The sequence below is a fragment of the Paraburkholderia sp. MM6662-R1 genome, from assembly GCF_050436245.1.
Taxonomy (GTDB): domain Bacteria; phylum Pseudomonadota; class Gammaproteobacteria; order Burkholderiales; family Burkholderiaceae; genus Paraburkholderia; species Paraburkholderia tuberum.
The window spans coordinates 1770681-1827587 of the sequence record NZ_JBNDLV010000001.1; the positions used below are offsets into that span (position 1 = coordinate 1770681).

Here is a 56907-nt window from a genome sequence, read left to right on the forward strand (position 1 = left end):
CCGCGTTCGCCGTCCTGTCCTGGACGTGAAACAGCACGTCCGAACGATAGACCGGCGGCGTGAGGAACGCGTACGCGCAACCGAGCGCGAGCGCGATCAGCGTCACGGTGAGGATCGTGCGCCAACCGCGCACGATCGTGCGCACGTAGTCCGACAGATGCAACTGCCCCGGTTCATACACGCCGGCGTAACGGTTTTCGTAATTGATTGCCATGTTTTCACCCAACAAGGCCTGCCGGTTCAGATATCGCGTCACGCAAGCGTCACTTCGACACGACGACTCCCGTCACCGCCGCGTTGATCGCGGGCAACAGCAGGTTCAACACACGGTTGAAGCGGACCAGACCGCCCTGACCGACGTACACGATGTCCTTCGGCTGCAGCTCGAACTGGTTCGCGAGCAGCATCGCCACCGGCGAGGTCGCATCGAGGTGATAGATCTGCGGCGAGTCGCTGGTCGAATTGCGGATCACGAACAGCTGCTGCCCCGAAGCCGTATTCGAGTCGAAGCTGCCGCCGTCGGAGATCGCCTGCGACAGCGTCAGCGAGCCGTTGCGCAACGGCAGCACCGTGGCCGGCTTGTTGACTTCGCCCATCACGTAGACGCCGCTGTCTTCGCGCCCGTTCACGCGCACGGTATCGCCCGGCTGCAGATAGATATCCGACGGATTGAGGCCGCGCTTGATGAGCTCGTCGATGTTCAGCCTATAGGTCTTGCCGTCGCGGATCAGATCGACCCGGCTGCGATCCGCGGTCGCGTTGAAGCCGCCGCTCAGGCCGATCGCGTTCGTCAGCGACAGCGGAATGTCGTTGATCGATTGCGTGCCCGGTGTGCGCACTTCGCCATCGATATACACCGTCGCGTTACGGAACGACGCGACGCGCACCGTCACCTCGGGCTTCTGATAGACCTTGCTCAGCCGCGAATACAGCTCGCGCTGGATCGTCGCGACGTCCTTGCCGGCGACATGCAGGTTGCCCGCGTACGGAAACTGGATGTCGCCGTGCTCGTCGATCAGGAAGCCCGGCATTGCATCGGAAGGGCGCGAGGTCGTCGGCGGCTGTCCCAGCGCGGCCGCGAGTTCCGGGTGATCCCACACGACGATCTGCAGCACGTCGCCGGGGCCGACCCTGTACATGGCCGGCTTGCCGAACAGACCCGTCGTCGTCGGCGGCAACACCGAGGCAGTCTGGTCGGCATTCATCTTCTTCACCAGTTCCAGATTGATATCGGTGATCGGAATCTGCTTCTGCTGCGAGCCTTCGGTACTGAATTCGCCACCCGTCTCCTGAATCGCGGCCGGCGTGACCATCCGTTGTCCCGGTACGACCTGACATCCGGAAAGCAATGCTGCGCTTGCGAAAACCACAAGACTTCCTGTGCGAAAACCAAGTGAGCTCATGATCTTTACTCCTTCGCCCCGAGGCGTTGTTATCGACTTTCTAGTAAGCGTTTCGATGCACCAGTCCGGCGACAATCGTCGCGCCGATGATCCGCATGTCGAGTGCGAACGACCAGTGACCCAGGTAGTACAGGTCATGTTCGACGCGACGCTCCATCTTCTCGATGCGGTCGGTTTCGCCACGGAAGCCGTTGATTTGCGCCCAGCCCGTGATTCCCGGTTTGATCCGGTAGCGATTGATATAGCCCGCGACCACCTTCTGATAGAGGTCGTCGTGCTCGAGCGCATGGGGACGCGGTCCTACGACCGACATGTCGCCACGCAACACGTTGAAAAATTGCGGCAACTCGTCGAGGCTCGTGCGGCGCAGAAACGCGCCCACTTTCGTCACGCGCTTGTCGTTGCGCGTCGCCTGGCTCAAGGTGCCCTTCGCTTCGGTATGCACGCGCATCGAGCGGAACTTGTAGATCGTAAACACACGGCCGTCCGCGCCCTTGCGCTTCTGTTTGAACAGCACCGGTCCGCGCGAGGACAGCTTGACCGCGATCGCAATGCCAAGCAGCAGCGGCGCGAGGGCAATGATCGCGGCCGCGGCGAACAGCCGGTCGAACACTTCCTTTTTCAGCATCGCGTTGGCCGACAGCGGCGAGGCGACCAGATTGATCGCCGGCACGCCGAGCAGATCGACCACGCCACTGCCTTCGAACAGCGCATGGCTGCGCACGTCCGGCATGAAGCGGATATTCACGAGGTCGTCGCGGAACTCGTCGATCAGCGCGCAGATCAGCGGCTCCTCGGACAGCGACAGCATCAGCCATAGCTCGTGCACGTCGTTGGTGCGGATGTAGTCGGCCAGCAAATCGACGCGATCGAACACCGGCACGCGCGGATTCGTCACGCCGGAGTCGTCCGGGCGCGTGTTGTAGACGGCGGTCGCGCGAAAGCCCGCGGTCGGCGCCGACTCGATGCGGCGCAGGAGCGCATCGCACTGCGAACCGCTGCCGACGATCGCCACCTGATGCAGGTTCATACCCGCGCCGCGCGCCCGCGCGAGCACCGCGTGCGCGATCACCCGATTCGCGATCAGCAGGCCACCCGTCGCCGCGGTCCAGTACGAGAACCACAGCCGCGACACGATATCGATGCGATGCAACGAGTACATCAGCACGAGCGCGCAGGCCTGCACGATCAGCCACGCGAGCGACACCTGACCGGCGAGCCCGAGCTTCGAGCGGCCGCGCCATGATTCGTAGAGGCCGAACGCGGGGAAGATCGCGAGCGCGAACGCAGCCGAAAACATCACCAGCGCCCAGTAGAAACCCGACTGGCCGAGATAATCAAAGCGGATCCGCGACGCCACGGTCGCACCCGCCAATACCAGAGCGACATCGAAAATCCGCGCGAGCAGATCCTGAAACTTGCGCATTTTACTTACCTCGTTCTGCCGTTCCTGTATGCAAAAAGGGGCGTGCATGGGCTGCCTACGGGCAGCGGCCGTAGTTGTCGTCAAACCTCACGATGTCGTCTTCGCCGAGATAGGTACCCGACTGGATTTCGATGATTTCGAGCGGCACCCTGCCGGGGTTTTCGAGCCGGTGACGCGTGCCGAGCGGAATGTAGGTCGATTCGTTTTCGCTGAGCAGGAACTGCTCTTCGCCGCGCGTGACGAGCGCGGTGCCGCGCACGACCACCCAATGCTCAGCGCGATGATGATGGAGTTGCAGGGACAGCTTTGCGCCGGGCGTCACGACGATGCGCTTGACCTGGAAGCGCTCGCCGCGATCGATCGAGTCGTAGAAGCCCCACGGGCGCCGCACCTTGCGATGCGCGTCGGCCTCCGGCGCGTGCTGCGCCTTGATGCGCGACACGAGCCCCTTGACGTCCTGCACATGCGAGCGATCCACCACGAGCACCGCGTCCGCGGTCTCGACCACGACGACGTTCGCGGTGCCGACGCACGCGACGAGCCGCCCTTCCGAATGCGCATAGCAGGACACCGCGCCTTCGAACGCCACGCGGCCGCGCCCGGCGTTGCCGTTCGGGTCCTTCTCCATCGCGGCCCATACCGCGTCCCATGAGCCGAGGTCGGACCAGCCGGCTTCGAGCGGGACCACGACGCCGGGGGGAATGACCGCGGCTCGACTTTGAGCTTGCATATCGTTCTGTGCCGCGCCTTGCGCTTCGACGTTGCTCGCGCTGTCGTCTTGCGCCGGCGCCGGTTCGGTCAAACGCTCCATCACCGCGTAGTCGATCGAATCGGCGGGCACGTCGAGGAACGCGTCGTGCGATGGCCGGAATACGTCGCCGTCCTGCTTGCCGCTCGCGAACGCGGTTGCGCACGGCGCATGCATGTCGGGCCGCAGCGCCGCGAGCGTATCGAGCCACACGCGCGCACGCACGATGAAGATGCCGCTGTTCCACCAGTAGGTGCCGGCCGCCAGGTATTGCCTCGCGATTTCCTCGGCGGGCTTCTCGACGAAACCGTCGATCGTGTGGCCGCCAGCGGCCAATGCCGCGCCAATCCGGATATAGCCGAAGCCGGTGTCGGGACGCGTCGGCGGCACACCGAGCGTCGCAATCGCGCCCTCGCTCGCGTGGTGCGCCGCGCACGCTAGCGCGCGCTGCAGGGCAGGCACGTCCGCGATCGCGTGGTCGGCCGGCATCACGATCAGGATCGCGTCGTCGCCGGCCGCGCACGCGAGCGATGCCGCGAGCGTCAGCGCGGGCGCCGTGTCGCGGCGCGCGGGCTCGACGATCAGACGCGCGTCGACGCCGTTTTCATGCAACTGTTCGGCGATCACGAAGCGATGCTCCTCGCCGCACACGACGATCGGCGAAGCGTCGACGCTCCAGCCCGCCGGGAAGCTCTCGAGCCGCCGCGCGGTCGCCTGCAGCAGCGAGTCGGAGCCGACCACGTCGATCAGCTGCTTCGGAAAGTTTTCGCGCGACACCGGCCAAAGCCGCGTGCCCGAGCCGCCCGCGAGAATGACCGGGACGATGTGCGCGCAGCGCGCGCCAGCAACCCCGGCGCTTGCGCCGTTCGGCTCGACGGATCGGGCGCTCACACCTGCCTGCGTCAACATATCGGGAATCCTTTTCGATCTGCAAGGTACGACGAACAACGGACCCGTCCCCGCCTGTCACGCGCGGTTACCGGGCGGGCTCCGTCGGTGCTACGCGCCTGCCATGCGGCGGCTTTGAATCCTGAACTCGGTCGGCGAAATCCTCATCCGCTTGCGAAACACTTTCGCGAGCCGGTCGCCGTTGCCCATCCCGGTGCGCCGGGCGATCTTGTCGACCGGCAATTCCGATTCGGTCAACAGGCTGCACGTCACCGCGAGGCGCTCGTGCAACAGAAAACTCGACGGCGTGATACCCATTTCCATCTTGAAGCGGCGCAGAAAGTTGCGCTCGCTCATCGCCGCGAACTGCGCGGCATCCGCAATCGAAATCGCCTGCTGGCAGTTTTCCTGCAGCCAGCGCGCCGCCGCGCGAACCTTGTCGCCGGGACTCATGCCGCCGTCCTCGCCGAGCAGCGGCGCGAGGTTCGTGCACGAGTCGGACAGCAGCCGCTCGGCAGCCGAGCGCGCGGTCGCGTTGCCCAGATCGCGCTTGATCATCGCGAGCGCGCTGCGCATCGATTCCAGCCGGTCGCTAAGGTCGACGACGCCCTGCTCCGCCGAGCCCGCGCCATTTCTGGCCAAGGCCGGCTGGCGCGGGTCGCTCCCGTCCTTGTCCTCGGGCAGGGCCGCCGCGTCGAGCACCGCGCGCCCTTCGGCGATCGGCCGGATCATCGCGGTGTTGCGACGCACGCGCCGCAGCCAACCAAGCAGACGCTCATCGCGCGCCGCCGACGCCGCGCCCTTGCCGCCCGCCACATAGAGCGCGTCGAAGCCGCCGTAATGGCGCGCGTCGAGTCCGTCGGTCCAGACGCGCAAACCCGACGACGAAGTCACCATGCCGCCGCCGGCGGACAAGAACGACACGTCGTACAGCCACGCGCCCGAACCGGAAGTGGCGAGTTCGTTGGCAGCCTGGAACACCTCGGCGATCACACCCGCCCCTTGCAGCGAGCAGTCGTCGAACAACAGAATCGCGACACGACGCACGCCCTTGTTCGGAGCATGCACCCAGCGCAGCATTGCAGACTCGAGACTCGCGCAGGTCATAGTCATCCTCTCGACAGAAAACGATCTACTACACCTTTTACGATCACGCACGATGCGAACTCCGCGCAATGCATCATAGCGACGGCCTCCGGCGCTCTGCCGTCATGTCCGAAAGTGCAGACATATTGGCACTATGAATACGTGATCGGCCAGTGCAATTCGGCACAATACCGAAACGACCGTCTTTTCACTGGATTAATCGTCTAACCGCATATGGTTGAATATGCACTCGCAAATCTTAATGCAATTTAAAAAATGAATGCGTACGCCAGCGCACACTGCGCGGCTACTCGAAAAGCGGCGTGTCCCGCCTTATGTACCCACCGAAGCGGCATTTTAAAAGATATTTTTGCCGGAATGGGCTATCGATGAGTGAAACACCCCTAGCCCTACCCAGCGGGCCCGGCTGTATCGACAACTTCCCCTGACGATCCGCGCAAGCGCCGCGCAACCGACCCTTCGGCCGTCCAATGCAAGCACTCAACGCGCCAGAACAGATTATTTAATCTATTTTTATTGATGGCGGGAATATTAACGTGGCAATTAACGTTTCAAACCTGAAACACGGATATCGGACGACTTTAGCGTCCCCGCAATAGATGGGCCAATGGCGGAATAAGTCGGGTGCGAGCGGGTGCATTTCCGCCAATCGATTGCGGAAATGGACTACGAGGTTTCCGCAAAGGGGGTTGGGGACAGCGAACGAAGTCCGCCATCCCTATGCAACGACTGTGACACCCGTCGAGAACGCGCCGCGTAATGGCACGACGCGACGATAGTTCGGCGTCGCCTGACAGGTTTACGGCGGGCAAGCGCACATAAAAGTGGTTCTGAACGGGTTACGATGCCCCCGACAAACGCGCTGGAACCGCATACATGGACGGCATTTCATGGATCACGCTGATACTTGCCACGATGATCGGCGGGTTCCTGTTCGCAATGATCGGCGTGGTGCTGCTCGCGCTGCTGCTCGGCAACGTATCGGACCGGCTGTCGAGCAACGACGAGACTCGCCAGGACTCCTAGGGCCTGTTCACGCTAATAACGGGCTTGCGAACGTGCCTTTCCGCGCGTAGTGCAAGGAGAGAGGAGCGCCGTTTGGCCGAGCCAAACAAGCGACGACCGACGCCGCAATACGGGCGGAAAGGCACGTTCCCCTGTTTTAAAAAAACCTTCAAGGGGCTGGCCCGTAATTAGCGTGAACAGGCCCTAGCTACTTCGAAAGATCCTCGAGCGCGACATCGCGCGTCTTCGGTCCCAGCGTACCGATCGCGACCATGACGATCGCCATTGCCCCCGAGATGAACACGAACACGCCGTTCACGCCGAAGCGACCGAGGCAGGCGGCGATCACGAACGCCGAGAACATCGCCGAAATCCGGCTCCACGAGTAAACGAAGCCGACCGCGCGCGCGCGGATGCCGGTCGGAAACAGTTCGGCCTGGTACGCGTGATAGCTGTATGAAATGATGTTGCCCGCGAGCACGAGGCACACGCCGAGACTCACGAGCAGCACCGTCTCGCGCGCCTGGCTGAACGCGAGTCCGCACACGACGTTGACCGCCGCCATGCAGACGATGACGGTCTTGCGCTCGAAGCGATCGGCGATCAGCAGCCCCAGCAACGGCCCGAGCGGCGCCGCGATCGCAATGATGCTCGCGTACATCAGACTCGTCGTCACCGTGATGCCCTGCTTCATCAGCAGCGTCGGAATCCAGTTCGCGAAGCCGTAGTAGCCCATCGTCTGGAACACGTGAAAGATGATCAGCATCAGCGTGCGCTTACGATACGGCGGCACCAGCAGATCACGAAACGCCGCCCGCGCGCGCACCGGTTCGGGCAGCGCGGGCTCGGGCAACGGCAGGCCGCATTGGCGCCGATACTCGCGCGCGACGCGTGCTTCGAGACGCGTCATCACCGCGTCGGCTTCGTCGAGGCGGCCTTTTTGCGCGAGCCAGCGCGGGCTCTCCGGCAAGCCACGGCGAATCCACCACACCACGATCGCGCCAATCGCGCCGATCAGCACGACCACACGCCAGCCGTCGAGACCGAACAGGCGTTGCGGCACCAGCAGATACGACAGGAACGCGACGATCGGCACCGCGCAGAAGCCGACCGCCTGCGAGCACGCCGAAGCGCGCCCGCGAATGTGCTTCGGCACAAGTTCGGAAATATACGTGCCGATCGTGACGATCTCGACGCCGATGCCGACTCCCGCGATAAAGCGCCAGCAGTTCAATCCGAGCGCCGTGTGCTGGAACGCCATCACGACGTTGGCCGCCGTGTACCACAGCAGCGACCAGGTGAAGATCGCGCGCCGGCCGAAGCGGTCGGCGAGAAAGCCGCACGCCGCCGTGCCGATGAACAGGCCCGCGAACAGCGCGGCGATGAAACTCGCGACGCCGCTCGTGCCGAACAGGCCGCGCGTCGTGGCCGTCAGCAGGCCGCTGTGCACGAGTCCCGGCGCGATATAGCCGGAGTACATCAGGTCGTAGAGTTCGAAGAACATGCCGAAGCTCAGCAGCATCACGAGCTGCCAGATCGTGCGGGTCGCGGGTAGCCGGTCGAGCCGCGCGGAAATGCGCGCGCCGTCGAGCGCGATCGCGCCGGCGCGGTCCGAGCCTGCCGCATCCGCGCCCGCGTCCGTGGGTGAGCCGTCGAGCGCGCCGGCATCGCCGAGCGCCGTTGAGTACATCGCCTGATGCGACGATTTCATCGTCTGTCTCCAGAATTATTGGTCTATTGCCCGCTGCAGCGGGTCAAGCGCGGCGCGGCACGACGCTCACGCAGCCGCGCGCGGCGCCCGCGATTCCATGCCATCGCCGAGCTCCGCGATCCGCGCGTCGTCGAACCCGAGTTCGCGCAGTACCTCGACGGTGTGCTCGCCGATCTTCGCGATCGGCCGACGCGGCCCGAGACGCGCACCGTCGAGCGAAATCGGCAGCAACGGCATCGCGGTTTCGCTGCCGTCGTCGAGCGTCAGCGGCACGAGGCCGCCGCTCGCGTTCAGGTGCGGATCGTCGAACAACTCCTCGGGCTTCGTGATCGACGCGAACGGAATGTGATTGCGCTCGAACAGCGGCACGAGCGTCGCGCCGTCGAAACGGCTCAGGCTTTCGCCGAGCGTCTGCAGCAGCCAGCCGCGCGCGAGCACGCGGTCGTTGTTGGTCGCGAGGCGCGCATCGGCGAGCAGATCATCGCGTTCGAGAATCGCGCACAGCGCGCGCCACTGCGCGTCGCCGGTCGCGGCGATGAACATCTGCTCGCCGTGCGCGAGCGTAAACACGTCGTAGACGGCCCAGGCGCTGATGCGCTCGGGCATCGGCGCGGCGGCCACGCCGGTCGCCGCGAACTGCTGCATGTGCTGCGCCGAGAGCAGCACGCAGTTCTCGAACAGCGCGCTCTGCACCTCCTTGCCGCGGCCGCTCGCGTGCCGTTCGTGCAGCGCCGCCAGCACGCCGATCGCGCCGAACATGCCGCCCATGATGTCGTTGACCGAGCTGCCCGCGCGTAGCGGACGGCCCACCGGACCGGTCATGTACGCGAGGCCCGCCATCATCTGCACGACTTCGTCGAGCGCCAGACGATGGTCGTACGGACCATTGAGAAAGCCCTTGTGGGACACGTAAATCAGCCTGGGATTGCGCTCGCGCAGCGTCGCGTAATCGAGGCCGAGACTCGCCATGCGGCCGGGCTTGAAGTTTTCGACGAAGACGTCGGCGCTATCGACGAGTTGCTTCAGCGCGGCGAGACCGGCTTCACTGTCGAGATCGAGCGCGACGCTCTTCTTGTTGCGATTGAAGGTGCGGAAAAAGCCCGCGCCGGTGCCGAGCAGCCGGCGCGTGCTGTCGCCGCGCGGCGGCTCGACCTTGATCACTTCGGCGCCGAGGTCGCCGAGAATCATGCCGCAGGTCGGACCCATCACCATATGCGACAACTCGATCACGCGGATGCCCGCGAGCGGCAAGGTACCCGGCTGCGGCGAGGACGTCGACGACGAAGCTGAAGTAGCGGAGGAAAGCGGAGTCATTGCGGCACCTGCGGAACGGAAGAATGGAGACAACGCAAAGATTCGGCGTAGCTGGCGGAGTCGCGCGCGACCGCTTGCGCGTGCGCGAACTGTTTCGGCAATCCCGCTCGCGCGAGATAGCCGTACAGCGGCTCGCCCGGCAGCGCTTGCGCCAGCACCGCGCGCGATGCGAGTAGCCGCGCGATGTCGATACCGGTGTCGTAGCCCATGCTGTCGAGCATGAACACGAGGTCTTCGGTATTGACGTTGCCGGTTGCGCCCGGCGCATGCGGACAGCCACCGAGACCAGCCAGCGACGCATCGAACTCGCGGATCCCGTGCTGCAGCGCGACCAGCGTGTTGGCGAGCCCGAGGCCGCGCGTGTCGTGGAAATGCAGCGAGCGCAGCCTGTCGCCCGCGACGTCGCGCACCAGCTCGATGACCTCGCCGACCTGACGCGGCGTCGCTTCGCCGGTCGTATCGCCGAGCGCGATCACGTCGGCGCCGGCCTGCACCGCGGCGCGTGCGATCGCGGCGATATCCGCGTACGGCACGGCGCCCTGCAGCGTGCAGCCGAACACCGTCGACAAACCGGCGATCAACTCGACGCGGCGCCCACCTGCCGGGGGCGCGCCATCGATCAGCTCGCGCATCGCGGCGAACGCGTCGATCATCTCGGCGGGGGTCTTGCGCACGTTCGCGACGCTATGCGCGGCGCTCACCGAAATCGGCGCGACGATGCGCTCTACGCCAGCCTCGAGCGCGTGCTGCGCGCCCTTCAGGTTCGGCACGAGCGCGCTCACGCTGAGATCGTCGTAACTACGGGCGTGGGCGACTACGTCGACGGCGTCCGCCATTTGCGGCAGCAGCTTCGCCGGCACGAACGACGCGACTTCCATGTGGCGCACGCCGGCCGCGTAGGCGGCGTCGATCCAGCGCCGCTTGTCGTCGGTGGACATGATGCGGGCAATGCTTTGCAGACCGTCGCGCAGACCGACCTCGGTCACGACGACGCGCTCGCGGGTTTCATTCATTGGTTGGAATCCTGGTCGTGGACGCGGGCTTCAGAGGCCCCTTGGATGGAAGTGATGCGCTGACTGGATCACAGCGTGCCCGCGTGACGACGCGCGGCAAAGTCTGCTTTGGCGAAGCACACCATCGCCGCTCGCGATGGCCGCTCAGGCCAATGGGGCGGGCTTTGGCGCTCGCCTGGGTGAAATGCTTAGGGGTTTGTCTGGGGAGGTGGCGAAGGCGCGGGTGACGAGGCGTGTCGCCCGTCTTATCTGGCGCTCAGCAGATGCTCGAGCAATCGCGCGGCCGCCAGCGTCAACGCCGCGCGATCCCGCATGCAGATCACGAAGCGCCGCGCGGCCCAAGCCTCGCGCAACGGCACGGCGACGATGCCGTACTCGTCGGCCGCATGGCGCGGCAGCGCCTCGCGCGGCAGGATCGCGACCGCGAGACCCGCCTGGATGAAGCGATAGGCGGCGTCGAACGTCGATACATAGGTGCGGTAATTCAACTCGCTGCCCTTCTCCAGCGCGATGCGCTGCATCAGCGCATTGACCGACGCATTCGATGCGAGCCCCAGATGATCGAACCCGAGCGTCTGCTCGAAGCCGATCTGCGCCTCGCCCGCGAGCGGATGCGCGCGCGGCACGATCAGCGCGAGATGGTCGGCGCGATACGGCAACGTGTCGAGACTGCCGAGCGGCACCGTGTCGCGGCAGATGCCCAGATCGGCCACGCCCTCTTCGAGTCCGCGCACGATGTCCGCGCTGACGCGCTCCTCGACGTCGACGCGAATCGCCGGATTCGCCTGCAGAAACGCCGACAACGCCTCGGGCAAAAACTCCACCATCGACGACACGTTGGCGAGCACGCGCACATGCCCACGCGCGCCGGCCGCGTACTCGCTGAGCTCGGCCTGCAGGCGTTCGTGGCCGCGCATGATGAGCCGCGCGTGACGCAACAGCGCTTCGCCGGCGGCGGTGGCGCGCACGCCGCGCTGGCTGCGCGACAGCAACGCGACATCGACGAGCGCTTCGAGATCGGCGAGCCGCTTGCTGACCGCCGACGGCGCGATGAACTCACGCTCGGCCGCGCGCGCGATCGTGCCTTCCTCGCACACGGCGATGAACAAGCGCAGCGTCACCTGATCGATTTGCCACATCGGGGCAGCGGATTCGTGGGTTGGGGGTGGGGGAAATTATGGTTGATCGTTGAAAACTGTGGAGGAATTTCTGGCGCTTGCGGAACGGCTCGAACGTGTTGAATGGCGCCAGGCTTCGGTCTCTATCGCACATTTGTCGCCGCCGTGCGCCGCCACGCATCGACGAAGCGCATCTGCGGGGGCTCACGCTTCCGGCTGATCCTCCACGGCTCGAACTGCTTCACGTACCAGCGCCACACTGCGGCTTCACAGATTTTCAGCAATGCGTGTGATCGCCAAGGCGTGCCACTCGATGATGCCGAAGCGACGCAGAAACAAGCACACTTGACGCCCGAATGGAAAGCCCCGCAAAGCGGGGCGACGTATTTGAGGCGAGGGTGCCTTTCGTTAGTCTTCCGCGCTCTTCAGATCGCTTATCCGCTCTTTCGTTAAGCGCGCCATGCAATCCCAAAACGTCATATAACGCATCGACGCTTCGCCTAATGAATAGGTCTCAGCGTAACACTGGTTATCGCGATACTGGACCCATGCCCTTTGTCCTTTCTCAAAATAAGGCAATGCAACAGGATTGTTATCGGCTTTCAAATCAACATCGCCTTTCCTCAACTCAGCTTCCAACGGTTTAATCGTAGAATTCAATTGCGCGGAAATTTGTTCGAAATTCCTTTGGCTGCATGCAGCGATATCGGCAGTTGACGCGTGCTCACCGGTCTTGCAAAGGCGGTCAATTTCTTCGCGCGATTTCCCAGTAAAATAAACCGATGATGGCGTTGCTTTTTTGTAGTCAAACCGCACCGAGTAAATTGTTTTACCCAGCACAATTGAGTCAAGAAAAGGCAATGTCGAAATCAGGACAAGCGGCACAGCTATTATTCTAATGGGATGCATCATATACACCTTCAGAGAATACTCTAGCCTCCGTTTCCCGGCGTTGGTGCAAGCTCGAGGAACAGCGAAATCCTTTTATGTAATTCGGAATATTTCGGTAGTCCCCCTGATTTACGCGATGCGTCAATTCGTCCGCAGCATGGCCTGCTCCAGCATTAAAAGAAATGCTCACCAATGCATCATACTCATATTGAAACAACGGTACATGCACCTTTGCATTTATGGCCCGTTCTGTTCGCCTCAAATCTTTCTTCAAAAACTCTCTGGCGCGTTGAACTGATACTGTCTGCCCGAGGGGCAGATTGTCTTCCGGCAAGACAAGATGGCCGCAACCCACCGTAGGATTTCCGCGATCATCGGGATAGACAACCAGAATAAAGCCCTCTGAAACAGGCACGTCGATGTGTGAGCGATCCGAATGAAAAATTCGTGTTATGCCGTTCAATCTGCCGCTCTCCCATACCGCCAAGAAGGTTGAAATCTGGCTTGACGCAACCCAAGGTTTGCAAAGCCTATCCGATTGGACAACTACGCATGAATTCGGGACCGTGTTTGTTACTGCCGTTCCAAGCGCATCAGGCATTACGCCACCTCTCTATGACCAAGATAGATATGCATGGATTGAGCACCTTCTGTTTCGTATCGCTCGGTGCGTCCCTGAGAATCAGTGGTGCCGCGATGCAAAGCGCCTGACAAAAGACGCACGGTGTAATAGGTACTGGCGAGCGGCCTGCCGTTCGCATCGTGAAGTGTGAACTGTTCGTCGTGCCGTGCAGCTTCGGACTGTACTGCCAACACGCCAGTGCGAACCTTCGAAGTCAGCGCTGGCGTTGCTTTACGCCCTCGACAATCGCACGCCCATGCGTAACCCAGGGCTTCAGCCATGTCGTAACCGTTTGAATACGACTTCAGCCTATCGAATGGAAACCATTCGCCGGTTTCGGCGTTCAGCGCCATTGCGGACGGCATTGGTGGGAAGTTTGAGTATATTGAATAGGTGATACGGCAAAGCTCGCACTCTTCCTTGCCCACGGTACCATCTTGTTTCTGTCGTCCCATTTGACCTTTTCTGATTTTCCAGAGAACACTCGGAGAATTAACCACCTAAACGTGGTCACGGTCAACGACATTAATTTGAGATAAAACTTTTTTGACAGATATTAACGATTGCCCGGGCTATCTCATTTTTAGGCGAATTTTTCCGATATAACGGTCAAACAAAAAAAAAATCGGCATTAAGCCGTAATGCTGTTCAGTTAAGCGACTGAGCGGCATTTTCGTTTTCTGGCAAAACCGGTTTACACGGGGCGCGGCGATGCTGTGACCTTGATGGTCAGTCAATCCCCATGTACTCCCTCCCGTGCGCTTGTCGTGACACGATAGCGAGTCAGGCCTGAATAATTCGCTCTCGGCGCCGGCACCGTTCAGGATGTCGACCCTATGCTCAGTCGCGTGGTGCCGCTTGTCTGCGTGACCCGGCTGCGTGAAGCCCCGCCTGAACGAGGCAGCATCGCGCTATCTGCCGCGTTGGCCATTTTTTTCCGAGCACGTCTGTGGCTCGATACTGTGCTTTAGTCCACCGGGGACAGATTCCGGCTGGTCTTTTTCCGGCGGCTCTATCGTTACACTCTCGATGTATTCTTGAATGCGAATCGCCTTTTTCAAATCGCCTCCCACCTTCTTCCCGCGCGCGTCGATAAAATCAGTGTGCGTATTTATAGTGAGAATCACCGGCTTTACACCTGAATTCCCGTGCCAATTTGCCCACATTGAGTAAGGCCCGATTCTATCTCCTCCTAGAGCCTTCGATTGAATGTCGCCGATTCGCGTCCCCATCGGATCGCCAACGATATCGAAGTTACAAAGCACGAGCCCTTTCAAAACGGAGTTTTTATTCAATAGCGGAATGATTGCCGAATCAAAATCGACCGATCCCGTCCCATCTAGCGCGAAAGAGACAAATGGAAAAAACAACACGAGAGGAAAAGCTTTTTTCATTTAATAACCCAGGAATTTGACACGGGCGTTTTGGAGATCCCCTCCCGATGCTTGCCATGCGCGCGTCGCCGCGCTTCCGGGACCACTGAAGTGGTCGATATGTGCGCCGCGAATGCCACCGCCCGTATCATCGGCAGACCGCTCGCCGACTATTCGCCTACCGTCGCTAGAGGCAATATAAACAGCGCTGAGGCCGCCGTGCGACCGCGGCAATCGCACGCCCATGCATAACCCAGGGCGTCGGCCATTTCGTAACCGTTCGAATACAACCGAAGCCTATCCTGCGGAAACCATTCGCCAGTTTCGACGTTCATCGCCATTGCAGACGGCATTGGCGGGAAGTTTGAGTATATTGAATAGGTGACACGACAAACTTGGCACTCTTCCTCGCCCGCGGCATCTGCCTGTTTCTGTTGTCCCATTCGACCTCTTTCGATTTTCCAGAAAACACCCGGCGAATTAAGCATCTAAACGGTGGCACGGTCAATGATTTTAATTTGAGACAAAACTTCATTGACAGATATTAACGATTGCTCTGGCCATCTCATTTTTAGGCGATTTTTTCCCGATATCACGACCAAACAAAAAAAGCGGCATTGAGCCGCAATGCCGTTCAGTTAAGCAACTGAGCGGCATTTTTGTTTTTCTGACAAAAGAGCCGTTGTAAGCGAGCGCGGCGATGTTAGCTTTCATCGCCATGCTGGCCGATGCGCTGAAGCGAGTCATCGCGCGTCGAGTCTCACCCATCCCCGCCCTTGCCCGCGATTTTCGGGATGGCTATGCTGGCGGGTGCGCCGGCTGCCCGCAGGCGACCGCCCCAACCAGAACAACGCTCGAGAACCTGCCCATGTCCACCACCAGTCTGTTTTTCACGGCCGCCGGCGTCGGCCTCGCGATCGCCGCGCCGGTCGGCCCGATGGGCATGCTGTGCATCCGCCGAACGCTGAGGGGCGGTCCGCGCGCGGGACTCGCGATCGGCTTCGGCATCGCCAGCGGCGACGCGGCCTACGGGCTGATCGCGGCGCTCGGCCTCGTCGGCATTTCGCAGTTCATGCTCGCGTACGACCGCCCGCTGCATCTGCTCGCGGGCCTGTTCCTGCTGTATCTCGGCGTGCGCGCCCTGCTGCAGAAGCCGCCCGCTGAAACCGCCGACGGCAATGGCAACGGCAACGGCAAGCTCGCGCAGATCGGCCGCGCCGGCGCGCTGCGTGCGTACGCGAGCGCGCTGCTGTTGACGCTGACCAATCCGCAGACCGTCATCATGTTCGCGGCGCTATTCACGACGCTCGCACCGCGCGGCGCGTTCTCGCCGGCCATCGCGCTGACGACGGTCGGCGGTGTGTTCGCCGGCTCGATCGCGTGGTGGTGCTGTCTGGTGACCATGGTGTCGCTCGCGCGTCATGCGATCGGCAGCAGGCTACGCGTCGCGATCGATCGCGTGGTCGGCTTCACGCTCGCGGCGTTCGGCGTCGTCGAAATCCGCCGCGCGCTCTGAGCGGCACCTCACACGCCATGCGGCACATCAGCGCCGTACACGCCGAACGCAGCCCGCTGCCAGCCGCGACGCGCTCCCCCTGAACAAGTGCCGCACGCTGGCGCGGCAGTTTTGCGACAATAGCGCCTTTCGCCGCTGAGGCGCCGGCCGACGCGGCCGTGCAGCGCACCGCACGCCGCCGCACCCACCCGCCCCGGCGCGTACGCCGGCCTTGCCGCCCATCCTTTCACCCGCGCTGCGTCAGCTGTCCGTTCAATGGCTCTACCCCACATCGATCTGCTGTACTCCGTCTCCGGCCTGTTCGTCGGCTTTCTGGTCGGGCTGACGGGCGTCGGCGGCGGCTCGCTGATGACGCCGATCCTCGTCCTGCTGTTCAAGGTGCACCCTGCCACCGCGGTCGGCACCGACCTGCTGTACGCGGCCGCCACCAAGGCGACCGGCACGCTGGTGCACGGACTGAAGGGCTCGGTCGACTGGCAGGTCACGCTGCGCCTCGCGGCCGGCAGCGTGCCCGCGGCGACCGTCACGCTGATCCTGCTGCATCGCTATGGAATGGATACGCCTGGCGCGGGCCGGCTGATCCAGGTCGTGCTCGGCGCGGCGCTGCTGATTACCGCGATCGCGCTGGTGTTCCGTCCGCAGCTCGCGGCGCTCGGCGCGCGCAAGCAACGCGCGCCGAGCCAGGCACGCACGCTCGCGCTGACCATGCTGACCGGAGCGACCCTCGGCGTGCTGGTGTCGTTGACGTCGGTGGGCGCGGGTGCGATTGGCGTGACGGTGTTGATGCTGCTGTATCCGATGCTGCCGACGACGCGCATCGTCGGCTCCGACATCGCGCACGCGGTGCCGCTGACCTTGCTCGCGGGCGCCGGACATTGGCTGCTCGGCTCGATCGACTGGTCGATGCTGCTGTCGCTGCTGGTGGGATCGCTGCCCGGCATCGCGATTGGCAGCTATCTGGCCTCGCGCGCGCCGGACGCGCTGCTGCGCAATCTGCTCGCCGCGACGCTGACGCTGGTCGGCGTGCGGCTGGTGTTGTCGTGAGGCGCTGAAGACGCGTCGAGCGCGCACGCCGCAACCCGTGTCTATTTGAAAAACCGGCAGGTCAGATCCGCCTCGAACTGCCTGACCCACTGACCGTGGCGGTCGTAATACGACTGTGACCAGTTGCCGCGCCGCACGGTGACGACCCGCTCGTGCGCCGGCTCACCGGGTGCCACACTCGCGCTGATGTCGAAATGCGCGGGCGCGAAACCGTGTCGCGCGCACACCAGTTCGAATGCCGCGCGATCGCCGATCGGCAGATCGATATAGCGAAACAGCGTGGTTTCCATGACCTTGGCTCCCCCTTCCCTCTTGGTCACAGTACGCCTTGCGATGCGGCGGTAATGTGTCGCAGCGCACGAATCCGCGACGGCCGCGCCTCCATCAGGACCTGTGCGTGCGGCAAGCCGCATTGCTGCGGTCCCGCAAACCTCGCGAGTGCCACGCCATAAAACCGGCGGCGAAAAAAAAAGCTCCGGCGATCATGCCAGAGCCTCCAGGTTGACCACCGCGCGACGCGGGCCTTGCGGCGCCGCGCGCACGCGTACCGCTTACTGCTGCACCACTTTGAGCTTGTTCGACACTGACATTACGCCGTCGACACCCTTGGCGGCTTCGCCGGCCGCATCGATCTGTCCCTGGGTCGGCACCGAGCCGGTCAGCGTCACTGCGCCGCCGCGCGCGCGCACGGCGATGTGCGACACGTCGAGACCCTGGGTCTTCGTCAGCGCGTGGCGCACCTTACGGCCAAGTTCGTGATTCGCTGCCTTGCCGGCCTTGACGGCGGCTGCCGCCGACGCCGTATCGGTTGCCGGAGCGTTTTGGGCGTAGACGTTGCACGCCACCGCCATCGCCATCGCCACCACCGGACCCAGTGCTTTCAGAAAACCGACCGTCTTCATAGCTCTCTTCTCCTTGGTTTCACATTGGACCGCATGAACAAGCGGCATCGTTACGACTACGGGCGGCCGTCATCGCGCGAACGCGCGCGTGAGCGACGGCCATCAACGGCTGTGACACGATGTGCAAGAGGCGAGAGAGGCTGATTACCGGCAACCGGCAAACCGCGACGTCCGCCGACGCACCCGGTTCTTGTCCGTCTTGCCGGGGTCGCGCCGCAAACGTTGGATCGCGGTAGCGATGCACAATTTAATCTAGCCGGCACAGAAGCGCAAAGGATTTAGCGCGCGGCGTGGCGCGCCGACAGCGGGTGCGTCATGCGTGCCGGATAGAAGCAGACACGCTCCGTGGTCGCGCAAGAATTTGCACGGGCATCATGCCAGCGCTCATGCCGGCGTTCACCGCGGTGCTCACCATTTGTTACGCGTTTGTCGGCGTGACGGGCGGCTACGCGTTTCGCGGCCGCGCCAATCTCAGGTACCATCGGCGCGACGCGTGCTGGCGCGCGCCGCCCACGCCGCCTTCGCGCATTCGAGCCCGATCGACCGCCGCTTTCAGATGATCCGATGAAGCCTGACACCGGCCGCACCCGCCCTACCCATCTCGTCGCCCGTTTTGTCGCGATCTCGTGGCGCGACCTGGCGGTCTCGTTCGGCCCGCTCGTGCTGCTCGTGATCGTCGCAATCTGGGCCGCCGTGCGGCTGATCCAACCCGCCCCGCCGAATACGCTGACGATTAGCGCCGGTCCCGTCGGCAGCACCTTCTGGATCGCCGCGCAGAAGTACAAGACGATCCTTGCGCGCAATCGCATTACGCTGAACGTGCTGGCCTCGCAGGGCTCGCAGGAAAATCTGAAGCGGCTGTTGGACCCGAACGCGGACGTCGACGTCGGCTTCGTGCAGAGCGGCATCGCGCCCGCCGCGGTGGACAAGGACAAAAGCCTGATGTCGCTCGGCAGCGTCGCTTACGTGCCGCTCGCGATCTTCTACCGCGGCGCCCCCGTCGACTGGCTGTCCGGGTTCAAGGGCGAACGCCTCGCGATCGGCCCCGAGGGCAGCGGCACGCGCGAGCTCGCGCTCGCGCTGCTGAAGGCCAATGGCATCGTGCCGGGCGGTCCGACCCAACTGCTGCCGCTAACGGGCGACGCCGCCGCCGACGCCCTGATCGACGGCACGATCGACGCGACCTTCCTCGCGGGCGACTCGGCGCAGCCGGCCGTGATGGGCAAGCTCTACCGCACGCAGAACGTGCGCTTCTACGATTTTTCGCAGGCCGACGCGTACACGCGCCGCTTTCCGTACCTGACGCAGCTGAAGGTGCCGATGGGCGCCTTCGACCTCGGCAAGAACCTGCCGGCGAACTCGATCAGCATCGTCGCGCCGACCGCCGAGCTGATCGCGCGCGATTCGTTGCATCCGGCGCTGTCCGATCTGCTGATCGAAGCCGCGCGCGAGGTGCACGGCGGCGCGACGACGTTGCAGCGCGCCGGCGAATTCCCCGCCCCGCTCGCGCACGACTTCCCGCTTTCGGACGACGCCGCGCGCTACTACAAGTCGGGCAAGAGCTTCCTGTACCGAACGCTGCCGTTCTGGATCGCGAGTCTCGCGGACCGCCTGCTGGTGATCATCGTGCCGCTGATCGTGCTGCTGGTGCCGGCGCTGCGCGTCGTGCCCGGGTTGTACGCGTGGCGCGTCAAATCGCGCATCTATCGCTGGTATGGCGCGCTGATCGCGATCGAGCGCAGCGCGCTCGGCGAACATGCGTCGGCCGAACGCGCGTCGCTGATCGAGCGGCTCGACGCGATCGAAGACTCGGTCAACGGCATGAAGATGCCGCTCGCGTACGCGGACCAGTTCTACGTGCTGCGCGAGCACATCGGCTTCGTGCGGCGGCGGCTCACGGAAAGCCGTGACACGCAGGGCGGGCTGGACGAGGTCGACGAGCTGGCGGCCGATAAAGTCAAAGGCTGAGCGCCTCTGACGACTCCGCCGGAACCTACGCCCACCGGCCGCCACCAGGGGATATCGACCGATGCAAGCCGGGACCGCACCGCGTAAGATCGCTACAATTTTGATGAGGTAACGGACGCACCGTCCGCGTCGTCCGACACAGGCAATCCGGGAGACATTTATGACCGTTGGCATCGACGCCCAACAGCGGCAGTGGTTTTACGATTTCGTCTCGCCGTTCACCTACCTGTTGCTCGAGCAATACGACAAATGGCCCGGCTTCGACTTCGCGTTCACGCCGGTCGTGCTGAACGATCTGTATCGCCACTGGGGCCAGCGCTCCGCGTACAGCGTGCCCGCCAAGCGCACCTTCATGTACCGGCACGCGCTGTTTCGCGCGGAGCAGCTCGGCATTCCGTACAAAATGCCGCCCGCCCATCCGTTCGATTCGATGAAGCCGCTGCTGCTCGCGACCGCCGCGAACGGCGACGTGCAATTCGTGCGCGAGATTTTCCGCTTCATCTGGCGCGAGGGGCGCGATCCGTCGAGCGACGAAGCGTTCGCCGAGCTGTGCGAGCGCGTCGGCAAGCCGGACGGCCCGGAACTGATCCAGGACGAAGCCGTGCAGGCGCAATTGCAGCGCAATACCGCCGATGCGGTCGAACTCGGCGTCTATGGCGTGCCGACGTTCCGTCTGAACGATCAGCTGTTCTGGGGCGAGGACGCGCTGCCGATGGTGCTGTACTGTGCGCGCACGCCGAACTGGCTCGAATCGCGCGAGGTGAAGCGGATCAGTTCGCTACCGTGGGGGCTGCCGGACAAACCAACACCGGCATAACACGGCGGCCGCTGCGGGCCGCGCCCTGGTTGCGGCTTCGGCCCGAACGAATCGATGCCGGCAGGCGTCGCGCTGATGCCGGCCATACCGTGCCCGCTATGCCGCCGAAGCGCAAACGCGCCTAAGGTTAAGCTTTCGCACCCCACGCGCGCGCCGCGCGGCGAGCTCATCGGCAGCGCCCGCGCCACCACGCTTCGATCATGGACGACACCGCCGCCTCACTCGATATCTGGCTCGTGCGCGTGCTGCGCACGCTGCTCGTCGAGCGCAGCGTCACGCAGACCGCGTTGCGGCTGAACCAGACCCAGCCCGCGATCAGCACCGCGCTGCGCAAGCTGCGCGACACGCTCGGCGATCCGATTCTGGTGCGCGGCAAGTCGGGTATGGTGCCGACCGAATACGGCGAGTCGCTGCTCGCGGCCGCGCAGCGCGTGTTGCGCGATGTCGATTTCGTCGCGACGCCGCATGGCGATTTCGACCCGGGCCGCTCGCGCCGCACTTTTCGCGTCGCCGCGCCCGACTATCTGAACGACTTCTTCATGCCGACCGTGATCGCGCGGTTTCGCGAAGCGGCGCCGCATGCGCGGCTCGAAATCGAATCGCTGGGGCCGCTGCTCGATCATTCGGCCGCGCTCGACGCCGGCGAACTCGATCTGGTGATCGGCAACTGGCCGAAGCCCGATCCGCGTTTCGAGCGCAGCGACCTGTTCGCCGATACCGTCGTGTGCATGATGCGCGCGGACCATCCGCTGACTCACGAGCCGCTCACCCGCGAAGCCTATCTGGCCGCGCCGCATCTCGCGCCGACACCCTACAGCGGCGCGCGCGGCGGCGCGATCGATACCGGCTTCGCGCGGGCGAAGGCGAGCCGGCGCATCGTCGCGACGCTGCCCTACTTCGGCCTCGTCGCGCAGACGCTACTGCAATCGGATCTGATCTTCACGACGACGCGGCGCTTCGCGATGCACTACGCGAGCATGTTGCCGCTCGCGGTCGTCGACGTGCCGATCGCGTTTCCGCGCATCCGCTGCTATCAGTTGTGGCATCCGCAGCCGGATCGGCCGAGCGATATCGGCTGGCTGAGGACGTTGATGTCCGAGGTGTCGGGTGAGCTGGTCGCGCGCAAGCCCCCGTTGCGCCGTATGGCCTAAACCGTGATCTGCTTCGTTGCGCGGACGTGGCTCGCGGCCTGCCCCAACGCATGAACCGTCGCGGCCTGCCGTGTCCTCAGTCGCAGCAGTTGCGCGCACACCGCAATCGCGATCGCGGCGGGCGCCTTGTCGATGATCCCTTCGACGCCGATCGGGCAGGTCATCTCCGCGAGCCGCTCCAACTCCACGCCTCGTTCGAGCAGTCGCCGCTCGAACTTCACGCGCTTCGTGTTCGAGCCGATCATGCCGAAGTAGCTGAAATCACGCCGTCGCATGATGCGCGAGGCCAGCGAAAAATCGAGCGCATGGTTGTGCGTCATCACCAGAAACCACGCGCCGGGCGGCGCCGCGTCGACGATCGCCTCGGGCGTGTCGGTCGCTTCGACCTGCACGTTGGGCGGCGTTTCGTCGGGGAACAGCTCGTCGCGTTCGTCGACCCACTGGACCACGCACGGCAGGCTGCCAAGCAGATGCGCGAGCGCATGGCCGACGTGTCCCGCGCCGAACAGCACGATGTGCATCGGCGCCGGCCGCGGTGCAAGCTCGGGTCCGGTCCCGCCCGGACAATAATTCAGGCGTGCTTCCATATTGCGCTCCCAACTCGTATGCCAGTCGCCATCACGCCCGCCGCGCGGCCGCCGTCGCGGCCCGCACCGCGCCGACCGCCTTCAGGATTTCCTCGCTGGTCGCGGGCGCATTGAGCGGCGGATTGACCTGATGGCCGCCGACCGCCGACACCGCGTCGCGCACCGCGAAGAACACCGAGAACGGCAGCAGCAGCGGCGGCTCGCCGGTCGCCTTCGAACGATGGATGCTGTCTTCCGCGTTACGGTTCCTGAACAGCCTGACATTAAAAACCGGCGGCACGTCGTTGACTGTCGGGATCTTGTACGTCGAGGGCGCGTGCGTCATCAGCTTGCCGCCCGCGTCCCACCACAGCTCCTCGGTGGTGAGCCAGCCCATGCCCTGAATGAACGCGCCTTCCACCTGGCCGATGTCGAGCGCCGGATTCAGCGAGGCGCCGACGTCGTGCAGCGCATCGGCGCGCAGCACGCGCATTTCGCCGGTCAGCGTGTCGATCACGACTTCCGATACCGCCGCGCCATACGAGTAGTAGTAGAACGGCCGTCCTTGCAGCTTCGACTGATCCCAGTAGAGCTTCGGTGTCGCGTAGAAGCCGTCGGACCACAACTGGATGCGCGCGAGATAAGCCTTCGCGACCACTTCCTCGAACCGCACGGCGACCTCGCCGACCATCACGCGATCATGCGCGAAGCGCACGTCCCGCGGGTTCACGCTGCCCGCGCCGAAGCGCTCGGCCGCGAACGCGGCGAGCCGCTCGCGCAACTGGCGCGCGGCGTCGTGCGCGGCTTTGCCGTTCAGGTCGGACCCGGTCGACGCGGCCGTCGCAGACGTATTGGCGACCTTGCTGGTATCGGTCGCGGTCACCCGAATCCGGTTGAAGCCGACGCCGAGTTCATGCGCGACGACCTGCGCGACCTTCGTGTTCAGCCCCTGGCCCATTTCGGTGCCGCCGTGGTTCACGAGCACCGAGCCGTCGGTGTAGATATGCACGAGCGCGCCGGCCTGGTTGAAGTGCGTGACGTTGAACGCGATGCCGAACTTGACCGGCGTGAGTGCCAGGCCCTTCTTCAGGATCTCGTTGTTCGCGTTGAATGCGTCGATCTCCTTGCGGCGCGCGCGGTAGTTGCTGGTCGCTTCGAGCTCGTCGATCAGCTCGTGAATCACGTTGTCTTCGACCACCTGGCCGTACGGCGTCTGGTTGCGTTCGGTCTTGCCGTAGAGATTGCGGCGGCGCACGTCGAGCGCATCGACGCCGCACGAGCGCGCGACGTTGTCGAGGATGTACTCGATCGCGAACGCGCCCTGCGGGCCGCCGAAGCCGCGAAACGCCGTGTTCGACTGCGTGTTGGTCTTGCCGCAGAAGCCGTCGATCGAGACGTCCGACAGCCAGTACGCGTTGTCGAAGTGGCACAGCGCGCGCGTCATCACCGGGCCCGACAGGTCGGCGGAAAAGCCGCAGCGCGAGGTCATGTCGACCGCGACGCCTTCGATCACGCCCTCTGCGTCGTAGCCGACTTCGTACGTGTAGTGGAAATCGTGACGCTTGCCGGTCACCATCATGTCGTCGTCGCGATCCGGGCGCAGCTTGACCGGGCACAGCAGCTTCCACGCGGCGAGCGCGGCGCAGCACGCGAACAGCGCCGACTGCGATTCCTTGCCGCCGAAACCGCCACCCATGCGCCGGCATTCGATCAATACGTTATGCGATGCAACGCCCAACGTGTGCGCGACGAGGTGCTGCATTTCGGTCGGATGCTGGGTCGAGCAGTAGACGTGCATGCCGTCGTCGTCCTTCGGCACCGCGTACGAGATCTGCCCTTCCAGATAGAACTGCTCCTGGCCGCCGAGCCACATCTCACCGGCCGCGCGATGCGCGGCACGCGCGATCTTCGTGCCGGCGTCGCCGCGCGCGAGCTTCATCGGCGGCAGCACGAACTGGTTCGCGGCGCGCGCCTGCTGCGCGCTCAGCACCGCCGGCAGTTCCTCGTAGACCACCTCGGCGCGCCGTGCGCCGAGACGCGCCACCTCGTGCGACGTCGCGACCACGATCAGCATCGGCTGGCCGACGTATTGCACGACGCCGTCGGCGAGGATCGGATCGTCGCCATGAACGATCGGGCCGACGTCGTTGACGCCGGGGATGTCGTCGGCGGTGAAGACCGCGACGACGCCGGGCGTCGCGCGCACCTTGTCGAGCGCGATCGAGACGATCTTCGCGTGCGCCTTCGACGACAGTCCCAGCGCCGCGTGCAGCGTGCCGGCCAGCTCGGGAATGTCGTCGGTGTAGGTCGCGCGGCCGCTTACGTGCAGATGCGCGGACTCGTGCGGACGCGACACGTGCACCTGGGTGAAGTCGTCGAGTTCCTGAACCTCTTTCAGGAACGGTTCGGCTTGCTGGTTCATGGTTGTGTTCTCCGTATTCTCGGGGACGCGCGGCGCTCAGGCGCTCGCGCCGGCCGGCGCGACCGCGCGCACGTCGAGCGCGCTCTTCGGCAGCGGCTGCCGCGCGCGCGTTTCGAGCCAGAAGCGGTACAGCGTGTTCTTCGCCGCTTCGAGGCGGTAGTCGCTGCTCGCGCGCATGTCGGTGAGCGGCGCGTAGTCGGTGCCCAGCGCGAGCATCGCGGCCTGCGCGGTCGCCTCGTGCCATTCGGCGTCGCGCAGCACGGCTTCGGCATTGAGCGCGCGCTTCGGCGTCGCGGCCATGCCGCCGAACGCGATGCGCGGCTCGCGGATCGCGTCGCCGTCGGCGATGAACGAGAACGCCGCGCAGACGGCCGAGATATCCGAATCGAAGCGCTTCGACAGCTTGTAGGTACGAAAGCGCAGGTTCGCGCGCGCCCCGCCGCGCGCGGGCACCTTCAGGCCGACGACGAACTCGTGCCCGGCCATGTCCTTCTGCTGATACGCGAGGTACAGGTCTTCGAGCGGCATCTCGCGCTCGATGTCGCCGCCACGCACGATCACGCGCGCGCCGAGCGCGATCAGCCCCGGCATCGAATCGCCGATCGGCGAGCCGTTCGCGATGTTGCCGCCGAGCGTGCCGGCATTGCGGATCGGCAGCGACGCGAAGCGCTGCCACATTTCGGTCAGCTCCGGGTACTGCTTCGCGATCTCGGCATACGCTTTTTCGACGCTGACGCCGGCGCCGATCTCGATCCAGTCGTCATTGGTTTCGAGCTTTTGCAGCTCGGCGATCTGTCCGACGTAGACGAGGTCGCCGAGCTCGCGCATCTGCTTGGTGACCCACAGGCCGATGTCGGTGCTGCCCGCGAGCAGGCGCGCGGCCGGTTCCTGCTGTTTGATCCGCGCGAGCGCCGCGACCGTGCGCGGCGCGGCGAAGCGCTGGCCCGCGTGCTCGTACTGAAACGTGTCGCGGCGTTCGAGCGTCGCGAGCGTGTCGGCGAGCGCCTTTACGTCGACTGGCGCTTGCGGCGCGGGCGCGTCGAACATGCGCTCGGCCGCGTCGACGATCGGCCGGTAGCCGGTGCAGCGGCACAGGTTGCCGGTCAGCGCATTGCCGATCGCCTCGCGCGACGGCACCGTGCGGTTCGCGCAGCCATGCTCGTGGCCGTGCTTCTCGTAGAGCGCCCACATCGACATGATGAAGCCCGGCGTGCAGAAGCCGCACTGCGAGCCGTGGCAGTCCACCATCGCCTGCTGCACCGGATGCAGCGAGCCGTCCGGCTGGCGCAGGTCTTCGACCGTGAAGAGCGCGCGGCCGTCGAGGGTCGGCACGAACTGGATGCAGGCGTTGACCGCCTTGAACTCGACGCCGCCCGCCGGATTGCGCTCGCCGATCACGACGGTGCAGGCGCCGCAGTCGCCTTCGGCGCAGCCCTCCTTGGTGCCGGTGCAATGCGCGTCCTCGCGCAGATACTGCAGCACCGTGCGGGTGACGGGCGCGTCCTCGATTTCGCGGATCGCGTTGCGGTGATAGAAACGAATCGGCTCGGTCATGTCTCGGTGCTCTCGTCTGTTGCGTGTTTGCGCGGACACGCCGCGTCGATGGTTTGAAAGCTATCACCGTCAATAAACCTAACCCATAGCCTGAATCGCATGGGGGACATATTGTTCGCGCGATATGACCCGCCATTGATTCGTCCCATTTTTAAGCAAATCCTGCAAGGGAATCGGTTCCATGGGAGAATCACGCCTTCCCGCCGAATTCAAGTCTGGTTTTCCCGATGTCCACCGACTCCGCGTCCGCCCGCAGCGAATTTGCGACGACCCTGCAGATCATCCCGGTCGTCTTTTTCACCTTTCTTTGCTACCTCGCGATCGGTATTCCGCTCGCGGTGCTGCCCGGTTATGTGCACGGCGACCTCGGCTACAGCGCGGTGCTGGCCGGCGCGGCGATCAGCGTGCAGTACCTCGCGACGCTCGCGTCGCGGCCGCTCGCGGGCCGCTCGGCCGATACGCTCGGGCCGAAGCGCACAGTGTCGATCGGTCTGCTCGGCTGCGGCGCGAGCGGTGTGCTGCTGTTGCTCGCCGCGCTGACCGGTCGCTGGCCGGGGCTGAGCCTCGCACTGCTCGTGTGCAGCCGGCTCGTGCTCGGTTTCGGCGAGAGCCTGTGCGGCACCGGCGCGATCCTGTGGGGAATCGGCCGGGTCGGCACCTCCAACAACGCCCGCGTGATTTCGTGGAACGGCATCGCGACCTACGGCGCACTCGCGATCGGCGCACCGCTCGGCGTGATGATCTCGCGCTCGATCGGCTTTACCGCGCTCGGCATTCTGGTGATCGCGCTCGCGGGGCTCGGCTATTACCTCGCGCGTCTGATCGCGCCGGTGCCGGTCGTGCACGGCGAGCGGATGTCGTATCGCAGCGTGTTGACGCGCGTGCTGCCGCACGGTATGGGTCTCGCGCTCGGCTCGGCCGGCTTCGGTTCGATCGCGACCTTCATCACGCTGTTCTATGCGGCGAAGCACTGGCCGAATGCGGCGCTGTCGCTGACGCTGTTCGGCACGCTGTTCATCGGCGCGCGCCTGCTGTTCGCGAACACGATCAAGACCTACGGCGGCTTTCGTGTGGCAATCGCGTCGTTCTCGTTCGAATGCGCGGGTCTGTTGATGCTGTGGCTCGCGCCCGAGCCGCATATCGCGCTCGCGGGCGCCGCGCTGACCGGCTTTGGCTTCGCGCTGGTGTTTCCGGCGCTCGGCGTCGAGGCGGTCGGGCTCGTGCCGCCGGCGAGCCGCGGCGCGGCGCTGTCCGCGTACTCGGTGTTTCTCGATCTGTCGCTCGGCATTACCGGGCCGCTGGCGGGGTATATCGCCGGCGAGTTCGGTTACGGCTCGGTGTTCCTGTTTGCCGCGATCGCGGCTGCCGCGGCGGTCGTGCTGTCGACGGTGCTGTATCTGCGCAACGCGAAAGTAACCGGTCTGTCTACCGCGCAGTAAGCCCTCGCAGTGAACGCGCGCAACGAACGCGCGGCGCTGACGCAACAAGGCCGCGACGCGCAAAGTCTTCACGACGCGCGCCGCGGCCATTCGATCCCGCTGTCCATCCTCGCGGCTAATCTCTCTCCGCCGCCATCTCCTGCTTGATCGTCGTCTGCGCGCGAACCGCGATCTGGCCGTGATTGATTCGGCTCGACACGTTGTACACGCCGATCAGCATGAACAGCTCGGTGGCGGCCACCGAGCACGCGGTGCCGACACCGCCCCAGAAGTAGATGCTGATCGGTGCCTGCACCAGATGGAACAGCGCGCCGTAGATATAGATCCGCTTCAGCAACGACTGATTGCCCGACGCGATGATCGTCAGCATCACCTGGGTCGTCGTCATGCCGACGATCGCCGGCACGAACACGAGAATGCGCAAAATGCGGAACGTCTCGCCGAACGCCTCGCCGAGAAAACGTCCGACGAACCATTCGCCGAGCACCGTAAAGCCAACCAGAATCAGCACCGCCGACGCCGCGAACGCGACCATGAAGCCGCGGTTGACCTTGTGGATATAGGCGATGTCGTTGCGCTCGTAAGCGACGCAGATCTTCGGAAAGAACGCCTGGATGGCCGGCGCCGTGCACGCGCGTAGCGCGTTGGTGAGTCGCTCGGCCGCCACGTAATAGCCGACCGCGCCCGGGCCGCTGATCATGCGCAGCATGATCACGTTCGCGTACATGTACACGGACGTCAGCGCCGAACCGAGAAAGATGTGATACGCCTCTTTCGCCTCGGCCATCACGTCGGCCCAACTGACCCGCACGCTCAGCAGGATCTCGCGCTTCCAGATCAGCGCGCCCATCAGGATCACGCCGCACACGAAGGTCGGCGCATATTGCAAAGCGGCCGCGAGCATCACGTCGTCGCGAGTCCTCACGAACAGGAACAGCGGAATCAGCAGACCCACGCGCGTCGCGAGCAGCGTGCCCGCGAGCACCGGCAGGCGCTGCGTGCCTTCGTAGAAGCAGCCGGGCGTCAGCACGCCGCCCCAGATCACGAGCGAGCCCAGCAGCGTCGCACCGCGCTCCTGCGGCGACATGTGCGCGGCGAAGGCCCAGCCGACCAGCACCAGCGAGCACAGCAACGCGAGAATCGCGCGGCCGATCGTGGTCGACCAGTAGATGCGGTTCACGACCTCCGGGTTATCGATGTGCACCGCCACCTTGCGCGCGCTCGACAGGCCGAAGCCGAAGTCGACGATGACGAGAAGAATCTGCGAAATCGATTGCGCGTAACCGATCACGCCCAACCCGGCCGGCCCAAGTACGTGCGACAGATACGGCAACGTAACGAGCGGCAGCACGTAGTTCAGTGCGTACACCGAATACAGCGCGATGATGACGTTTCTCGTCGACACAATCGTCCTGTTTGCAGTAGGCGGTTAAAACTCAGGTCGAAAAAACAGAGTACGACACGAAAGCAGGTTCACTTAGTGCGATATCGATCTTGTTGTAGCGATCGTCTTCGCCATTTGCGTTCAACACCGCGCTCTTCACCGCATTGCCGATCAGATTGCTTACCACGGTCTTGTAGTTGGCATCGGTTGCGTCGGTTGCGAACAGGATTTCGGCGAGTAGAGCATGGCCGCGTGTCGCCACGCGCAACACCACGCGACCCGAGGTCGAGCGCAGCACGTTGATCGCGATGCGCGTCGTCTCCTGCGACACGGTCTGGTTTCCGCAATGCAGCGCCGCCGCGACGCCGCCGCGTTCGTAGCCGACGCCGAGATTCAGCGCATGCACGAGGCTCGCGTCCTTGCCGCCCGCGATCGCGCCGCCGCCCGGATACGCCTTGGCGTAACCGACTATCGTGTCGCCCGCGCGATCGCCGAAATTGCCCTGAATCGTGATGCCGTCGAGCGGTGTGCTGCCCGGCGCGGTCGAGCTGCCGTACACGAACTGCGGGCCGTCGCAGCCGGCGTTCTCGTCGTCCTGGCCGGGGCGGTAGCGATTGCCCACGATCGTCGCCGCCTGCTGGTAATCGATCTGGATGTGGCAACTCTGACCGGGCGGCACATCGAGGTACGACGGATGGCCGCGCGTCGAGAATTTCCAGCGGCCGATCTTGCCGTCGCCGCCGCAACCGTTGCGCGAGAAGTAATTGCCGTTCACCACCTTGCCCCAGTTGCCGCTCTTCATATAGACGCCGGCAAAGCCATTGCGATCGAACACCGCGCCGACGATCAGCGACTCCGCGCCGAGAATCACGCCGTGTCGCGCGTTCCATTCCCAGCGTCCGCCGATCACCTGCCAGAAGTTGTCGACGATATCGGCGCCGGCCGTATGGCAGAACATGCCGATGCAATTGATCAGCGAGCCGTCGGTGTGCTCGGTCGCGTAGAAGCCGCGCTCGCACATGTACGCATAGCAGCGCTCGAGCGTCGAGGTGACGCCGAGTTCGTAGCCCGCGCGCGAAAAACCGATCGCCGTGCAATGACTAGCCCCGGCCGACGTACCGAAGTGGATGCCGATCGCCGTGTTGCCGGTGTGCGCCGGATAGTTGGCGAGGTAGTAGATGACCTTGTCGTAATGCGCGGGCCGCACCTGCACATGCTCGACGAACGCCGCGTCGCCCAGCGTCAGCGCCGCCGACCTCGGGCCGCCCGAGTCCTGTCTCTCCAGCACGGTCGCCCCCATCGCGATGTCGGTGATCACCACGTATTCGCCGCCGCCGTCGCCCCGCAGTCTCGAGCCGTTCGCGGTGGTCAGGTCACCGGTGTAACGCCAGATGCCGCGCGGTAGATACAACCCGCGCGCACCGCTCGCGAACGCTTGCCTGAGTTCAGCGCCGCAGTCGTAACCGGACGCGCCGCGCTGGATCGCCGCCAGCCGGTGCGGATCGACGAAGCGCGCGACGCTGACCTCGAGTCCCGCGACGATGTCGCTGAGCGTCTTCAGATAGCTCGGCGCAACCGGTTCCGATGCGGCACGCTCGGGCACGGACGCGGCGACGCGCAGGATGCCGCCGGCGCCGTCGCCCGCGCCGTTACCCATACTCGCGAACGCGCCGCGCTCGCGCAGCGCGTGCCCCGTCGCGCGCGCGATGCCCAAATCGGCTGTGCTTGCACTGGCCCCGGCCAGGCCGCCGAGCAGGAACGTCTTGAGCGCCTGTCGCCGGGTTTTCATCTAGCCTTCCCCCATTGCGTTACTCCGTTCTTTTTTCACGTCGAGACATCGACAGGCATCAGTCCACCGTGATGCTTTGCCCCTGCTCGGCGGCCGCCGGACGCGCGCTCACGGTCACGGTCACGGGGACGGGGACCGGCACCGCACGCGCCTTCGCGCTGCGACTTAGGCCCTGCACGCCTGGCGGTCTGAACAGCGGCACACGATACTTGCGGCTGAAACGCCACAAGCTGTTCATATGCCGGCGCCCTGCCTTGCTCAGGAAGCCCGCTGCCGACGCACGCTGATGCTCGTGCGTGAGTCGCGCGCCCGGCACGCACAGCACGCGGTAGCCCGCCTGCCAGATGCGCGCGCAAAAATCGACGTCCTCCATATAGAGAAAGAAGTGCTCGTCCATGCCGCCGAGTTCGCCGAATAGCGCGCGCCGCACGATAAAGCCCGTGCCCAGCACCCAGTCGGCCTCGAACGGCGTGCCCGCGGCCCACGCTTCGCGCATCATGTGGTTGTCGATGCGGCGCTTGAACGCGCCGAGCCGCCCGAGCGGCGAACGCCGGCCGAGTATGTCGAGCACCGAATAAAAGCGCCGCGCGGAAAACTGCCGCTCGCCATTCGGATAGACCAGATCGAGACCGACGAGGCCGACATCCTTCTCCGTTCTGAACAACTGCACCGCGTTTTCGAGCGATGTATCGACGAAATAGGTGTCCGGGTTCAGCACGAGCACGAGTTCGCGCAGACAACCGACCATGCCGAAATTGACGCCGGCTCCGAAGCCGCGATTGATCGACGTTTTGACGAGCCTCACTCCCGTCGGAAGCGTCTCCCTCAGATAGGAAAACGAATTGTCGGGTGAAGCGTTGTCCACCACGACGATGTCCTCCTTATCCGCAATCGAAAGTTCTAGCACGGAGCGCACGCAATTTCCGACCAGTTTTGGCGTGTTGTAATTGACGATCACCACGCTAAACATTCCCTTCAGGTTCATCCCCACCTCCTGCTTTACATCAGGTGTTCGTGGAATTACCCCCAAACACGGCTTTCTGGTTCTTGCACCTTGCTTCGCGCTGTTCGCGCGCACTACCGACTACCCACTGCTCGTCCGCGCGATGCAGACGATCTGGAGCGCACTGCCTTCCGGTTCGCTACGTGCTGTCTGGACGCGGTCCGCCCACGTAATCGAACACTGGCAATGTCATCAGGATGAAGACAAACGGAATCACTTCGATCGATTGATAGAAGAGCGTTTGAAATAAAGCGGCCCACATGCACAACGAAATCCGGCTCGCGCTGCTCGCGAGTTTCGTCACCGATATCAGCACGCCGTAATAGAAGATCGCGCCCATCAGGCCGATATTCAGAATCTGCTGCAGCACGCTCGATTCGACGACGCCGAACTCCTGTTTCACCGGCTCGGGTGCCGAGTTCGTGACGAGCCCAAAGTACGTGCCGGCGATCACGTTGACCGGCAATACGAGCGACTTGGCCTTTTCCCATGCTTCGGTGCGGCCGTCGTTGCCGTCCGATTGCAGATCGGTCGCGCCCATCATCCGTTCGGTGCCGACGTTGACGACACTATCGTTCTGACTGCTCACCGCGACGCCGAAGATCATGATTGCCATCGTCGCGAACACGGTGGCAACGATCAGTTTCGCGTTTCTCGTGATGAACTGGATCGGCGCCTGCACGAACGCGAGCCCGAACGTGCCGAGAATGATCAGCATGCCGCTGCGCGACAGCGCCGAGAAAATCGCGAAGCTGAGCACCGCGCACGCGAGGCCCGACAGCACGTTCCTGCGCACCAGATAGTCGACGCCGCACAGCGACGCGGCAATCGCGACGAACAGCGGGTAGTGCAGATAGCTGCCGGTCAGCGACGGCGCGCGCAGATTGTCGAAGCCGTACGTCGCGCCGGGCAGATCGATCGGGAAGACGTTCTGCTGCTGCGCGAGCGCGACACCCGCCTCGATCAGCGCGATCAGCACGAGCCCCGCATAGGCGACGCGCGGCTGCACGAAGCGCCTCTGATAGTTCGAGATCGCGTAGAAGTAGATGAACAGCGTGAAGATGAAGACGAACAGATAGGAAGGCCCGAACTCACCGGTGAGCGCGAGCGTCGCGACGATCGACAGCCCGGTCGAGAACAGCATGCCCACGAGGAAGCCGAACGACAGGCGTCCTTCGTCGCGGAAGTAAGCGGCGATCGCCGTCGGCGAGATGTACCACACGAGCAGCCCGACGATGCCGCCGACCTGGATCAGATAGGCGGCGTCCTTGCCGATCAGATACTCGAGCACGCCGCGCGAGGCACACAGTACGACGGCCAGCAGATAGGCGATGGTTGCGATCATGGCGTCAGGCCTGATACGCCACGGAGGCGTTGACGTTGACCGGATCACCGCGGTAGATGCGCTCGATCACGTGCTGGAACTCATCGATTTCGCAGACGTTGAGCAAGGTGCCGTCGTGCTCGACGCCTTCCGCGCCGAGCGGCGTCGAGACGACCGGCAGTTTCGCCGCGAGCATTTCGAGCGTCTTCAGCTTGACGCCGGCGCCCGACAGCAGCGGCACCACGCCGATATCGGCGGACTCGAAGTACTTGCCCGGATTTTCGACGAAGCCGGTCACGCAAATATCGTCGCTATTCAGGCGCTTTACGCGGTCGCTCGGATCGGAGCCGACCACGAACAGCTTCAGTTGCAGGCCGCGCCGGCGCAGCGGCAGAAAAATCGTGTCGATGAAATTGAGCAGCGCCTCTTCGTTTTCACGGCGTTGCATCGCCCCCCAGAACAGGATGTTGCCTTTCTCGACCGTGTCTTTCGAGCGCCGCACTTCCTTCAGAAACGCCGGCAGTGAGATCGGCACGACCTGCAACGTGCCGACCCCGGGGTACAGGCCGTTGATCAGCTGCGCGTCCTTGCTGGACAGCACGAGCACCTTGTCGGCCAGCTTCAGCAGACGCTGCTCGAGCATGAAGGTCTGCCGGGTGAACAGCCATCCTTCGATGGACTTGACGCGCAAGATGACCTGGATCTGCAAGTCATGCGCGCACATCACGATCTTCACGCCGTCGTGGAAACGCTCGCGCAGATTCTGGGCATACGCAAAGCATTGTGAGAACTCGAGCCGCACGGTGTCGTATCGGTTCCTGTCGACGAGCTCGCAGAGGAACTTACCGATCGCGGGTTTATAGCGCGAGAACAGGCGCGGTGAAAAAGTCAGCGGATTCGCGAGGAACGACGGAATCAGGTCGAACCGGCTCACGTACTGGATGTACACGTTGCGCACGTTCGCGCGGAACTCGATGGCTTTTTCGTCGACCGGCACGCGCGACACGATCAGCACGTCGAGCTCCGATTCCGCGCTCAGTTTGATCAGGTAGTCGTAGGCCAAACGGTGGCCAGCTTGCGGCGCGTTTTTCTGAGGCAGAAACGGCGTGACAAATAGCTGTTTCATCCGAGTAGTCCCTTGCCTGTACGGTGTGCGCTCGGCAGGCGCGGCCGTAAGATCCCTTCGCATTGCCATGTTGGTGTTCTGATCGGTCCAGTCGGGCGCTACGCCCCGCACCGCGGGCGCGTCGCGAACCAGGCGCCCGCGCTTATCTGTCGTACGGTTTGTAGATGTAGGCCGCGTAGCGATAGCGTCCGTAACCGTAGCTGTAGCGTCCCGGCCGCATCCGCAGTCCGTTCATGATCACGCCGCGCACCGGCAGGCCGACCTTCTGCATCTGGCGGACCGACTCACGCAGCTCGCCGATGCCCGTGACACCCTGACGCGCGACGAAGAACGTCGTACCTGCCACGCAGGCGAGCCGGACCGCATCCGCGGCGAGCAGCACCGGCGGTCCGTCGAGCAGCACGACGTCGTAGCCGGTCGCGACCTGGCGCAGCACCGCTTCGAGCCGTGTGTTCGACAGCACGTCGCTCGGGCTCGCCACCTGGCGGCCGCTCGCGATGAAGTCGACACCCTGGAAACGGGTCGCGCGAATCAGCTCTTCGGGACGGTACGCGCCCTGGATCAGATCGGTGAGGCCAGGACCGCGATCGCCGCCGAGATGCCGATGCAGGAAGCCGCGACGCAGGTCGCCGTCGATCAGCAGGACGCGCTTGCCGGTCGCGCCGATTACCGCGGCGAGATTCAGCGACACGAACGACTTGCCGATGCCCGGCGTCGGGCCCGTGATCAGCACGATATGGTTGCGCGCCTTGGTCATCGTGAATTCGAGCGCAGTGCGAAAGCCACGCAGACTTTCGATGGCCGGATCGATCACCGCTTCGCCCGCAAGCACGAGCGCCTTCGATTCCGGACGGCGACGGCTGTGCGCGAACCGCTCTTCCTGACGGCTGAACGGCACGCTCGCGTAGACCGGCAAACCGGTGCGCAGCTCGACTTCGTACGGATCGTCGATCGCGTCGAACAGACGCTGACGCACGAGCGCGATCACCGAGCCGACGAACACGCCCAGCATCAGCGCGCCGATGATGATCAGCAGCGGCTTGGGCCGCACCGGCGTATCGGGCGCGACGGCGCCGTCGACGATGCGCACGTTGCCGGACTTACCCGCCTTGATCAGCTTCAGCTGTTCGAGCGTATTGCGCAGCGACGTATCGAGCTCGGTGCCGACCTGCACGTCGCGCTGCAGGCGCAGCACGTTCTGTTCGAGCGGCGGCAGCGATTGCGTCCGGCTCGCGAGATCTTTCGCTTCCTGTTGCGCCGCATGCAACTGCGCGTTGACCGACTGCACGGCCGGATGCTGCTCGGTGAAGCGCGTCAGCAGTTCATTGCGCTTCTGTTGAAGTTCCGCGAGCCGCGTCTGCGCCTGAACCGACAGCTGCAGCAGGTTGGTCGCTTCCTCGCCGAGATCGACGGTGCCATGCTTCGCGCGGAAGTCGTTGAAGCGCGTTTCCGAAGCGGAAAGCTGCTGGCGCATCTCCGGAAGCTGTATTTCGAGGAAACGGATCGAACGCTCCGCTTCCTCGGATTTGCGCTTCAGGTTCTGGCTCACGTATTCGCCAGCGATGGTCGCGAGAATCGCGCTGATCTTCTTCGGATCGCTGCCTTCGAGCGACACGCCGAGGATGTCCGATTCCTTGCCTTTTTCCGAGATCGTCAGTTCCTTGCGCAGCTTTTCGGTCGTCGTCAGCGCGGACTGGCGCCGCACTTCGAAGGTCGCGCCGGGATTCGCCTCGATCCGGTCGACGACGAGCGTGAGCGGCCCGTAGTTGGTCGTCGCGCTCAGCGGTTGGCCGACCGTGCCTTCGAGCTTCAGCTTGCCGTATTGCAGCTCGTAGCTCGATCCCTCGCCCATCTTCAGCACGAACGGACGGTCGAATAGCTCTTCGGGGACGTCGAATTTCGACACCGTGATGCGCTCGTTGCCGTACACGTAGCCGTGCGGTCCCGGCGTCGACAGATGATCGGAATGACGGCCGAGCCAGCGGCCGAACAGCGGGAAGTAGCGCGGCGCCGCTTCGATGTCGAGATTGAGCTTGTCGACCGCGCGGCCCACCACCATGCGCGAGCCGATCACCTGTGCCTCGCCTGACGTCGCGGTCTTCACGTCGAACATCGCGGACACGTCGCCGATCACGCTCCTGGACGAGGTACCCGCGTTCTCCTCGACCTGCACCAGAATGTCCGCGCGATACACGGGTTCGGAGAACACCGAATAAGCGATGCCGAGCGCGACCGCGATGGCCGTCGTGATGGCAATCAGCTTGCGATTGTCGTACAGCGCATCCAGATAATTCGCGAAGCCTGCCGGCGCATGTTCGCTGTTGTTGTTCCGGCTATCGAATGGTGCACTGCTTTGGTTCATGCGAGTTCTCCCAAAGTCTCGACGGTTTGCCACTTGTTCCCGGCGCCGGGACCGGCACGTCGCCGCATCCAGTCACGCCTGTGTCCAGCGAGCTGACCGCCTCGATCGGACGGGGGTAGCTGATTGACGCCACATCGGCTACCTTTGTGTGTAACAGCGCCTATGCGAGGTCGGCTCTTTTCCCTAACATCGCACCACATGCTTTCTTACGGATCCCGAAATGAAAAAACTTCTTGCCGCCGTAATACCGGTATTCCTGAGCGCCCAGGTGGGTTACGCCCAGAGCATCGTGTCCGCCGCCTCTTCGGCTTATGCGCCGAGTTATGTCGCCAAACACTCGCAACTCGACGCGATGACGCCTCATGCGGCCAGTTCCACCACGCTCTACGGCTCCTCGTCGGATTTCGCGTACGCTAAAAAGAACCGCTATGTCGCGCCCAACGTGTACACCCAAACCAAAAACAGCCTTCCGAAGCAGAAACGTACAAGCGTTGCACAGCCTGTCCGCGGCAAGAACTCAGCGGACCCCTACGGCAGCGATTTGTGGAATTCAGACCAGACCTACGCGTCTCCCGAGACCGCCGATCCGTACAGCGTGCGCTGAGTTGTAGCGCATCACCGTCTGGACCCCCCGTATCGCCGATGTGGCCGCTTGCGGCCACATTCCTGTTTGGTTTGAACTGACTGCCGGGCCCGGTCGCGAAGATTCCCCGATTAGCCGCGTCTCGTCCGCCGTTTTTCCACGCAAACGCTCACGACATGCACATGCTTTTGTTCTGATGAGTCTGGCTTTTTCGCCGACCGATTGAGCCGATCATCGCCAACTCCGCGCCGTCACCGCGGCCTCGTTTACTCTGTCGAGTCACGCGCTTCAGCGCTCGATAAAATGCCTTTCCTTGGCGATCATAATATTCAGAGAGCCCGTCCTTACAACGTTCGGCAGCGCACACAAAAGCCGATTGCTGCAGGATTGCTTCAGACAAATCACGCGATAAAAAACACGTGTTTAAAGCGACGATAACGGCACGGATATACACGCCGTTTGCCACAATCAGCGCCGACTATTTTCAGGGCGCCGGACGCGGATTATCCGCATAGCGCGCGCGACGGCGCGACGGCGCGACGTGCGTCGAACTTTCGCCGATGTGCATGATTTCAGCCAGACGCCGCGCGTAATGCTCGGGCAGATATTCTTCGACGTCGTACTTTCTGTGCTCATCGGCCAGATGAATGGCGAGTTCGCCGAGCGCCTGTTTCAGGCTGCCCGGTTCGAACTTGAACTTGATCTTGTTGCCGACCGATTCCGCGGTCACCGCCATGCTGCCGCCGTCGCGAACCAGCACCGGCAGACCGAGCATCGCCGCCTCGATCACGACAAGCGGCGCGTTCTCCGCGCCCACCGACGGCACGACCACCGCATCGGCGAACTCGCGCATGGCGGGAAACAACTGCTGCTGCGGCAGCGTGCCGAACAGAATCAGCTTGCGCTGTGCGATCAGCGACGCGTAGCGCTGCTCGATCGCCGCGCGGTCCGGGCCGTCGCCGTACACGCCGATGCAATTGATGCGCTCGAAGCCCGTCGCCTCGCAGAGCGTCAGAAATTGCAGCAGGCCTTTCTCCGGCGAGATCCGTCCGACGAACGCGAGGTTGAAGCGCTCCTTGTCACGCACCGTGACGATTGGCATCGCGCTGGGCACCGCCGACGGATTGTGCACGATGACCGTATTCTCGATGCCGACGCGATGCAGCGCCTGCTGCATGAACAGGCTCGGACACAAGATCCTGTCGAACACGCGCGCGGGCTGATAGGCCGCGCGCACCGCGTGCCACCACGCCTTCGTCATCAGATCGTGCACGAGGCCCTTCGGCGTCGGCCGCAACGTGAAGACCGCGCGTGTGCGCAGCACGTCGAGCGGCAGAATGATCGGACGCTTATCCTTGTCGAAGTACTGCAGCGACGGGTTGTAGTAGACGAGGTGATAGTCGTGGCAGGTGTGATACGCGCGATAACCGAACTGACGCTCGTGCCGCGCGATCACGCTGAGAATCGAAGGCGACAGCACGTTGTGGTAGTTGTGCACCATCAGCCGATGCGGCCGGAAACGATGCAGCGCCTTTTCGAGCGCGCGCGCGGCGGTCGTGTTCCAGGAGCGCGACAGCATCGTCGAGCGCGCGGAAAACTGGCTATCGTCGAAACGCTCGACCTCGACGCCGGGCAGCGTGCCCAACAGCTCGGCCGATTGTTGATAGACCACTTCCGCGCCGCCCATGTGCGCGTAATCGTTGATCACCAGTACCCTGCAGCGCTGCATGTCCCCTCCTGTCGTATGCCCCTCGTGCCGTCTCGCGAAAAACCCGGACGGCGTTGCCCGGACGAATCGCTTCGTCCAGGCGCTCCCTCTGTTCAAAACTGCGGAAACTTGCCGCGCCAGCCTCCACCCTCGCGCAGATAGCGCAGAAACAGCGCAATGCCGCTCAATTGCGCCGCGAAGCGCAGCGTCGATGCCGCATCGTCGATGATGATCGTGCGCAGCCGGTACGGATCGGTGTGCTGATCGTTCCAGCCGATGTCGCAGGTGCGCGCGGTTTTGAAGCCGGCGGCCCGCACGAACTCCACTTCGCGTTCGCCGTAATTGCCGTTCGGATACGCGAAGTGCTCGCACGGTTGTTGCAGCAGCGCCGCGATCTCATGGCGGCTGTCGCGGATTTCGGCCTCGCTTTCAGCGTCGCTGCAATGCGTGAGGATCGGATGGAAGCGCGTATGCGCCTGGAAGTCGATGTGCTCGCGCATCGCCTGCAGCGCTTCGATCGACAGGCCGGTCGGCCGGTCATCGCCGTCCTGCTGGTAGCCTTGGGCCGCCAGCGCGGCGAGGCGCTCGTCGTTCGTCATCCGCTTCAGACGTTCATGGCCGACGCGCAGCGAGCCCGGATGCAGCCACCAGTGACTGCGCGCCCGTCCGACGATGCGGCTGCACAGGAAGATCGTCGGGCGCACGTTGTGCTTGATGAACACCGGCAACAGCTTCGCGTTGCCCGCGTGGCCGTCGTCGAGCGTGATCGCCACGCGTGGCCGGCCGCGGCCGGGCGCGCTGACGTCGGTCAACGGCACGAACTCGCACAGCTTGCGGAGATAAGTCAGGTGACGGTCGAGCGTGTCCGGATCGGGATCGTGATAAAGCAGCACGGCCACGCGATCGCGCCACAGCACCTTGCGCGTGAACCACGCGAGACCCGAAATCAGGACGAAGCCCGCGAGCATCTCCTTCACGAGCGTCTTGTAGCGCTTCATGCGGCGCCCGCGGTAGCTGTCGGACAGGTGCGAGCGCGCAGACGCGCCCGTTGCTTGGGTTTTATTCACCTGAGCGCTCCGGCATGGGTGCATCGGCGACGGGCCACGTGCGTTGCCGCGCACCCGCTTTCAACGAACCGATAATGTGCCGCGCCACGGTCGGCGACGCGTGCTTGGTTCCATAGACGAAGCGCATCACGGGCCCGAAGCTGTGCGCGCACGCGGGTCCGATCACATAGAGGCCGCGCACGCGCGTTTCGTAGTGCGACGTCAGATCGGGCATGCCGCCCTGATTCGAAATCGCGTCGGCCAGATCTTTGGACAGGAACGCGTGCTGCCGCATGTCGGTTTTGAAACCGGTCGCGGCGATCACGTGATCGGCGCTCACCCGCGCTTGCTTGCCATCGCTCAGCACGTTCAGTACGACGCGGTCGTTTTCGACCGCCGCGGAGCGCACCACGGTGCGATGCGAGATCTGCACCTTGCCGACCACGCGATCGTGCAGCCACCACGCGCCGGACGCTCCGTACGTGTGCTCCATGATCTGCTTGCGGCGTCGTGGGTCGAGCATGTGGAACACGCCGGGAAACTCGGACAGGAACAGCGAGCGCCAGCCGCGCCCCAGTCCCGCGTCGGGCCCCTTGATGCGCGACAGGATGTTGCGACCGCCCTGCGGCCGCTCATGCCACACCACGCTGCTCTCGCGCATCAGCACGTGCGCGCGCGCGCCGAGTTCGTTGAGCAGCGCGGACAGCCCGAGCGCCGACTGCCCGCCGCCGACGATCGCAATGTCCTTGCCGCGCGCCCACTCGAGGTTCCCATACAGCTCCGAATGCGACGCATATTGCGCCGGCAAGTCCCGCAGCGCCGGCGGGGTTTGCGCGAAGCCCTTCAGGCCGAGCGCGATCACGACTCTGCGCGCGGCGAGCGAGCGGCCGTCGCTCAGCGACAGCTGGAACTGATCGCCGACGCGGCGCAATGCGAGCACGTCGACCGGCTGGATTTCGCCGACCAGATTCGACTGGAACCACAGCCCGTACTCGACGAAGGTTTCGAGCGGCAGCGCCATGCCGAGCGGTTGGTAAGGCAGTCCTGTCAGGCGGCAGTAATCTTCGACGGTAAAGCCGCTGCGCGGCGCGTGCAGGCTCGACGCGAAAGCCTCGGAGCGCAGCAGCATGCCGGGCGGCATGTAGTTGCGCCACGCTCCCATCGGTTCCCCGAGGATCTGGTGATCCACGCCGGCGGCCTTCAGATGCGCGGCAAGAGATGACCCGTAGGGCCCCGCGCCAATGATGATGGTATCGGTCAAAGACATGCTGGTCTCCAGGGGAACGGCTTTCGTTGCCAGCGTCAGGCTTTGGCCTGATGCGACTCGGGCGCCCTGATCGCTTTTTTCCAGCTGCGCTTCATGCGTCGCAGCGGATTCATCACGACATAGTGCTGCAACGCTGGGAACGGATCGTTCCAGCGGAAATAGCCATCGAAAATTTTCGTGCGCTCGCTCAGCAATTCGGGCGGCGGCCGGTCGGAAAACGTCGCGCGCCACGCGACCGGTTGCCGGCTCAGGCGCTCGACGGGCAATGGCAGGCCGAGTTCATGGCGGTACGCGGCAAGCGGAATGTTGACGCCGCACAGCGTCGCGATCTCCTCCTGCCAGTCCGTGCGGCCGACCGTGGGCTCGACCATCACGAACTCGTTGTAGTTGTCGTCCCACTTGTACTCGATGCTGCCCATGCCGTCGAAACCGGCCAGCTCGGCGAAGCGCCGCGTCAGCGGTTCGAGCGTCCCGCGCGCTTCGGGCGCGGCCACGCAGATCGCGGTATTGCCGACGCCCGGCGGCGAGCTCAACACCTTGCGGCCGGTGAACATGCTGACCATGTTGCCGTCGGCGCCGCGATAGAACAGCGTGAAGTGGATGTTGCTGTCAGGCCCCTCGATCCACTCCTGCGCGATGATGCCGCCCGGCGTCGCGAGCATCGCGATAGCGCGATCGCGTGCATGCTGCAGCATGTCGACGCGCACCGCGCGTTCTTTCTCGCCGCGCAGCACGTTGCGCTTGTCGTCCGGTTTCAGCACGCACGGGTAGCGCAATTCGGCCAGCCGTTCGATGTCGGCAAGCTTGTCGAGCACGACCGAGCGCGGCACCGGAAAGCCATGCCGCTGCGCGAATTCGTGAAAGCGCGCCTTGCTCGACAACATCTTGACGGTGTCGTCGGCCGGCAAGCGGAACCGATACCAGTGCGACAAAGCCGCCCGATTTTCCGACACCGCATGCACCGCGTCTTCGTCGGTCAGAATCAGAACTGGCAGACGATCGAACCGCTTGCCGAGTTCGATCATTTCATCAACGAATATTTTCCCGACAAAACTCTTTACCTGATGCGCATGAACGTGTCGGCACCACGTCGCCGCGCGGGTCCTCGTATCGACTGCGACAACCGGAACGCGGGCCTGCGCGAGCGACCGCGCCACCCCCAGTCCGTTCAACTCTGCTCCAACGATAACCCCTGCCGATTGACCTGAGTCGTATGCGCTCGCCATAGTGTCGATATCCTTGCTTCGTACGTGCGTGGACCCTCGAAGACAGTCTTCGAGACTCCACGCGATCGAATTATCGAATCGGATAGAAATCCTTTTTTGTCGCCTCGCGGGGGCGCTTTGGCGTTAAAGCTTTGTTCCGGCGGCATGCATGCATGAGCGCGGCAGGCACGTCCTGGCACGCGCCGTGTGTCGAATCATGGTCTTGCGATTTACCGCAGCGTGAGCATTGCGCTGCTCTTGCCTTGACCTACTTTACGTTTCGGCCTGATCTCGATACGTGCGCCGGCGCACAGAGAACAATAGAAAGTAAGAAAGGAAGAAAACCCTTTAGAAAGGCGCAGAGCCTTATTCCGTAAGGGTTTGGACGATTTCGCCATTGTTATGTAAAAACGTTGCGAAGCATTAATTTATTGCAACACGATAATGGCGGAAAAAAACTTTCTAATGGGACTATAAAGTGCTGGATCGCACAAAAGATATGCGCTGCGAATGCTATTCGTAGCGCATCGGAAAAATGCTTATTTACCTTCGCTCAAGCCGCGCTCGAGCGCCGCGACACCCGCCGGCAGATCGACGTTGACGCCGAGATCGACCATCGTGCGGCCCAGCGCATGCACGGTGCGAAACAGGTTGTGCTCGCGGCACTGTTCGCCCATCTGGCCGATACGCACGATCGGCAGACCGAACGAGCCGGAGATTTCCACCTGATGCTGCCGCGAGATATGCGCGCAGACGTCGGTGGGACTGAGGCCGTCCGGCACTTCGATGCCGACCACCGAATTCAGGCGGCAATTCTCCGGCGCATACAGTTGCAGGCCCATCGCGGTGACGCCTTGTTGCAACGCGAGCGAGCATTTCAGATGGCGCGCGAAGCGCTTCTCCAGCGTCTCCGCGCAGACGAGCCGCAGCGCCTCGTGCAGCGCGAGCACGCCCGACACCGGCGCCGTGTAGTGATACCCGGCGTTGTGCCAGAAGTTTTCCGCCAGCGACGCATCGAGGCACCAGTGCGTATTGGGCGCCGTGCGGCCTTTGACGCGCGCCCAGGCCGCGTCTGAAAACGCAATCAGCGACACGCCCGGAATCGATGACAAGCCCTTCTGGCCGCCGGTGATCACCGCGTCGATGCCCCAGATATCCATTTCGAGCGGCATCGTGCTCAGCGTGCAGACAGCGTCGACGATCACGAGCGCGCCCGCTTCCTTCGCAAGCGCGGCGATGTCTTTCAGATGATGATTCCACACGGTGTTCGAGGTCTCGCCCTGCACGACCGTGACGACCTCGGGACGCTCGCGGCGCAGCGCGTCGGCGATCTGGTCGAGACTCGCGACCGTGCGGTCCGCGACTTCGAGCATGCTCACGCGCGCGCCGACGCGCCGGCCCATTTCGCCCATGCGGTCGCTGAAGAAGCCATTCTTGATGCACAGCATGCGCGTGCCTTCCCACGCGAGATTGGAGATCGCCATCTCCATCGCGCCCGATCCCGGTCCCGCGACGCCGAGCACCCACTTCGACTGCGTCTGGAACACGTAGCGCGCCATCGTTTTCACCTGGTTCACCACCTTCGCCATCGTGCCGCCCAGATGGTTGATCACGATCGCATTGGCCTTCGCGACCGCGGCGGGAATCGGCACGGGGCCGGCGCCCATCATCAGCAGCGGTTCTTCGGGAAGGATGGCGTCGAGCGATTCGACAATCGGACAGGGGACGGACGAAGCAACGGTAGTGGAGGTTGAAGTCGGCATGATCGGTGTATGAATGTGAAGCGCAAAGGAACGAACGGCCTCGCGGCAGGCACGCCGCTCGAGGCCGTTCGTCCGATCATTCACCGAACCGCGCGATCGCGCAAGTTTTTTGGCCAAGGTAGCCAGCCGTCATGCGCGAGCGTTACCCGCGTTCACCACATCACCCTACTCTTTCATTCGCGAAGTCGCCTAACATCGAGAAACAGCTTCTTCGGAGCCCGATATGCGCACGATCCTGTTCAGCAGTCGTCAATACGACGTCGATACATTCACCGAGGCCAATGCCGCGCATGGCTATGAACTGCATTTCCAGGAATCCCCTCTCGACAGCGAGACCGCGATCCTCGCGCATGGCTACGACGTGGTCTGCCCGTTCGTCAACGACAGCGTCGACGCCGCCACGCTCGAACGGCTTCATGCGGGCGGCACGCGCATGATCGCGCTGCGCTCGGCGGGCTTCAATCACGTCGACCTCGCGGCGGCCGAGCGGCTCGGCATGCCGGTCGCACGCGTGCCGGCCTACTCGCCGTACGCGGTCGCCGAACATGCGGTGGGACTGATTCTCGCGCTGAACCGGCGCCTGCCGCGCGCGGTCGCGCGCACGCGCGAAGGCGACTTCTCGCTGCATGGGCTGCTCGGCTTCGACCTGCATGGCAAGACGGTCGGCGTGATCGGCGCGGGCATCATCGGCCGGGTGTTCGCGCGCATCATGGCGGGCTTCGGCATGCAGGTGCTCGCCTACGATCCGGAGCCGCCGGCCGACGAACTGCTCGCGCTCGGCGCGCGCTACGTGCCGCTCGATACCTTGCTCGCCGAATCGGACGTCGTCAGTCTGCATTGCCCGCTGTTGCCCGACACCTATCACCTGATCGACCGCGCCGCGCTGGCGAAGATGAAGCGCGGCGCGATGCTGATCAACACCGGGCGCGGCGGGCTCGTCGAGGCGAACGCACTGATCGGCGCGTTGAAGGACGGCCAGCTCGGCCATCTCGGGCTCGACGTGTACGAGGAAGAAGGCGGCATCTTCTTCGAGGATCATTCGAATCTGCCGCTACAGGACGACGTGCTCGCGCGTCTGTTGATGTTTCCGAACGTGATCGTCACCGCGCACCAGGCGTTCTTCACGCGCGAGGCGATGACCGAGATCGCGCAGACCACGCTCGCGAACATCGCGGCGTGGCAGGCGGGCACGCCGCGCAACGTCGTGCAGGCGGGGTAGCCGTGATAACCGTGGCGTACGCGAATTGCCGCGGACCGCGAAAGTTAGACGTCGCTGTCGCTGCCCGACTGGGTCGCGCGAATCGCGGTGCGGGCATCATCGGCCGCGCCGCACAGCTCACGCAGCAATCCCGCCTCGCGCTCGTGCACTTCGACCGGACACCAGCGCGCGCCCGCCTCGGCCAGATAGCGCGCGCGATGCTGGCCGTTGCGAAACGCCACCACCCCCTCGCGCTCGATGCCGACCCAGCCGAGCAATCCCGGCGCGCGACGCGTGGAGATCGTCACGTAGGGCATCTGCGGAATCCGCGGGCTGTCGGGATCGAGAAACTCGCGAATGCCGCGGACCTTGCCCGCGTGCCATTCGGCGACCGGCTTCAGCACGTAATCGGTGTTGTCGCGATTCGCGCACACGAGCAGCTTGCGCAGATCGACGAGCACGACCTGGTGACGTGTGCCGTCAGCGACGAAGACGCGCTTCAGACGCACATGGTCGTACCACACATGCTCGTGCAACGGCACGATCCAGACAGCTTCGGCGCAGCCCGGGGCGGGGGCCGGCGATGAATTGGGCAAAGGCAGGGACAAAGGCAGGCTCGGCAAGCTGGCGGCAGAACGCCAGAGCATTAATAGAGCGCTAACGCTACGAGCCGGACGTGACGGAAACATGACAGCCTACCGGATTAATTACGCTGCATGAGCGCATGGCCACACTGCCTGATCGACAGGCAAACAGGGAGCTTCAGATACCCTTCAGGTATACATAACGATGATAGCCTTCCAATATTTTAATAACCATGTGCGAATCGAGTCGAATGACGGCAACGGCGTCGCTACGATCGTGCTGGAGAGGCCCGCGCGGCGCAATGCGGTCGATCGGCAGGTGGCCGAGGCGTTGAGCGCTGCGTTCAGCCGCTTCGAGGCCGAGCCGGCGTGGCACGCGGCCGTGCTGTTCGGCGCGGGCGGCACATTTTGCGCGGGCGCGGACCTCGGCGCGCTCGCCGACGCGACGCGCCGCAATGAGCTGCACGCGGACGGCAGCGGCCCGGGGCCGATGGGACCGACACGCACATCCTTCAGCAAGCCGGTGATCGCCGCGATCGCCGGCTATGCGGTGGCGGGTGGGCTCGAGCTTGCCGCGATGTGCGACCTGCGCGTCGTCGAGGAAGATGCGGTGCTCGGCGTGTTCTGCCGGCGTGTCGGCATTCCGCTGATCGACGGCGGCACGATCCGGCTGCCGCGACTGATCGGTCTGTCGCGTGCACTCGATCTGATCCTGACCGGCCGCGCGGTCGATGCGCGCGAGGCGCTTTCGTTCGGGCTCGCCAACCGCGTGGTGCCGAAGGGCGAAGCGCGCGCGGCTGCCGAGCAACTGGCCGCGGAGCTCGCCGCGTTTCCGCAGGCGGCGCTGCTCGCCGATCGTCGCTCCGCGCTCGAGAACAGCACGCTGGACGATCTCGCCGAGGCATTGCGGCGCGAAGGCGCGGGCGGCTACCCGGCGGTCTTGGCCGAGGGCGTGGCGGGCGCGGCGCGCTTTGCGTCCGGCGCGGGCCGTCATGGCGACACGTTCGACGCGGATCGCGGATAAGTCGGCGCCGCGCGATCGGTGACAGGTTTGCAATCGCCGGTCGCGACACCCCCCGCGCGCACGAGACCTGGGTTGCCCGAAACGAACAGGAGGAAATGCGATGGCGACGATCTACCGGGAAATCGCCGTGGCAACCACCGCGGCCGATGCATGGGCCGCGCTGCGCGATCCCGCCGGGGTCGCCCGCGTATTCGCGGGCGCGCTGATCGCGGCGCGCATGGAAGGCGACCTGCGCTGGGTCACCTTCGCCGACGGCACCGTGGTCGAGGAACGCGTGATCGCCGTCGACGATGCCCACATGCGGCTCGCCTACTCGGTGGGCGGCGGGCGCTTCGAGCATCATCATGCGACGCTGCAGGTCGTGGCCGACACGTCCGCACATTGCCGCGTGATCTGGATCGCCGACTTCAAGCCCGACGATCGCAGCAACGTGGTCGAAGCGCTGACGGATGCGGGCTGCGCGGCACTCGGGCGCAACCTCGCGCGGCGCTGAACGCCCCTGGCGGCTCGGGCTCCCGCCGCCGCGTTCCACAAAAAACAACAGCTTTCCGGACAGCCGGCAAGCCAGATTTGACTTAGGTAGAATCCCCTACTGTTTTTCCCTGGCCGGCGACAGCGTTTCCGCCTTCGGAATCGCCCGCCCGGCGCCCGTTGTTCGCGCCGCTTCACGCGTCACACCCCATCATCGCCATGCCATTGCCTCTGCTTGCCCTTGCCGTTGCCGCGTTTGGAATCGGTACCACCGAGTTCGTCATCATGGGCCTGTTGCCCGATGTCGCGCGCGATCTGTCCGTGTCGATTCCGGCGGCTGGCATGCTGGTGTCCGCGTATGCGCTCGGCGTCACGATCGGCGCGCCGATCGTCGCGATCGCGGTCGCCAACATGCCGCGCAAAAAGGCCCTGATGAGCCTGATCGGCGTGTTCATCGTCGGCAATCTGCTGTGCGCGATCGCGCCGGGCTACGCGGTGCTGATGGCCGCGCGCATCGTCACCGCGTTCTGCCACGGCGCGTTTTTCGGCATCGGCTCGGTGGTCGCGGCCGGGCTCGTCGCGCCGAATCGCCGCGCGCAGGCAATCGCGCTGATGTTCACCGGCCTCACGCTCGCCAACGTGCTCGGCGTGCCGCTCGGCACCGCGCTCGGCCAGGCGGTCGGCTGGCGCGCTACTTTCTGGGCCGTGACCGGCATCGGCGTGCTGGCGGCGGCCGCGCTCGCGGTGTGCCTGCCCGCGAAGATCGAGATGCACAAGGCGAGCCTCGTGCGCGAATTCAGCGTGCTGAAGAACCCGCAGGTGCTGATGGTGCTCGGTATCAGCGTGTTCGCGTCGGCGAGCCTGTTTTCGACCTTCACCTACATCACGCCGATTCTCGAAGACGTGACCGGCTTCACGCCGCACGCGGTCACCCTGGTGCTGCTCTTGTTCGGCCTCGGCCTGACGGTCGGCAGCACGCTCGGCGGCAAGCTCGCGGACTGGCGGCTGATGCCCTCGCTGGTCGCGTTCCTGATGGCGATCGTCGTGATCCTGTGCGTGTTCGCGGGCACGATGCACGCGCGCACTCCGGCGATGCTGACCGTGTTCGTGTGGGGGGTGCTCGCATTCGCGATCGTGCCGCCGCTGCAGATGCTGATCGTCGATCGGGCGAGCCACGCGCCGAATCTGGCGTCGACGCTGAATCAGGGGGCGTTCAACCTCGGCAACGCGACCGGCGCATGGCTCGGCGGCATGGCGATCGGCGCCGGCGCGCCGCTGACGACGCTGCCGTGGGTCGGCGTCGCGACCGCGCTCGGCGCGCTGTTGTTGACGTTGTGGTCGGTGTCGATCGAGCGGCGGGTGGCCGTGGCGGGGTGAGCTTGCCGGGCACTTTGACGATGCGCGAAATGGGGTATTCCATTCCGGCGCGCGACAGCCGCTGTTCCGTGCCGATGCACCAGTGTTCGATGTCCGCCAGCAACGACGAGCGGCCCTGAGGGTAAGGCCTCGTTCGACAGCATTTCAGCCAGCGAGTGGAAACGATCTGCAACAGATCTTGAGCCGGGCGCCGAGGCCAATACCCGCTTCCACTCACGCTTTTCCGCGAACACAGCTTTCGCGACGTGCAGTGACGGGCGCGGCGTGCGGACCATCGTGCTAGGTTGTCGGCTCACCAATTCTCAACGCACGCGAGTTCGACGGCGACGCACAAACGCGTCCGACGGTGACAGCAAATCGTGACCGCTGTCATCGATTTCGAGCCAGGCAGTTTATCCACACATGTCCACGCCGTTTCCTTACACAGTCTCCGAATCGTCGTTTGCCTGGAATGGTAAAAGACCGACAGTCAGGGCTCTCTTCGACGCCCGCCCACCCACCGTTCCACGTGATGCAAAGGCCATTTTCGACGAAGATCTCGGCTGCATCATTGGATACAAGAAGGAAGTAGCCGGCGTATTCCGTATCTATACATTGGACGGCGGGGAATCCTTGAGCGAAAAGCCGCTGGAAGCCCCGCTGATCGATCCGCTCGATGTGCTGTTTCTCGTCGGAGGCATCTGGACGGCTGGCACTCGAGGCATCACGCGAGCAGGGATAAGAGGAGTAGGCTCCGCGATCGACCGGACCACGCTGTTTCGTTTACGTACGCGATACCATGCGCTGATGCAGCGGCCTTTGCGTTTTGCCGCCGCACCGCTCGCGCATATGGGAAATCCCGGACGCTATGTACCCGTTCACATCCTTCGCCTTACCCTGAAATATGGCAAACGTGCCGCCGACCCCGCAGGGCACACTGGCGTGTTTCAATACACCTATCCAATCACGCGCAATGGCACAGCATATATGCTCGAAGTCGTCGTGCGGGAGAGCGACTACACCGTTCTGCACTTTGCCTATAAACCTCTTCCATGAAGCATCCCACCGTCTACACGACTGCCCCTGCCACCGGCGTTTCCGCCACGGTGCGGTGGGATGAAGAAAGCTCCACGCTGTTCTGCGAGGTCAACTATTCACCTTTGCCTTCGCCGCGGGAACCGCAAAGCAGTCTCAGCGACTTGCTGGACGTGCGCTTCGGCATCGGCACGCCTTCCTATGTCCTGACGGCGGGCACGTTGTCGATGCTTCTCGATCAGCATCGCCGGTTGACCCGGTTGGACTTTTACACGAATCCCGAGCGGTGGACGGTGCGCATGTCTGAACCACTCACAGACCCGACCGACAGAACTCCGCACATCGAGACAGAATTCGACGAGCACGGACATGCGGACGACATGGAACCACCGGTGATCGTTTACGAGCCTCGTGACGGCACCCTTTACCTGTCGTGGGGCCCCGTGTCTCACTGGTACGGTATCGCGCCAGCGCTCGCGATCGGCGTCGCTGACGACAAGCGCCTCACGCAGATTCGTCTGCACGGTCTGACGATACCGCCGCGGAGCAGCAAATCCGCGCCTATCGAGTAAGGATCGCACACGAGATCGAGCAAATCTCGCGGCAAAGATACGCGCGACCCACACGCGTAGTAGCATCCCCGCCGATGAAAGTCATCTTCACCTGCGATTTCCTCGCGCTGATCCTGAGCGTCGCTGTCGTCGGACTCGGCAGCGGCGCCGCCCTTCCCCTCACCGCTCTGGCGCTCGCTCAAGCCGGTTACGGCACCGACGCGGTCGGTCTGTTGAACCGCCGCGCAGGCGGGCGGCGGTCTCGCCGTGGTGCCGCTCGCCGGCCGGATCGCGGCGCGCTTCGGTGGCCGCCAGGTGATCGTCGGCGCGGTGCTGGTGGTTGCTTGCGCGACCGCATTGATGCAGCTCACCGCGAACCTGCGGCTATGGGCGCTGCTGCGCGTGCTGTGCGGCGCGGCGCTGATGCTGCTGTTCACGATCGGCGAAGCGTGGGTCAACCAGCTCGCCGACGATGCGTCGCGCGGCCGCGTGATCGCGATCTACGCGACCAACTTCACGCTGTTCCAGATGTCGGGCCCGGTGCTGGTGAGCCAAATCGCGGGCTTCACGCAGGGACGGTTCGTGCTGTGGGGCGCGATATTCCTGCTTGCGTCGCCGCTGCTCGCGACGATCCGTGCCACACCGCACGCATCGAGCGACGAACACGCCGGGCACGGCGACTGGCGCCGCGTACTGCCGCGCATGCCCGCGCTCGTGATCGGCACCGGCTTCTTCGCGCTGTTCGACCCGATCGCGCTATCGCTGCTGCCGCTGTTCGCGATGTCGCATGGCATGTCGAGCGAAGTGGCCGTGCTGTTCGCGTCGGCGCTGCTGCTCGGCGATACGACGATGCAGTTTCCGATCGGCTGGCTCGCCGACCGGCTCGGCCGCGAACGCATGCATATCGGCTGCGGCATCGTGGTCGTCGCGTTGTTGCCGCTGCTGCCGTGGGCAGTCGGCTCGCCGTGGCTGCGCTGGCCGCTGCTGTATGTGCTCGGCGCGGCCGCGGGCGCGATCTACACGCTGTCGCTGGTGGCCTGCTGCGAGCGCTTTCGCGGTGTCGCGCTGGTGTCGGCGAGTTCGCTGGTCGGCGCGTCGTGGAGCGCGGCGAGCTTCGGCGGTCCGCTCGTCGCCGGCGCGTTGATGAAAACGGTCGGCCACGAAGCGGTGGTCGGCGTGCTGTTGTGCGCGGCGCTCGCGTTTCTGGCGGCGGCGTGGTGGGAGCGTCGGCGGATTGCGCTGCGGGCGCCGAGTTGACGAATAGACGCTAATTGCTGGCTTTTACGATCTATACGCAGGGTGCTAATCTCAACCCACGTTGCGCGGACACTCGACGAACGGCCCATATTTCGTGGCGCCGCCGCAAGCAACGGGGAGTCCGCCATGGTCTCGATGCGCCTGTTGCTCCGTGCCAGCCTGTTGGGCACGGCGATCGCGGTAGCCGCGATCGTCGCGGCGAACTGTGGAGGCGGCGGAGGCGGAAACAGCAGTGGCCCGACGGGCGCGAGCGTCGGCGCCGGCGGTAGCGGCGCGTCCGGCGCATCGGCCCCGGCCGCAGCGAGCAGCGGCAGCACCACCAGCGGTGGCACCACGAGCGGCGGCACCACCACCGGTAGCACCGGCGGCTCGGGCACCTCGATGGGCGGCACATCGGCGGCAGTTGTGCGCGACGTGCTCACCTATCACGACGACATCGCGCGCACCGGCCAGAACCTCGGCGAAACCACACTGACGCCCGCCAACGTGGCGGCTTCGACGTTCGGCAAGGTCGGCTTCTTTAGCGTCGACGGCAAGGTCGACGCGCAGCCGCTATTCGTCGCTGCGCTGGCGATCGCGGGCGGCACGCACAACGTGCTGTACGTCGCGACCGAGAACGACAGTGTGTACGCATTCGATGCCGACACCGGCGCGACCCTGTGGCAGGTGCGCACACTCGGCACCGGCGAAACCCCGAGCGACGACCTCGGCTGCAGCCAGATCGTGAACACCATCGGCATCACCTCGACACCGGTGATCGACCGTTCGCGCGGCACGCACGGCACGATCTACGTCGTCGCGATGTCGAAGGACGCGGCCGGCGGCTACCATCATCGCATTCACGCGCTCGACCTCGCGACCGGCGCCGAACTGCTGAACGGTCCCACCGAAGTCGCCGCCTCTTACCCGGGCAGCGGCGCGGGTAATACGAACGGCGTCGTGCCGTTCACCGCGTCGTTGTACGCGGAGCGCGCGGGGCTGCTATTGCTCGGCAACACGGTCTACACGACGTGGACCTCGCACTGCGACGACGGCGGCTATACGGGCTGGATCATGGGCTACGGCGCCGACACCTTGCAGCAGACCACCGTGCTCAACCTGACGCCTAACGGCATCGGCGGCGCGATCTGGATGAGCGGCGCGGGACCGGCGTCGGACGGCTCGTCGATCTATCTGCTCGATGCCAACGGCACGTTCGACACGACGATGACGTCGAGCGGCTTCCCCGCCAGCAAGGATTTCGGCAATACGTTCCTGAAGCTCGGCACGGCGGGAGGCCTGTCGGTGGCGGACTACTTCGCGATGACGAACGTCGTGCAGGAGTCCCACGACGACATCGACCTCGGCTCCGGCGGCGCACTGGTGCTGCCGGACCTGACCGACGCGAACGGCACCGTACAGCATCTGACGCTCGGCGCGGGCAAGGACAGCACCATCTACGTGCTGAATCGCGACTCGATGGGCAAGTTCAACCCGGCGGCCGACAACATCTATCAGGAGATTCCCGCGCAGCTGGCCGGCGGCGAGTTCGGCATGCCCGCCTATTTCAACGGGCGCGTGTATTTCGGCTCGGTCGGCGATCATCTGAAGGCGTTCACCGTGACCAACGCGAAGCTGTCGATCACACCGACCGCGCAAAGCGCGATGACGTTCGCCTATCCCGGGACGACGCCGAGCATCTCGGCGAACGGCACCACGAACGGCATCGTGTGGGCCGCCGAAAACGGCACCGTCGCGGCCTTGCATGCGTTCGACCCGATCACGCTCAACGAGCTGTACAACAGCAACCAGATGGGCACGCGCGATCAGTTCGGCACGGGCAACAAGTTCATCACACCATTGATCGCAAACGGCAAGGTGTATGTCGGCACGACGAATGGGGTGGCCGTATTCGGGTTGCTGGGTGGGTGAAGCGGCCGACGCGCCGATTCATTTCGACCCGGTACGCCCAAGGTCTCGCACCAACGACGAGGGCGGGCATTGCGCGCCGGCCCTCGCTCATCGTGACTGCCGCGCGCTCACCCTCGCGCCGGCAGAATCTGTCCGGCACACGCGCCGAACCCCACGCGATACCCGTCGCCCTGGCACCAGCCGACGAGCGTCAACTCATCGCCGTCCTCGATGAACGTGCGCGTGCCGCCCTCCTTCAACGCCAGCGGCTTCTTGCCGTTCCACGTCAGCTCCAGCAGGCTGCCGTACGAATCCTCGGTCGGCCCGCTGATCGTCCCCGAGCCCATCAGGTCGCCCACCCGCGTATTGCAGCCCGCCACCGTGTGATGCGCGAGCTGCTGCGCCATCGTCCAGTACATATATTTGAAGTTGGTCCGCGCGATCGTGCTCGCTTGCCGCGCGGGTTGCGCACGCAATGTCACTTCGAGGTGAATGTCGAACGCATGCTTTCCTCGATGCCTCAGATAGGCGAGCGGCTCCGGCTCCTGCACCGGCTGCGCGACGCGGAAGGGTTCGAGCGCATCGAGCGTGACGACCCACGGTGAGATCGTCGTCGCGAAGGTCTTCGCATTGAATGGGCCGAGCGGCACGTATTCCCATTGCTGGATGTCGCGCGCGCTCCAGTCGTTCAGCAGCACCATGCCGAAAATGTGCGCCTCCGCGTCCTCGCACGCGATCGGCTCGCCCAGCGCATTGCCGCCGCCGATGATGAAACCCGTCTCCAGTTCGATATCGAGCTTGCGGCTCGCGCCGAACACCGGACGCTCCTGGTCGGGCAACTTCAGCTGACCATTGGGACGACGCACCGGCGTCCCGCTCACGACCACCGACGACGCCCGTCCGTTGTAGCCGATCGGCATCTCCGACCAGTTCGGCAGCAGCGCATTCTTCGGATCGCGGAACATCGCGCCGACATTGGTCGCGTGTTCCTTCGATGAATAGAAATCCGTGTAGCCCGGAATCTGCACCGGCAGATGCAGACGCGCATCAGCCGCGCGCACGAGCACCTTCGCGCGCAACGCGGCATCGTCGCGCAGCGTCGCGGTGTCGCGCGCGAGCAGTTGGCTCAGTTGGATACGCACGCTGCGCCACACGTCGCGGCCAAGCGCGATGAAATCGTTCAGCGCATCGCGCGCGAACACGTTGTGCGCCGGCACGTTCAGCAGACCCGCGGCCTGCAACGCGGCGAGATCGACTATCTGATCGCCGATCGCGACGCCCACGCGACGCGCGTCGTTGCCACGGTCGCTGAAAATGCCGAACGGCAGGTTCTGGATCGGGAAGTCGCCAGCCGGGTCGTTGGCCGACTCGATCCAGCTCTTGCGCGACGCATCGAGCGTCGCCTGGAGATCGTTCACCGCGTTCATCGTTGCTCCGGATTGAAGTGTTTCTTGAGGCCTTGCCAGCACTCGTAGTAATGCGCCTGCAGTTGCGCGGTTTCGAGCGCGAAGCGCGTCGGCTTGATCAGCGTGCGGGTCTCGAACATGAAGGCCATCGTGTCGTCGACCTTCTTCGGCACCGAGGTATCGAGATGCGACGCCTTCTCGAACGTGTCCGCGTCCGGGCCGTGGCCCGTCATGCAGTTGTGCAGGCTCGCGCCGCCGGGCACAAAGCCCTCGGCCTTCGCGTCGTATATGCCATGCACGAGGCCCATGAACTCGCTCGCGACGTTGCGATGGAACCAGGGCGGCCGGAACGTATCTTCGGCGGCGAGCCAGCGCGGCGGGAAGATCACGAAGTCGATCGTATCGACGCCCGGCGTGTCGCTTTGCGATTGCAGCACGAGGAAGATCGACGGATCCGGATGGTCGAAGCTGATCGAGCCGATCGTGTTGAAGCGGCGCAGGTCGTATTTGTATGGCGCATAGTTGCCGTGCCATGCGACCACGTCGAGCGGCGAATGGCCGATGTCCGCGCGCCACAGCTTGCCGTTCATCTTCGCGACGAGTTCGAACGCGCCTTCGCGGTCTTCGTACGCGGCGTGCGGCGTCAGGAAATCGCGCGGATTCGCGAGACCGTTGGAGCCGATCGGCCCCAGTTCCGGCAGACGCAGCAGCGCACCGAAGTTCTCGCAGATGTAGCCGCGCGCGCTGCCGTCCGGCAGGCTGACCGCGAAGCGCACGCCGCGCGGAATCACCGCGATCTCGAACGGCTCGACATCGACGCGGCCCATTTCGGTCGCGATATGCAGGCGCCCCTGTTGCGGCACGATCAGCAGTTCGCCGTCGGCGCTGTAGAAGAAGCGATCGTGCATCGAGCGGTTCGCCGCGTACAGATGGATCGCGCAACCGCTCATCGCTTCGGCCGAGCCGTTGCCCGCCATCGTGACCCAGCCGTCGATGAAATCGGTCGGTTCGCTGGGCATCGGCAGGGGGTCCCAGCGCAGCTGGTTCGGCGGCGTCGGCGGCACCTCGGCGAAGTTCGCGATGAGCCGCTCCGACGGCATCGACGTGAACGGCTTGTGCATGGCCGCCGGACGAATCCGGTACAGCCACGAGCGACGGTTGTGACCGCGTGGCGCCGTAAACGCCGTGCCCGAAATCTGTTCGGCATACAAACCATAGGCCGCGCGTTGCGGCGAATTGCGGCCGGTCGGCAGCGCGCCCGGCAATGCCTCGGTCGCGAATTCATTCGCGAAACCCGACTGATAGCCGGGCTCGATTTCAGGACGCAGGCGTTCGTCGGCCGGCGTACGTGTTGAGGTATCCATACAAGGTTCTCCGCGAGTTGCTCGATTCTTTCCCGGTTGATAGGTGATCTTTGCAGTCAGGCTCAGGCCGGCTCCGCTTCGGACGCGCGGCTGGGTTGCCGCGTCGCACCGGCGAGCACGACCACCAGCAGCGCCGAGCACAGCACCGGCAGCGCCGCCGCATGAAACAGCGCGGCATTCGACCGGTTCAACGCGATCAGCATTGGGTCGTCC

The 56907-nt window shown here is 64.3% G+C and carries 51 protein-coding genes and 2 pseudogenes (1 of these 53 cut by a window edge); 16 read left to right on the forward strand and 37 right to left on the reverse strand.

Annotation, left to right across the window (positions count from 1 at the left end; translation table 11 throughout):
* The 5 genes from OKW39_RS08365 to OKW39_RS08385 all read right to left on the reverse strand — a co-directional run.
* On the reverse strand, positions 1-214 hold the beginning of the coding sequence (locus OKW39_RS08365) for a polysaccharide biosynthesis tyrosine autokinase (protein WP_429562421.1). It extends 2030 nt beyond the left edge of the window; the window shows 214 of its 2244 coding nt (coding positions 1-214); the start codon lies at positions 212-214; the stop codon falls past the left edge of the window.
* Between the two features lie 49 nt (positions 215-263).
* On the reverse strand, positions 264-1403 hold the full coding sequence (locus OKW39_RS08370) for a polysaccharide biosynthesis/export family protein (protein ID WP_167368626.1): 1140 nt from the start codon (positions 1401-1403) through the stop codon (positions 264-266).
* 40 nt (positions 1404-1443) lie between these two features.
* Positions 1444-2829 carry an undecaprenyl-phosphate glucose phosphotransferase gene (locus OKW39_RS08375; protein ID WP_090803256.1) on the reverse strand — a complete coding sequence of 462 codons (1386 nt, stop codon included), beginning with the start codon at positions 2827-2829 and terminating at the stop codon, positions 1444-1446.
* Positions 2830-2884: 55 nt separating this feature from the next.
* A complete protein-coding gene (locus tag OKW39_RS08380) occupies positions 2885-4486 on the reverse strand; it encodes a sugar phosphate nucleotidyltransferase (protein ID WP_429335828.1) in 1602 nt (533 codons plus the stop codon).
* Between the two features lie 90 nt (positions 4487-4576).
* Positions 4577-5572, reverse strand: coding sequence for a helix-turn-helix domain-containing protein (locus OKW39_RS08385; protein WP_429563473.1), 996 nt, complete (start codon positions 5570-5572; stop codon positions 4577-4579).
* 876 nt (positions 5573-6448) lie between these two features.
* On the opposite strand from OKW39_RS08385, the gene OKW39_RS08390 reads away from it, so the two are divergent.
* The gene (locus OKW39_RS08390; RefSeq protein WP_167368625.1) at positions 6449-6598 is read left to right on the forward strand and encodes a hypothetical protein; all 150 of its coding nucleotides are present in this window, start codon (positions 6449-6451) and stop codon (positions 6596-6598) included.
* 187 nt (positions 6599-6785) lie between these two features.
* Here the strand turns inward: OKW39_RS08390 and OKW39_RS08395 are convergent, their stop codons facing one another.
* The 11 genes and pseudogenes from OKW39_RS08395 to OKW39_RS08445 all read right to left on the reverse strand — a co-directional run bounded on the left by OKW39_RS08395 (position 6786) and on the right by OKW39_RS08445 (position 15366).
* Entirely contained in the window at positions 6786-8288 is a 1503-nt protein-coding gene (locus OKW39_RS08395; protein WP_429335827.1) for an MFS transporter, read from the reverse strand.
* A gap of 66 nt (positions 8289-8354) precedes the next feature.
* Positions 8355-9602, reverse strand: a complete 1248-nt coding sequence (locus OKW39_RS08400) for a CaiB/BaiF CoA transferase family protein (RefSeq protein ID WP_429335826.1) — start codon at positions 9600-9602, stop codon at positions 8355-8357.
* The gene (locus OKW39_RS08405) at positions 9599-10615 is read right to left on the reverse strand and encodes a hydroxymethylglutaryl-CoA lyase (RefSeq protein WP_429562422.1); all 1017 of its coding nucleotides are present in this window, start codon (positions 10613-10615) and stop codon (positions 9599-9601) included. Before OKW39_RS08405 ends, OKW39_RS08400 begins: the two co-directional genes overlap by 4 nt.
* 245 nt (positions 10616-10860) lie before the next feature.
* The gene (locus OKW39_RS08410; protein ID WP_429356671.1) at positions 10861-11754 is read right to left on the reverse strand and encodes a LysR family transcriptional regulator; all 894 of its coding nucleotides are present in this window, start codon (positions 11752-11754) and stop codon (positions 10861-10863) included.
* Positions 11755-12141: 387 nt separating this feature from the next.
* Positions 12142-12645, reverse strand: coding sequence for a lysozyme inhibitor LprI family protein (locus tag OKW39_RS08415; RefSeq protein WP_429335823.1), 504 nt, complete (start codon positions 12643-12645; stop codon positions 12142-12144).
* Complete coding sequence (locus OKW39_RS08420; RefSeq protein WP_429362273.1) at positions 12629-13087, reverse strand: lysozyme; 459 nt, start codon at positions 13085-13087, stop codon at positions 12629-12631. The genes OKW39_RS08415 and OKW39_RS08420 overlap by 17 nt, the downstream gene beginning before the upstream one ends.
* A gap of 137 nt (positions 13088-13224) precedes the next feature.
* Positions 13225-13701 carry a hypothetical protein gene (locus tag OKW39_RS08425; protein WP_429562423.1) on the reverse strand — a complete coding sequence of 159 codons (477 nt, stop codon included), beginning with the start codon at positions 13699-13701 and terminating at the stop codon, positions 13225-13227.
* A gap of 456 nt (positions 13702-14157) precedes the next feature.
* Positions 14158-14640, reverse strand: a complete 483-nt coding sequence (locus OKW39_RS08430) for a hypothetical protein (protein ID WP_429335819.1) — start codon at positions 14638-14640, stop codon at positions 14158-14160.
* On the reverse strand, positions 14641-14865 hold the full coding sequence (locus tag OKW39_RS08435) for a 3D domain-containing protein (protein ID WP_429335818.1): 225 nt from the start codon (positions 14863-14865) through the stop codon (positions 14641-14643). It lies immediately after the preceding gene.
* Positions 14838-15062: pseudogene (locus tag OKW39_RS08440) on the reverse strand (hypothetical protein); the annotation flags it as partial. The gene OKW39_RS08435 and the pseudogene OKW39_RS08440, both read right to left, overlap by 28 nt.
* Before the next feature lie 88 nt (positions 15063-15150).
* The gene (locus OKW39_RS08445; RefSeq protein WP_429335817.1) at positions 15151-15366 is read right to left on the reverse strand and encodes a hypothetical protein; all 216 of its coding nucleotides are present in this window, start codon (positions 15364-15366) and stop codon (positions 15151-15153) included.
* A 121-nt stretch (positions 15367-15487) separates the two neighbouring features.
* Here OKW39_RS08445 and OKW39_RS08450 point away from each other — a divergent pair, with 121 nt between their 5' ends.
* A complete protein-coding gene (locus OKW39_RS08450; protein ID WP_429562424.1) occupies positions 15488-16135 on the forward strand; it encodes a LysE family translocator in 648 nt (215 codons plus the stop codon).
* 255 nt (positions 16136-16390) lie between these two features.
* The gene (locus OKW39_RS08455) at positions 16391-17179 is read left to right on the forward strand and encodes a sulfite exporter TauE/SafE family protein (RefSeq protein WP_090803240.1); all 789 of its coding nucleotides are present in this window, start codon (positions 16391-16393) and stop codon (positions 17177-17179) included.
* A 41-nt stretch (positions 17180-17220) separates the two neighbouring features.
* On the opposite strand, the gene OKW39_RS08460 is transcribed toward OKW39_RS08455, so the two are convergent.
* The gene (locus OKW39_RS08460; RefSeq protein ID WP_090803237.1) at positions 17221-17469 is read right to left on the reverse strand and encodes a hypothetical protein; all 249 of its coding nucleotides are present in this window, start codon (positions 17467-17469) and stop codon (positions 17221-17223) included.
* Positions 17470-17730: 261 nt separating this feature from the next.
* Complete coding sequence (locus tag OKW39_RS08465; RefSeq protein ID WP_429562425.1) at positions 17731-18081, reverse strand: BON domain-containing protein; 351 nt, start codon at positions 18079-18081, stop codon at positions 17731-17733.
* A 564-nt stretch (positions 18082-18645) separates the two neighbouring features.
* On the opposite strand from OKW39_RS08465, the gene OKW39_RS08470 reads away from it, so the two are divergent.
* From OKW39_RS08470 to OKW39_RS08480, 3 genes are all read left to right on the forward strand, one after another.
* Positions 18646-20049, forward strand: coding sequence for a TAXI family TRAP transporter solute-binding subunit (locus OKW39_RS08470; protein WP_429562426.1), 1404 nt, complete (start codon positions 18646-18648; stop codon positions 20047-20049).
* A gap of 160 nt (positions 20050-20209) precedes the next feature.
* On the forward strand, positions 20210-20866 hold the full coding sequence (locus OKW39_RS08475; RefSeq protein WP_187617873.1) for a 2-hydroxychromene-2-carboxylate isomerase: 657 nt from the start codon (positions 20210-20212) through the stop codon (positions 20864-20866).
* Positions 20867-21066: 200 nt separating this feature from the next.
* Positions 21067-22017 carry a LysR substrate-binding domain-containing protein gene (locus OKW39_RS08480; RefSeq protein ID WP_090803229.1) on the forward strand — a complete coding sequence of 317 codons (951 nt, stop codon included), beginning with the start codon at positions 21067-21069 and terminating at the stop codon, positions 22015-22017.
* Here the strand turns inward: OKW39_RS08480 and xdhC are convergent.
* Genes xdhC through xdhA form a run of 3 tightly spaced genes read right to left on the reverse strand, consistent with a single transcriptional unit; the run spans position 22014 to position 26559 of the window.
* Positions 22014-22604 carry a xanthine dehydrogenase accessory protein XdhC gene (gene xdhC, locus OKW39_RS08485; RefSeq protein WP_429562427.1) on the reverse strand — a complete coding sequence of 197 codons (591 nt, stop codon included), beginning with the start codon at positions 22602-22604 and terminating at the stop codon, positions 22014-22016. The two genes, OKW39_RS08480 and xdhC, sit on opposite strands and share 4 nt — an antisense overlap.
* A gap of 31 nt (positions 22605-22635) precedes the next feature.
* Positions 22636-25005, reverse strand: a complete 2370-nt coding sequence (gene xdhB, locus OKW39_RS08490; protein WP_429562428.1) for a xanthine dehydrogenase molybdopterin binding subunit — start codon at positions 25003-25005, stop codon at positions 22636-22638.
* Positions 25006-25041: 36 nt separating this feature from the next.
* Positions 25042-26559 carry a xanthine dehydrogenase small subunit gene (gene xdhA / locus OKW39_RS08495; protein ID WP_090803225.1) on the reverse strand — a complete coding sequence of 506 codons (1518 nt, stop codon included), beginning with the start codon at positions 26557-26559 and terminating at the stop codon, positions 25042-25044.
* A gap of 227 nt (positions 26560-26786) precedes the next feature.
* Here xdhA and OKW39_RS08500 point away from each other — a divergent pair, with 227 nt between their 5' ends.
* Positions 26787-27998: an MFS transporter gene (locus tag OKW39_RS08500; protein WP_184034274.1), complete on the forward strand. Its 1212-nt coding sequence runs from the start codon at positions 26787-26789 to the stop codon at positions 27996-27998.
* A gap of 115 nt (positions 27999-28113) precedes the next feature.
* On the opposite strand, the gene OKW39_RS08505 is transcribed toward OKW39_RS08500, so the two are convergent.
* The 6 genes from OKW39_RS08505 to OKW39_RS08530 all read right to left on the reverse strand — a co-directional run bounded on the left by OKW39_RS08505 (position 28114) and on the right by OKW39_RS08530 (position 36986).
* Positions 28114-29403 (reverse strand): oligosaccharide flippase family protein, encoded by a 1290-nt coding sequence (locus tag OKW39_RS08505; RefSeq protein ID WP_090803222.1) that lies wholly within the window; start codon positions 29401-29403, stop codon positions 28114-28116.
* A 31-nt stretch (positions 29404-29434) separates the two neighbouring features.
* On the reverse strand, positions 29435-31171 hold the full coding sequence (locus OKW39_RS08510) for a hypothetical protein (protein ID WP_429562429.1): 1737 nt from the start codon (positions 31169-31171) through the stop codon (positions 29435-29437).
* 58 nt (positions 31172-31229) lie between these two features.
* The gene (locus OKW39_RS08515; protein WP_429562430.1) at positions 31230-32156 is read right to left on the reverse strand and encodes a glycosyltransferase family 2 protein; all 927 of its coding nucleotides are present in this window, start codon (positions 32154-32156) and stop codon (positions 31230-31232) included.
* A gap of 157 nt (positions 32157-32313) precedes the next feature.
* Positions 32314-33519, reverse strand: a complete 1206-nt coding sequence (locus OKW39_RS08520; protein WP_090803218.1) for a hypothetical protein — start codon at positions 33517-33519, stop codon at positions 32314-32316.
* A gap of 4 nt (positions 33520-33523) precedes the next feature.
* A complete protein-coding gene (locus tag OKW39_RS08525) occupies positions 33524-34624 on the reverse strand; it encodes a glycosyltransferase (protein WP_429562431.1) in 1101 nt (366 codons plus the stop codon).
* Between the two features lie 142 nt (positions 34625-34766).
* Positions 34767-36986 carry a GNVR domain-containing protein gene (locus OKW39_RS08530; RefSeq protein ID WP_090803215.1) on the reverse strand — a complete coding sequence of 740 codons (2220 nt, stop codon included), beginning with the start codon at positions 36984-36986 and terminating at the stop codon, positions 34767-34769.
* A gap of 220 nt (positions 36987-37206) precedes the next feature.
* Here OKW39_RS08530 and OKW39_RS08535 point away from each other — a divergent pair, with 220 nt between their 5' ends.
* Positions 37207-37590 carry a hypothetical protein gene (locus tag OKW39_RS08535; protein ID WP_429335808.1) on the forward strand — a complete coding sequence of 128 codons (384 nt, stop codon included), beginning with the start codon at positions 37207-37209 and terminating at the stop codon, positions 37588-37590.
* A 148-nt stretch (positions 37591-37738) separates the two neighbouring features.
* Here the strand turns inward: OKW39_RS08535 and OKW39_RS08540 are convergent, their stop codons facing one another.
* The 6 genes from OKW39_RS08540 to OKW39_RS08565 form a co-directional block, all read right to left on the reverse strand.
* Positions 37739-38035, reverse strand: a complete 297-nt coding sequence (locus tag OKW39_RS08540; RefSeq protein ID WP_429562432.1) for a hypothetical protein — start codon at positions 38033-38035, stop codon at positions 37739-37741.
* 18 nt (positions 38036-38053) lie between these two features.
* The gene (locus tag OKW39_RS08545) at positions 38054-39298 is read right to left on the reverse strand and encodes a glycosyltransferase (RefSeq protein ID WP_429562433.1); all 1245 of its coding nucleotides are present in this window, start codon (positions 39296-39298) and stop codon (positions 38054-38056) included.
* Between the two features lie 92 nt (positions 39299-39390).
* A complete protein-coding gene (locus OKW39_RS08550) occupies positions 39391-40275 on the reverse strand; it encodes a polysaccharide deacetylase family protein (protein WP_429563474.1) in 885 nt (294 codons plus the stop codon).
* 61 nt (positions 40276-40336) lie between these two features.
* Positions 40337-41590, reverse strand: a complete 1254-nt coding sequence (locus tag OKW39_RS08555) for an NAD(P)-binding domain-containing protein (protein WP_090803210.1) — start codon at positions 41588-41590, stop codon at positions 40337-40339.
* A gap of 35 nt (positions 41591-41625) precedes the next feature.
* Positions 41626-42615, reverse strand: coding sequence for a carboxylate--amine ligase (locus tag OKW39_RS08560; protein WP_429362292.1), 990 nt, complete (start codon positions 42613-42615; stop codon positions 41626-41628).
* A 719-nt stretch (positions 42616-43334) separates the two neighbouring features.
* Positions 43335-44558 carry a pyridoxal-phosphate-dependent aminotransferase family protein gene (locus tag OKW39_RS08565; protein WP_090803207.1) on the reverse strand — a complete coding sequence of 408 codons (1224 nt, stop codon included), beginning with the start codon at positions 44556-44558 and terminating at the stop codon, positions 43335-43337.
* A gap of 223 nt (positions 44559-44781) precedes the next feature.
* On the opposite strand from OKW39_RS08565, the gene OKW39_RS08570 reads away from it, so the two are divergent.
* Entirely contained in the window at positions 44782-45777 is a 996-nt protein-coding gene (locus OKW39_RS08570) for a 2-hydroxyacid dehydrogenase (protein ID WP_090803206.1), read from the forward strand.
* A 44-nt stretch (positions 45778-45821) separates the two neighbouring features.
* Here OKW39_RS08570 and OKW39_RS08575 read toward each other — a convergent pair whose 3' ends face one another.
* Positions 45822-46403: a plasmid fertility inhibition factor family protein gene (locus OKW39_RS08575; protein ID WP_429562434.1), complete on the reverse strand. Its 582-nt coding sequence runs from the start codon at positions 46401-46403 to the stop codon at positions 45822-45824.
* Positions 46404-46545: 142 nt separating this feature from the next.
* On the opposite strand from OKW39_RS08575, the gene OKW39_RS08580 reads away from it, so the two are divergent.
* From OKW39_RS08580 to OKW39_RS08610, 7 genes and pseudogenes are all read left to right on the forward strand, one after another.
* Positions 46546-47364, forward strand: a complete 819-nt coding sequence (locus OKW39_RS08580) for a crotonase/enoyl-CoA hydratase family protein (RefSeq protein WP_429362298.1) — start codon at positions 46546-46548, stop codon at positions 47362-47364.
* Positions 47365-47464: 100 nt separating this feature from the next.
* The gene (locus tag OKW39_RS08585; RefSeq protein ID WP_429562435.1) at positions 47465-47857 is read left to right on the forward strand and encodes an SRPBCC family protein; all 393 of its coding nucleotides are present in this window, start codon (positions 47465-47467) and stop codon (positions 47855-47857) included.
* A gap of 197 nt (positions 47858-48054) precedes the next feature.
* Positions 48055-49212, forward strand: coding sequence for an MFS transporter (locus tag OKW39_RS08590; protein ID WP_090805596.1), 1158 nt, complete (start codon positions 48055-48057; stop codon positions 49210-49212).
* Between the two features lie 402 nt (positions 49213-49614).
* Complete coding sequence (locus OKW39_RS08595; protein WP_090803200.1) at positions 49615-50247, forward strand: hypothetical protein; 633 nt, start codon at positions 49615-49617, stop codon at positions 50245-50247.
* Positions 50244-50798, forward strand: a complete 555-nt coding sequence (locus OKW39_RS08600) for a hypothetical protein (RefSeq protein WP_090803198.1) — start codon at positions 50244-50246, stop codon at positions 50796-50798. The genes OKW39_RS08595 and OKW39_RS08600 overlap by 4 nt, the downstream gene beginning before the upstream one ends.
* 74 nt (positions 50799-50872) lie before the next feature.
* Positions 50873-52034: pseudogene (locus tag OKW39_RS08605) on the forward strand (MFS transporter).
* A 126-nt stretch (positions 52035-52160) separates the two neighbouring features.
* On the forward strand, positions 52161-53945 hold the full coding sequence (locus OKW39_RS08610; protein WP_429562436.1) for a PQQ-binding-like beta-propeller repeat protein: 1785 nt from the start codon (positions 52161-52163) through the stop codon (positions 53943-53945).
* 107 nt (positions 53946-54052) lie between these two features.
* Here the strand turns inward: OKW39_RS08610 and fahA are convergent, their stop codons facing one another.
* From fahA to OKW39_RS08625, 3 genes are all read right to left on the reverse strand, one after another.
* Positions 54053-55351, reverse strand: coding sequence for a fumarylacetoacetase (fahA, locus tag OKW39_RS08615; RefSeq protein WP_090803195.1), 1299 nt, complete (start codon positions 55349-55351; stop codon positions 54053-54055).
* The gene (gene hmgA, locus OKW39_RS08620; RefSeq protein WP_090803194.1) at positions 55348-56694 is read right to left on the reverse strand and encodes a homogentisate 1,2-dioxygenase; all 1347 of its coding nucleotides are present in this window, start codon (positions 56692-56694) and stop codon (positions 55348-55350) included. The genes fahA and hmgA overlap by 4 nt, the downstream gene beginning before the upstream one ends.
* A gap of 62 nt (positions 56695-56756) precedes the next feature.
* The gene (locus OKW39_RS08625; RefSeq protein WP_167368588.1) at positions 56757-56897 is read right to left on the reverse strand and encodes a hypothetical protein; all 141 of its coding nucleotides are present in this window, start codon (positions 56895-56897) and stop codon (positions 56757-56759) included.
* Between the last annotated feature and the right edge of the window lie 10 nt (positions 56898-56907).

Excerpts from the sequence above, each read along its gene's own strand:
- OKW39_RS08370 (WP_167368626.1), bottom strand. The coding sequence starts at position 1,403 with ATGAGCTCACTTGGTTTTCGCACAGGAAGTCTTGTGGTTTTCGCAAGC.
- OKW39_RS08375 (WP_090803256.1), bottom strand. The coding sequence starts at position 2,829 with ATGCGCAAGTTTCAGGATCTGCTCGCGCGGATTTTCGATGTCGCTCTG.
- OKW39_RS08380 (WP_429335828.1), bottom strand. The coding sequence starts at position 4,486 with ATGTTGACGCAGGCAGGTGTGAGCGCCCGATCCGTCGAGCCGAACGGC.
- OKW39_RS08385 (WP_429563473.1), bottom strand. The coding sequence starts at position 5,572 with ATGACCTGCGCGAGTCTCGAGTCTGCAATGCTGCGCTGGGTGCATGCT.
- OKW39_RS08390 (WP_167368625.1), top strand. The coding sequence starts at position 6,449 with ATGGACGGCATTTCATGGATCACGCTGATACTTGCCACGATGATCGGC.
- OKW39_RS08395 (WP_429335827.1), bottom strand. The coding sequence starts at position 8,288 with ATGAAATCGTCGCATCAGGCGATGTACTCAACGGCGCTCGGCGATGCC.
- OKW39_RS08400 (WP_429335826.1), bottom strand. The coding sequence starts at position 9,602 with ATGACTCCGCTTTCCTCCGCTACTTCAGCTTCGTCGTCGACGTCCTCG.
- OKW39_RS08405 (WP_429562422.1), bottom strand. The coding sequence starts at position 10,615 with ATGAATGAAACCCGCGAGCGCGTCGTCGTGACCGAGGTCGGTCTGCGC.
- OKW39_RS08410 (WP_429356671.1), bottom strand. The coding sequence starts at position 11,754 with ATGTGGCAAATCGATCAGGTGACGCTGCGCTTGTTCATCGCCGTGTGC.
- OKW39_RS08415 (WP_429335823.1), bottom strand. The coding sequence starts at position 12,645 with ATGATGCATCCCATTAGAATAATAGCTGTGCCGCTTGTCCTGATTTCG.
- OKW39_RS08425 (WP_429562423.1), bottom strand. The coding sequence starts at position 13,701 with ATGGGACGACAGAAACAAGATGGTACCGTGGGCAAGGAAGAGTGCGAG.
- OKW39_RS08430 (WP_429335819.1), bottom strand. The coding sequence starts at position 14,640 with ATGAAAAAAGCTTTTCCTCTCGTGTTGTTTTTTCCATTTGTCTCTTTC.
- OKW39_RS08435 (WP_429335818.1), bottom strand. The coding sequence starts at position 14,865 with ATGGGCGTGCGATTGCCGCGGTCGCACGGCGGCCTCAGCGCTGTTTAT.
- OKW39_RS08445 (WP_429335817.1), bottom strand. The coding sequence starts at position 15,366 with ATGACTCGCTTCAGCGCATCGGCCAGCATGGCGATGAAAGCTAACATC.
- OKW39_RS08450 (WP_429562424.1), top strand. The coding sequence starts at position 15,488 with ATGTCCACCACCAGTCTGTTTTTCACGGCCGCCGGCGTCGGCCTCGCG.
- OKW39_RS08455 (WP_090803240.1), top strand. The coding sequence starts at position 16,391 with ATGGCTCTACCCCACATCGATCTGCTGTACTCCGTCTCCGGCCTGTTC.
- OKW39_RS08460 (WP_090803237.1), bottom strand. The coding sequence starts at position 17,469 with ATGGAAACCACGCTGTTTCGCTATATCGATCTGCCGATCGGCGATCGC.
- OKW39_RS08465 (WP_429562425.1), bottom strand. The coding sequence starts at position 18,081 with ATGAAGACGGTCGGTTTTCTGAAAGCACTGGGTCCGGTGGTGGCGATG.
- OKW39_RS08470 (WP_429562426.1), top strand. The coding sequence starts at position 18,646 with ATGAAGCCTGACACCGGCCGCACCCGCCCTACCCATCTCGTCGCCCGT.
- OKW39_RS08475 (WP_187617873.1), top strand. The coding sequence starts at position 20,210 with ATGACCGTTGGCATCGACGCCCAACAGCGGCAGTGGTTTTACGATTTC.
- OKW39_RS08480 (WP_090803229.1), top strand. The coding sequence starts at position 21,067 with ATGGACGACACCGCCGCCTCACTCGATATCTGGCTCGTGCGCGTGCTG.
- xdhC (WP_429562427.1), bottom strand. The coding sequence starts at position 22,604 with ATGGAAGCACGCCTGAATTATTGTCCGGGCGGGACCGGACCCGAGCTT.
- xdhB (WP_429562428.1), bottom strand. The coding sequence starts at position 25,005 with ATGAACCAGCAAGCCGAACCGTTCCTGAAAGAGGTTCAGGAACTCGAC.
- xdhA (WP_090803225.1), bottom strand. The coding sequence starts at position 26,559 with ATGACCGAGCCGATTCGTTTCTATCACCGCAACGCGATCCGCGAAATC.
- OKW39_RS08500 (WP_184034274.1), top strand. The coding sequence starts at position 26,787 with ATGTCCACCGACTCCGCGTCCGCCCGCAGCGAATTTGCGACGACCCTG.
- OKW39_RS08510 (WP_429562429.1), bottom strand. The coding sequence starts at position 31,171 with ATGAAAACCCGGCGACAGGCGCTCAAGACGTTCCTGCTCGGCGGCCTG.
- OKW39_RS08515 (WP_429562430.1), bottom strand. The coding sequence starts at position 32,156 with ATGAACCTGAAGGGAATGTTTAGCGTGGTGATCGTCAATTACAACACG.
- OKW39_RS08520 (WP_090803218.1), bottom strand. The coding sequence starts at position 33,519 with ATGATCGCAACCATCGCCTATCTGCTGGCCGTCGTACTGTGTGCCTCG.
- OKW39_RS08525 (WP_429562431.1), bottom strand. The coding sequence starts at position 34,624 with ATGAAACAGCTATTTGTCACGCCGTTTCTGCCTCAGAAAAACGCGCCG.
- OKW39_RS08530 (WP_090803215.1), bottom strand. The coding sequence starts at position 36,986 with ATGAACCAAAGCAGTGCACCATTCGATAGCCGGAACAACAACAGCGAA.
- OKW39_RS08535 (WP_429335808.1), top strand. The coding sequence starts at position 37,207 with ATGAAAAAACTTCTTGCCGCCGTAATACCGGTATTCCTGAGCGCCCAG.
- OKW39_RS08545 (WP_429562433.1), bottom strand. The coding sequence starts at position 39,298 with ATGCAGCGCTGCAGGGTACTGGTGATCAACGATTACGCGCACATGGGC.
- OKW39_RS08550 (WP_429563474.1), bottom strand. The coding sequence starts at position 40,275 with ATGAAGCGCTACAAGACGCTCGTGAAGGAGATGCTCGCGGGCTTCGTC.
- OKW39_RS08555 (WP_090803210.1), bottom strand. The coding sequence starts at position 41,590 with ATGTCTTTGACCGATACCATCATCATTGGCGCGGGGCCCTACGGGTCA.
- OKW39_RS08560 (WP_429362292.1), bottom strand. The coding sequence starts at position 42,615 with ATGATCGAACTCGGCAAGCGGTTCGATCGTCTGCCAGTTCTGATTCTG.
- OKW39_RS08565 (WP_090803207.1), bottom strand. The coding sequence starts at position 44,558 with ATGCCGACTTCAACCTCCACTACCGTTGCTTCGTCCGTCCCCTGTCCG.
- OKW39_RS08570 (WP_090803206.1), top strand. The coding sequence starts at position 44,782 with ATGCGCACGATCCTGTTCAGCAGTCGTCAATACGACGTCGATACATTC.
- OKW39_RS08575 (WP_429562434.1), bottom strand. The coding sequence starts at position 46,403 with ATGCTCTGGCGTTCTGCCGCCAGCTTGCCGAGCCTGCCTTTGTCCCTG.
- OKW39_RS08580 (WP_429362298.1), top strand. The coding sequence starts at position 46,546 with ATGATAGCCTTCCAATATTTTAATAACCATGTGCGAATCGAGTCGAAT.
- OKW39_RS08585 (WP_429562435.1), top strand. The coding sequence starts at position 47,465 with ATGGCGACGATCTACCGGGAAATCGCCGTGGCAACCACCGCGGCCGAT.
- OKW39_RS08590 (WP_090805596.1), top strand. The coding sequence starts at position 48,055 with ATGCCATTGCCTCTGCTTGCCCTTGCCGTTGCCGCGTTTGGAATCGGT.
- OKW39_RS08595 (WP_090803200.1), top strand. The coding sequence starts at position 49,615 with ATGTCCACGCCGTTTCCTTACACAGTCTCCGAATCGTCGTTTGCCTGG.
- OKW39_RS08600 (WP_090803198.1), top strand. The coding sequence starts at position 50,244 with ATGAAGCATCCCACCGTCTACACGACTGCCCCTGCCACCGGCGTTTCC.
- OKW39_RS08610 (WP_429562436.1), top strand. The coding sequence starts at position 52,161 with ATGGTCTCGATGCGCCTGTTGCTCCGTGCCAGCCTGTTGGGCACGGCG.
- fahA (WP_090803195.1), bottom strand. The coding sequence starts at position 55,351 with ATGAACGCGGTGAACGATCTCCAGGCGACGCTCGATGCGTCGCGCAAG.
- hmgA (WP_090803194.1), bottom strand. The coding sequence starts at position 56,694 with ATGGATACCTCAACACGTACGCCGGCCGACGAACGCCTGCGTCCTGAA.
- OKW39_RS08625 (WP_167368588.1), bottom strand. The coding sequence starts at position 56,897 with ATGCTGATCGCGTTGAACCGGTCGAATGCCGCGCTGTTTCATGCGGCG.